This window comes from Pseudomonas sp. AKS31 (assembly GCF_023634765.1).
In the GTDB taxonomy this organism is placed as follows: Bacteria; Pseudomonadota; Gammaproteobacteria; order Pseudomonadales; family Pseudomonadaceae; genus Aquipseudomonas.
Genome location: NZ_JAMLFX010000003.1, coordinates 75266 through 132936, shown reverse-complemented (window position 1 = coordinate 132936; position 57671 = coordinate 75266). Strand labels below are relative to the sequence as shown.

The following is a 57671-nucleotide window of genomic DNA, read 5'->3' as shown; positions in this document are numbered from 1 at the left end:
TCACCCTCGGCGCTCAACTGAGCACCCTGCTCGACGAAGGCGCGTACATCCAGCGAGGCGAACGCAAGAAAGCGGTCACCGAGTTCAAGGAAGCCCTGGACTGGCTGATGGCCGAAAGCACCAAGCGCCACACCATTCAGCGATACAAAGGTCTGGGCGAAATGAACCCGGATCAGCTGTGGGAAACCACCATGGACCCAAGCGTGCGCCGCATGCTGAAGGTCACCATCGAAGACGCCATTGGCGCAGACCAGATCTTCAACACCCTGATGGGTGATGCGGTCGAACCTCGCCGTGACTTCATCGAGAGCAATGCGCTGGCGGTTTCTAACCTGGATTTCTGATCCCGGTGTAGGTTCACACAATAGTTGATCATTTTCACAAATACATGATCGACGGACTCAAATGCAAAAAGGCCAATTCATTGAATTGGCCTTTTTTATTTCCTCGAAAATTCGATTTCTATCCTGCTCTCCCGGTCACTGGTTACTAACTTATGGGGGCGGAAGCGGACGACTGCCTAGATATAGGCGTGTGCGGAGTTGATTGAATGTAGCGAGATGAGCGCGTCTGAGTGAGTGATACCGCAAGTATCGAAATGAACGCGCAACGCGTAGCAATAACGGATCAATTCGTCAAGGAGATATTGAAGATTTTCGTGGAGAAAGACGAATGGTAGGAGTAAAATCTGGCACGCCCTTACGCCGTAAGAGCGTCCCAAAAAAATCAGCCGGTTACGTTAACTTGTTGAAGCAAGTTCCTAACGGCCATCGGTAACAGCAAATGCTTTGAGAACCTATCTGGACAATAGGTTTAAGGCATAACTGCTTTCTTCGACGATCTCATAAGGAGGCATCGAAAAATGTAGATACTGCAGAATTAGAGGCTCTGACAGCGCCTACAACCAGGTACATCTTGCGTAACGAACCCGCGCAATTTCTGCCTTTTTTTGGCGCTTGTCAATCCTCTCCCAAAAAATCGACTTCAGCGAGGGCCCTCGACGGGGAAGTGTTGCCTGTCGAAAGTCCCTCCTGGAGCCCGCTCTGCGTCTAATTTTTCGGGTGCAGCGCAGGCGCTTGTCTCAAAGATTTGTGGAGGTGTTCAATGTCAGTGCGCAAGGTCATTACCAGGAGTTCGAATCATATAAGGATCTCTTTTCCTTCCGTGAAGAATGGAGGTCCTGTTCAGTGTGAATCACAACTGGAAAGCGGTTTTGTCAGGCTTCTGGAGCTTTCTCCCATCGTCCGCAGTTATCTCGTACAGCCAAGCCTCGAGTTAGTTTCTATCAGTGGCTCAACCAAAAAATACTATCCCGACGTACGTGTGTACCTTATGGATGGTCGGGAATGGTGGTTCGAAGTCAAGTACCAAAAGAGCTTGTTGATATCCAGCGTCAAGCAAAAAATGGAAGCAGTTAAGCAGCACTTTTTTGCTACCGACCGCAATTTTTCAATCGTTACCGACCTGCTTATTCACAGTCAGCCTTTGTCGAAAAACTTACAAAAACTTATGTACCACCGTCGTGGGCCTATGCTCCCGGCTTTGCGTATGAAAGAAATCCACCAGCGGCTTCAAATGCAGAAGCCTGAAACTTTGAGTGAGCTTATTGCTATTTTTGGCAAGGCGGACGCTTGGCTTTTTTTGGGGTTAGGAATTGTAGGTGTAGATCTCGAAATACCTATTTCCGATGTATCGAAAATCTTCATTAACGGTGGGCACCGCCATGCAGATATTTTCGCTTAGGGCAAAATTAGTTGTCTTAGTACGCGGCGTTAAAATGAAGCTCGAACGAAGATTGGTAGATCGTCGCTTGCTATTTTTCGATGAGCTGGGTGAACCTACTAAATTAACTGAGGCTGAGTTTTATAGTGGGTACGAAAAGCGGGAAATTGAAGTTTGCCCAGACCAACCTTTTATTGGAGAAATCCCGCATGTTCGAAACGCACCCCCTGATCTATCTTGCTTTCCGGCCCGTCATAGCAAAGAGGCATTGCGTCGCAGGGCATATCTTGAGGGCGTGAGAGAGGAAGGGGAATCGAAACTTCCGAGTGAAGAAATCATGCTGGATAAATTGAAAGAAATAGCAAGAAGAGCCGGAGACTCATGTGTTCCGTCGATAAGTACTATTAGACGGTGGGCTTCGAAATATATGGGAAAAGACGTCTTAAAGTTGCTACCAAAGCACTCTAAGAAAGGACGTACAGCATCGATTGCTGGCGAGCTGAAAGATATCCTTGATGAGGTCATCGATGAGTTGTATCTGAATGAGACAGCTGTCAGTGTTTCGAAAGTTATTGGTGAGTTAGATCTAAGGATCAAGGAGTCAAATCTTGGTCGATTGCCTTCTAACCAACTGGCGATGCCAAGTGGAATGACTATCCGCAGGTATATTGCCAACCTTGATCCCTACTTGGTAGACGAGGCTCAGTTAGGTAAGCATGCGGCGAAGAAAAAACACCGAGCGGCTACCGGAGTACTCCGGATCAATCATATTCTGGAGCGTTGGGAAATCGACCATACCCTGCTTGACTTGTTGCTTGTATACGAAGAGACCGGCTTGGTAATTGGGCGTCCTTATATGACGGTTGTAGTAGATAAGTTTTCTCGTATGGTCATGGGGTACCTACTTCATCTCGCTGCGCCAAATACCGAATCTGTTCTTCGGGTCATTGAGCGTGCAATTCGCCCCAAAGCAGATCTTTTACGGCGTTTTCCTAACGTGAAGAACGAATGGCGGGCTCATGGCATGCCCACTCGAATCGCACCGGACAACGCTGCGGAGTTTCACGCGGGTGACCTAGTCATTGGCTTTAACGATTTGGGGATCGAGATTCTGTACCCCGCTTCCAGAGCTCCTGAGGAAAAAGGAACAGTTGAAAGGTTTTTCAGCACCCAAAATTTGGGATTGATTCACAACCTCCCAGGCACGACGTTCTCCAATGTGCAACAACGTGGAGATTACGATTCAGAACAGCACGCTTGTTTCACTCTTGTGCAGCTGGAGGCTGCCGTCGTGAAGTGGATTGTGGATGGTTACCACCAGACTCCACATCGTGGACTTAACAAAAAGACACCTGCTCAGGTCTGGCTCAATGATGAGCAGCAGCATTTGATCCGATTGCCGGTAGACCTGGATGCACTGGAGTGCATTCTCGCTCGACGCTGCGCCGTTAAGGTTCATCACTATGGAATCGAGGTAGACACCATCGGCTATCACTCCAGTGAACTTGCTCAGTTGCGAATGCGCTTGAAGCCGGGTGAAAAGGTCAGTGTTCGCTATCGAGACGAAGCTGGCCATGTCTGGGTACATGATCGTTTCAGAAGCGTCTTCCTGCAGGTGCCAGTCAAGGACAAGCGAATGATTGGTAAGAGCCGAGAGCTGTGGAAAGCTGCGCAAAAAGCGCTGAGGGAGGCCGGCAGGGAAACGCCTAGTTTTGACGAACTGCATCGGACTTATCGTGAAATTCGGGAAGAAATTGATGAAGCTAAAACTTCTCAGAAGTTGCGCCGCCGGCGTGAGGCCGCGCGTGCCAAGCTGGACAGGGAAGGACGCAAGGTTGACACGAATAGCTCTCCGGTAGTGGTTGCCGAGGTGGACTGGGTTGACAGCCAAGCCTTGCCAACTGTCGCGCCCCTCAAGGTTTCTTACCGTCCACCCTCTGTAGGAGGCAGACCATGAAAACTGCGGAAGAAGGCACCCTACCCTTTTCCTTGCGTCATTTCTTCATTGATACCCCACAGGCCATGCGAGCTTTGACGCGCCTGGCCGAGGTACATGGTGATACCAAGCGCACGGGGGCGAGTAAGGGATTAGTTATTCAAGGTCCGAGCGGCGTGGGTAAGAGCACGATGATCAGGGAGTATGTTCAGCAACTGAAAGCTGCAGACCATGTATCTACGCAGAAACGAACCGTACTGGTTGTTGAAATCCCCTCATCGCCAACCAAAAAGAACTTGGCCACTGCGATGCTTAGAGCATTGAACGATCCCTACGCAGATTCCCGTGGTCATTCTGCAGAGGTCAAATTCGAGCGAATCATCCTACTCATGAACAGGCTTGGTGTTGAGGTAGTGGTGCTCGACGAGGCCCAACACCTAGTTGATTACCGCCGTAACGATGCGCACGAGGCTGCGGACTGGATCAAAAGCATGATGAACGAGACCAGCATCACATTTGTGCTGGTGGGGTTGAAGCGCACGGAGGGGCTCCTGTGGGCGAACGAGCAACTGCGTCGTAGGTTCTCCGCAATAGTTGACTACAACCGATTCTACTATGGCGATAGAGCTTCGACACACTTTGCATCGTTGCTTGAATCGATCGCGGGATTGTTGCCGGTTAGGACAATCAGCTTCTCGCAAACTCAGCTCATACAGCGTTTCCATCTTGCTTCGTATGGGTTGATCGACTACCTGATCAAGATCCTGGATAGGGCTGTATGGCTAGTTGAGCATCGAAATCTTGAGGGTATCAATCTCGAGGTGCTCTCTGAAGCTTTCAGGGATGAGGTCTGGAGCCAAGCCATCACCGAGCGCAATCCGTTTAGTGAAAGCTTCAATTTCAAGCCACTGATTGGTAATCGTGAACCTTTTGAAAACTTCGACTTGATCGCGTCCTGATCGAGAGGGCCGGAGCTACAACTCCGGTCCTATCACTTCAACTCCACATTCTCGGTAGTTCATTGCTCACGGTACAGAAATGTTCGGTCTTTTAATCAACGTTCATCCTCATCGAGATGAGAGCTTACTAGGATATTTGCAGCGATTGGCAGGAGCCAATGGCTTAGTGGGTAACGAACTGATCAAGGCTTTTCAGGAAGCCAGTGATGATGACGTAGCCAACTGGTTTGGCACTATGACGCTGCCGGTGAGCTGGCCGGCAGTATCCCTTTTGCTTAGACGACCGACGACACAGGCGCTTAAGACCTGGTCGCTACAGTGCAAGCGTTTTTGCTCATGTTGTTTGGCTGAACACTCGTATTGGAGAGAGTCATGGGATCTAACCCTCGTCACGAGCTGCTCCAGTCATGGAGTCCACTTGGAGGATAGATGCCCGGGGTGTTCCGCAAAGATAAACCGCGACGCTATGCTGGCAAACAGCTGTAAAACCTGTGGCTTTTTCTTCTCCTCAGGAGCTACTTCAGCTACCGCTGAGGAGGGAGCTTGCACTTGGATGACAGATGCTATGGAGGCGAGGCTTAGGCAGGAATACAACTCCGTATTCAGCGATTTGGATGCCCTGACCTATGAGGAGCTCCATGCCTTATCGGTGAGACTCGCCGCCAGGATCGTTCGAACAGAAGGCTCGAAGCCGTTGAAGTTGGCCGATTCAGGATCGCTCGAAATATCGCGTGAATTGGCTCAAGCGGCCGGTGAAATACTCATGAACTGGCCGCGTGCATTCACTGACTTGCTGAGCGATCTCAGATCGACCAGACCCACTGGAACGGATTGGAAACTAGCTTCCGCATTTGGGCCGATTTACAGGGACATCCATCATGATCTCAAAGCGCCTTGCTATGCGTTCGTTCGTGCGGAGTTCGAGTCTTATGTTCAACGGGAATGGGAGGCGCCATTAGCGAAGAGAAACCGTTATCTGAGCGAAAAGACGATTACCGAACATCGTTGGGTCTTTATTGATGAGGCGGCTCGTGTAACTGGCTTGCCTAAATCCTGTGTACAGAGACTGCATGACCACGGCGAAGTTGACGCTAGGGAAATCGTGCATTCATGCGGCCGTAAGTCCAAAGTGGTTGATGTCTCACAGGTCCGTGAGCTCGCGCTTCTTATGGCGAAAACAGTAAACCTGAGGCAAGCGGCCAAGCTGTTGCACATCAATCTTGAGCGAGTGCGGCAATTGATCTCAGGAGGCATTCTGAAATTCTATGGCGGCAAGCCCAAGGCCGGTGAAAAATGGCTAATAGATGTTGACTCGCTTAGAGGCTTGGGGCTCGAGCGTATACAGGCTCCTCACGGTGATGTGTTTGTATCGGTCAATTATCTGGCTAAGCATCACCTGCCAACGGGTGGAGGTCTCGTTGAGATGATTGAGGCGATCAAATCTGGAGAGCTCAGAGCTTTTAGGGATGCGGACGAAAGCAAGGCGGCGATAGGACATTGGCTTTTGAGACCTCAAGACTTAACTGATTGGATGCAGAGTGCGCTCCAGAAGCCATCAGATTCTCCAGGGATCACTGTCGGTAAAGCGGCAACACTTTTAGGTGTCAAAGAGGAAGTCGCCTATGCAATGGTTCGACTAGGGATCCTATGGAGTATGTCGGTTCGCAGGGGCCGGAGCACAGTGCTCATGGTTAAACCCACAGCTATCGAAAGGTTCAGGCGTAAGTACATATTGGGCCCAGAGTTGGCGGTTTTTCTGGGCATGTCACCCAAGCACACGACGCATCATCTCTGGATGAACGGGTTCCGCCCTGTTGCGGGGCCGTCAATTGTGAAGTCTCCATGTCGGCAATACGTTTGGCCTCGAAGCAAGAAATTGATGGATTACCTAGCTTGGAGGGCAGCACACCACTGACAATACAACTCATTGCAATCGCCCTTGTTAACCACTTTTTTACTGTGTTAACAACGTTGGGTAACGCAGTAAAAAATCGGATTACTGGGCTAAGCGTCCCTATGATTAGCCCACCGGTCCTCACCCGGTTCTCAGAAGCTGGGGCAGTGACCGTATCGGCAAATTTCTGCATTTACTCATCTGAACCCGAAAAACTGCCTCCGCTATTCGGGTGGTCTCAAGAGTCATGGGCGGCTAGCGACCAAATTCCGCTCGATCCCTTGATAATAGATGACGTTGGAATTTGGTTTTGCGCGATATGTCTGTCAAAAATGCCCTCTAGCCGGCAGAGTAATTGAGCGACTCGGTCCAGGTTGTCAAGGACGGAGTCAGGGAATACCTAGGCAGGTTATTGAGTATTCGGTGAAATGATGTGGCTTAGGCCGGTTATACTGTCTCAATTTTGTGAGCCTCAGCCTCAGCCCAAAGGCAAGGAATACCTTAAGTAAGCTCGCTGGTCTGGGGTTTTTGGCTAAAAGTAGTGCGTAGATGCTGCTTCGCGATAGCCGCGTGAGACCGCCGCTACCAAAGCTCTTACCTCTTCAATGCCGCCAAGTGGCATACCGATGACAGGAATAATTGAGTGAGCACCTCTGAACACCATATTGAACAGGCACTCATCGCCAAGCTGACTGACCTCAAATACACACTTCGCACTGATATTAGGGGCCGGGATACTCTTGAAAAAAACTTTCGAGAAAAATTTGAAAGTCTTAACCGAGTTCATCTGACGGATAGCGAATTCCGACGTCTGCTGGACAGCATAGTAACGCCCGATGCGTATAATGCCGCACAAACCCTGCGCAATATAAACGCTTTCGAGCGAGATGACGGTACTCCTCTGAACTATACCTTAGTCAACATCCGTGACTGGTGTAAGAACGACTTTGAGGTTATCAACCAGTTGCGGATGAACACTGACAGCAGTCATCAGCGCTACGACGTAATCCTGCTCATCAATGGCATCCCAGTGGTGCAAATTGAGTTGAAAGCGCTGAAGATCAGCCCTCGACGTGCCATGCAACAGATTGTTGATTACAAGAGTGATCCGGGGAATGGCTACGGAAAGACACTTCTATGCTTCTTGCAGTTATTCGTTGTCAGCAACCAAACTTCTACCCAGTATTTCGCTAACAACAACGCAAGGCACTTCAGTTTTAACACTGACGAGCGCTTCTTACCCGTTTATCAATTTGCTGGTGAAGACAACAGGCCGATTACTCAGTTAGACAGTTTCGCCGAGAAGTTTCTCGCCAAGTGCACGCTGGGCCAGATGATTAGTCGCTATATGGTCTTGGTGGCGAGTGAGCAAAGGCTACTAATGATGCGTCCATATCAAATATATGCCGTCAATGCCATTGTGGACTGTATTCACCAAAACTGTGGTAATGGGTATATCTGGCATACAACGGGCTCAGGGAAGACTTTAACTTCTTTTAAAGCATCTACTCTGCTCAAGGACAATCCTGACATCGATAAGTGTCTGTTTGTGGTGGACAGAAAGGATCTCGATCGCCAGACCCGCGAGGAGTTCAACCGATTCCAAGAAGGCTGTGTCGAAGAGAACACCAATACTGAGGCCTTAGTAAGGCGCTTGCTGTCCGATGATTATGCTGACAAGGTAATCGTTACTACCATTCAAAAACTAGGGTTGGCCCTAGACGGTACTAACAAGCGTAACTATAAGGAGCGCTTGGAGCCATTACGCGAAGCTCGTATGGTATTTATTTTTGATGAATGTCATCGCTCGCAATTTGGTGAGAATCACAAGGCAATCAAGGAGTTTTTCCCTAGGGCCCAGCTCTTTGGCTTCACGGGAACGCCGATCTTCGAGCAGAACGCCAGTGCCCAGCAGATTGAAGGCCAGCAGGCAAGTTACCGTACAACCGACGATCTGTTTCAGCGTTGCCTGCATGAATACACTATCACCCATGCCATTGATGATCAGAACGTACTGAAGTTTCATATAGATTTCTTCAAGCCTGAAGGAAAAAATCCTCCAAAACCAGGCGAAGGTCTGCCCAAGGATAAAGTTATTGAGACTATCTTGAGCAAACACGATGCTGCCACCAACGGCCGAAAGTTTAATGCTTTGTTGGCTACTGCTAGTATCAATGATGCTATTGAATACTTTGAGTTATTTCGCAGCGTTCAAAGCGAACAAACGAAGAAAGACCCTGACTTCCGCGCGCTAAATGTAGCCTGCGTTTTTTCTCCGCCCGCCGACGGCAACAAAGACGTTCAGCAGATACAGGAAGATCTTCCTCAAGAAAAGGAAGATAACCAAAAAGATCCTGAGGGTAAGAAGGCCGCGCTTACCCGAATTATTGCTGACTACAATGCGCGTTTTGGCACAGATCACCGCATTAGCGAGTTCGATTCTTACTATCAGGATGTGCAAAAGCGTATCAAGGACCAGCAGTACCCAAATACTGATCTACCTGCCACTCAGAAGATCGATATTACAATCGTAGTTGATATGTTGCTCACCGGTTTTGACTCCAAGTATCTCAACACATTATATGTGGACAAGAACCTTAAGTACCACGGGCTCATCCAAGCATTTTCTCGTACTAACCGTGTGCTAAATGATAGCAAGCCATACGGCAACATCCTAGACTTTCGCCAGCAACAAAAGCCTGTTGAAGAAGCAATAGCGCTCTTTTCGGGCGAGAAGATAGATAACGCGCGTGAAATCTGGCTGGTGGATGCTGCGCCTAAGGTGATAGATAATCTGCGGATGGCCAATGACAAGCTTGCTAAATTCATGCAGTCACAAGGAGTAGCATATGCTCCGGAGAACGTCGCTAGTCTTAAAGGCGATGTCGCTCGGGCGCAGTTCGTCAACTTATTTAAAGAAGTACAGCGTCTCAAAACCCAACTCGATCAATATACTGACCTTTCAAAAGAACAATTTTCGCAAATTAACCAAATTATCCCTCCCGATAGGCTGCAGTCTTTTAAAGGCGTATATCTGGAAACCGCCAAGCGCTTGAAAGAGCAACAGGATCGTGAGCAAGCACCTCCAGAAGTGCAGCAACTGGATTTCGAATTCGTGCTTTTTGCTTCTGCTGTTATCGACTATGACTACATTATGGGGTTAATTGCGAAGCTGACCCAGGAAAAGCCTGGCAAACTCACGATGAATCGGGAACAGCTCATTGGCCTTATTCAATCGGATGCCAAATTTGTTGACGAGCGCGAGGACATTGCTGAATACATTCGTGGCTTGCCTATGAATGAGGCATTGAACGAGGCACAAATCCGCAGCGGCTTTGATCGCTTCAAGACGGATAAGAAGGATAATGAGCTAGTCGGTATAGCTGAGAAGCACGGGTTAACTCCAGAAACACTTCAAGTATTCGTCAATGAAATACTACGTCGCCGGGTCTTTGACGGAGAAAAGCTCACCGATTTTCTGGAACCGCTCGGACTCAATTGGAAAAGTAGGCGATTGAAGGAGTTGGCACTGATGGAGGATTTGGCTCCGCTTCTGCAACAGCTAGCTCAAGGTAGAGAGATAGCTGGCCTAGCTGCATATGAGGACGGGAATTGACGGATAACCTCTTATTATCAGGGCTGCATATGGACAGAGCCAAAATCGTAAACTTTACAGCAACCGGTTCCATTATGAACGATTCTGCTCCCACTCCGCTTGCCAATACACTTGCCTTTTTTCTAAATAGAGTGAATTTTCTGCGTACAATTTTAGCCTCATCGCACTTAGAGCATACAAAAAATTGCAAGGGGAATCTGTCTAAAGCCATTGTTGCGTGGCTTGGGAGCGAAATGATATGAGTAGGAATTATAGATCTCCTTCGGAGCCGATCTTGCGTTTCCCTGAATTCAAAGCCGAGTGGGCTAGCTTATTTGGAGATGAGATTTTCGATCAAATCAGCAACAAAAATCACAACTCCGATCTCCCTGTGCTAGCGATAACTCAGGAGTTTGGTGCTATTCCACGTGAAATGATTGATTATCACGTGTCCGTGGCTGATAAAAGTATCGAAGGGTATAAGGTTGTTGAGGTTGGAAACTTTGTTATCAGCCTTCGTTCGTTTCAAGGCGGGATAGAATTTTCGCGATATCGTGGAATCTGCAGCCCGGCTTATGTAATTCTTCGACTTAAATCAGGACACGCAGAAGATTACTTCAGGCACTACCTGAAAACTGAACGATTTATCGGTGAGATGATAAAAAATCTTGAGGGGCTCCGCGACGGTAAAATGGTCAGCTATAAGCAATTTTCAGAGCTGTGTTTGCCCGTACCGTCTATTGAGGAACAAAATAAGATCGCCAACTGTCTTTCATCCCTAGACGATCTGGTTGGGGCAGAGACTCTTAAGCTGGAAGCCATCAAGGAGCATAAAAATGGTTTAATGCAGCAGCTATTTCCCCGGGATGGCGAATCGTTGCCGAATTTACGGTTTCCAGAGTTTCGGGACGCTGCTGAGTGGCAGACAAAACCTTTAGAAAGTTTGGTAGTTAAGTCATTTTATGGAACCTCTAGCTCAACATCGGAATCAGGAAAATATCCGGTTCTCCGAATGGGGAATATGGTGGATGGCGGGCTGAAATTTTCGAACTTAGCCTATATCGATCTTGACGATGAGTCTTTTGCTAAAATTCGCCTCATTCGCGGTGATATTCTTTTAAATCGTACCAATAGTCCTGATCTTGTAGGAAAAATATCATTATTTGATCGAGATATAGACTGTATTACAGCATCTTACATAGTCGCTTATCGTCTTGATAAAAATAAGATAATTCCAGAGTTTTGTAATTTTATATTAAATTCGCAGCAGTATCAGAAAAAAATAAAAGCATTGGCACGCCCAAGTATCAGCCAGGTAAATATCAATCCCACCACATTTAAGAATGAAGTTATCATTCCGGTTCCTGATATTGCTGAACAATTAAGGATCGCTGCATGTTTCACGTCACTTGATGAGAAAATCTCTGCACAGCTCCTAAGAATTGAACGCCTCAAAGCCCATAAACTAGGTTTAATGCAGCAGCTTTTTCCTGCGCTCAATGAGGTGGCTTCATGAAGCAAGGACAGCCCCTAGCGGATTTGGCTACCCTCGCGAAATATTTACGCGCAGAGCTGGAAACCAAAAAGGCAATTTTGCTGTATGCGTATAATGGCACTGGCAAGACCCGGCTATCTATGGCATTTAAGGATGAGGGCAAGCAAGACGAGACCCGCGATACGCTGTATTTCAATGCTTTTACCGAAGATCTGTTTCATTGGAATAACGACTTGGAGGGCGATGCAGATCGTCGTTTGTTGCTAAATAAAACTTCGCGTTTTTTTCAGGGCTTATTTGAGCTGGAGATGGATAACCGTATCCGGCCGCTATTGCAGCGTTACGCGGACTTCGATTTTCGCATTGATACAGTGGAAAGCGCTGTACGATTTTCGCGAGTGGTTGGCGGTCAAATCATTGACAATATTAAAGTCTCTCGTGGCGAAGAAAACATATTTATCTGGTGTTTCTTCCTAGCGGTGGTCGAACTGGCAATGGATCCAGAAATCGAGGTGTATCAGTGGGTAAAGTACCTTTACATTGATGATCCGATCTCCTCATTGGATGAGCACAATGCGATTGCTGTTGCCAACCACTTAGCACAACTGCTTAAGCGTCAGGATAACAAGCTTAAAACGGTAATATCTACTCATCACACGCTGTTCTTCAACGTGTTATGCAACGAAATGGGTAAGGCCCGCAAGTACGTCGTTAATAAGCATCCAATAGGCGGTGGGTATCTGCTGCGGCCGGAGGATGGCGATACTCCATTTTTCCACCATGTGGCAGCGTTGGCTGAGCTTTATCAAGCTGCACGAGAAGATCGGTTGTTTACTCACCACTTCAATATGCTACGTACAATTTTAGAAAAAACGGCAAGTTTTCATGGCCATAAGAACTTTTCTGCCTGTATTAAACAGGAGGAAGATGATTTGGACGGAATACTACATGCTCGTCTCATTAATATCCTAAGCCACGGTAACTACTCGCTTTACGAACCGCAGCAGATGCTTGATGAGAACAAGGATTATTTTAGGAAGATTTTGAATGACTTCCTGAGCCGTTACCCCTTTAACCCCGAATTGTTTCCTCAGGCTCCTGAGGCTGAGATTATAGGTGCTCCATGACCGAGTCTGAAAAACAGAAACTTGGCAAAACCCTCTGGGCTATTGCCGACCAATTACGCGGTGCAATGAATGCGGATGACTTCCGTGACTATATGCTGGCCTTTCTTTTCCTTCGCTATTTATCGGATAACTTTGAGGCCGCCGCTCAGAAAGAGCTAGGGGAGGATTACCCACAGCAGGTCGACGATTCAGTTTCTACACCGCTGCAGCGTTGGTATGAGTGCAATTTTGAAGATGTGCCTGAATTTGAAAAACAGATGCGTCGCAAGGTTCATTACGTGATTGAGCCACAGTATTTGTGGGGAAATATCGCTGAATTAGCGCGCACGCAGGATGCGAAGCTCCTTAGTACTCTACAGGCGGGCTTTAAGTACATTGAAGAAGAGTCTTTTGCCAGTACTTTTAGAGGTTTATTCTCGGAGATCAACCTTGCGTCGGACAAGCTGGGTAAGGCTTATCCCGAGCGTAACGCCCGCCTTTGCAAAATAATCGCGGAAATCTCTAAAGGATTAGGTCAGTTCAGTACCGATAGTGACACCCTGGGAGATGCTTATGAGTATCTAATAGGACAGTTTGCGTCAGGATCGGGCAAAAAAGCAGGCGAGTTTTATACGCCACAGCCTATTTCCAGCATTTTGTCTGCAATTGTGACGTTAGACGGTCAGGAACCCGCGACTGGTCAACGCTCCAATCTTGATAGTGTGCTCGACTTTGCGTGCGGTTCTGGATCGCTTTTGTTGAACGTTCGTCATCGGATGGGGGCACATGGCATTGGCAAGATCTATGGTCAGGAAAAGAACATCACGACCTACAATCTGGCTCGTATGAACATGTTGCTGCATGGTATGAAGGATTCGGAATTCGAGATTTTTCATGGTGATACCCTGCTCAACGAGTGGGACATGCTGCGCGAGACCAACCCGGCTAGGATGCCAAAATTCGATGCTGTGGTTGCCAATCCACCCTTCAGCTACCGCTGGGAGCCGAGCGAAGCATTGGGAGAGGACACACGTTTTAAGAACTATGGCCAAGCGCCTAAATCGGCTGCGGATTTCGCGTTCTTGTTACATGGCTTCCACTTCCTGAAACAAGATGGCGTAATGGCGATAATTCTTCCGCATGGCGTCCTTTTTCGTGGCGGAGCCGAGGAGCGCATACGTACCAAGCTGCTTAAGGACGGCAACATAGACACGGTAATTGGGTTACCAGCCAATCTGTTTTTTTCTACGGGTATACCTGTATGCATCCTTGTACTCAAAAAGTGCAAGAAGCCCAATGACGTATTGTTTATAAATGCTGCCGAACACTTTGAGAAAGGAAAGCGGCAGAACCAAATTTTGCCAGAGCATATCGCGAAGATCATTGATACCTATCGCTACCGCAGAGAAGAAACACGTTATTCGCGCCGCGTAAGTATGGAAGATATCGAGAGGAATAATTTCAATCTTAATATTTCGCGTTATGTAAGCACAGCAAAAGTTGAGGAGGAAATTGATCTTTCTGTCATACACTCTGAGTTGTCAAATATTAACAATAGCATCAAAACCGCCACGCAAAATCACAATGAGTTTTTAAGTCAGCTAGGATTGCCGTTGCTGGATTAACTAGCGAAGGATGCTTCGCGTTAGGAAAAAGGCCACCCCACGCGGGCTGGCCTTTTTTGTTGGCGCGCTGGAGCAATACTCGTCGCGTATGCACTCCTCATCCGGTCATGCCTCCTCGTTTGGTATCTACGGCTTGTTTATGAGCGAATTGATTTCGAAATGAGGGAAGTGAAGGCGGAAGGTTGACGCTTCAGTCAACAGACATCTTTGCACTAGCCTAGAGCCGTCGCGATCGTCTGACCATCAGAAAGGTGATGAACTTTACATTGGCGGAAGCGGCTCACCGAGTGGGCCGCTTTTTGAGGGTTAGCTGATCATCTCGCGTACTTTCTCCCAAGCCCACTCAACAAGCTTGCGAAAAATCAGACGCAGAATTTCCTTCACAATCGGAGGAAAAATCTTTTTCAGCCAATCAGGTTGCCCACGCAATCCGCGCATAAGAGATCCTCAATAGAAGAACTTTCTTTTGCGGGCGTGTTTCAGCCAATGTTTATTGGTCCAACCGATGGAAGGATCCAGATACGTCACAGGTGTTTATCCCCGTGACATTGCTTGCGCTTCGGCTGTGGCCAATGCTCCAGTGCATCAAAGCCACGCCTAGTGAAGCCTGCAGTCGTCACAAATCCTATGTGCGTCCTCAGTTGATTTTGCGCCTTGATTGCCGGCGGTGATATTGATCTGCCGCTTGTTCGACCGTCTAAAGGTCACACAAACACCGTTTCGGGTACTTCACCTGAAAGGTGGGGGAGGCAGAAAATGGGAAGGCTCTATGCACAAAGCCAAAACCACAATTCCTGGCTATTACTTGCCAGTCTTGCCCTCAAGGTCATGAGTGTCGGGGCGGTATGTTTGCTCTGCTGAAGCCTCAGTGGGCAACAATGCATCGAGCCTCACGAGCTCTAAGCGTGCCATTACGCTATCTGATCCTTAGATGCGTATGAGCTTTTTTATTTGGCAACGCAGCACTAAAGTGCGTGGGGCCGTGATGTGTTCCTTGCGTCCAATCGGATAGCTAAGGTGTCGTCCGTATGCAGAAGCTCAACTGGATGAGGACTACTGCTCGGCATGGGCCTAAAGGCCAGACATTGGGGCTTGAAAACGCCCGGCCTCTGCTAACACAGAGTGCACGAGAGATTAGCTCGATGCTTGACTCAATGGCAAGCAATGAGCTGCGGACCAAAAGCTTGGTTCGCACTACCTCCTAAATCAGACGGTGGGTAAGCCATTGAAATAGAAAGAAATTTAATATTATCTATGTAAATATGACGCGCTAATCTATGTAGATTTTTTAATGAATCTAATATTTTCATAGAGATGTCGTTTTGTTTGATCGCCACAATTTCTTCCGAAATGTCCATTTTTGAGGAGAACAAAATGCGCAGACGATTAAACGAAGGAACACCAATCCCCTTGTACGCGTTGACCATCGGCATGCTGGTGCATTTGAAAGGCACTGATTTCGGCTGCGTGTGGCGAATCATTGGTATCGAACGCGATGATCGGGGCGAAATCTGGCTGCGTGTTCAGACTCCTGTAACCGGGAAGGTCTCTAGGGCTCGTGCAAGCCGGGCGCGGTATATCCGGGCGCAGCAGCCTAACCGTAACCCTTATTATTAATCGCAGGAGCTCTACACATGGTCTCGGAAGGCGATTCATCGCAGGAAAACAGCGCATACCTTGCACTCATCATTGAGAAGAAAATCAACGAGAACAAGGGAGTGATGCCCGTTTATGAGCGTAAGACCCTAGCTCGTAATTTGGGAATCATGCTTACGGCAGCCAAGGCTCGGAAGGTAACGAAAAGTGCAATTGTGGTCGAGTCAGGCATCCCCCATAACGTGGATGCGCCGGTGAACGCCTTAAACGCCTTTTGCATCCTGGCTAATAACAAAAGTAAACGTACGGCCGAGCCGCGGCTGTGCGCTCATCCCCAAAACTATCTAAAACTAGCGCTGGCAACTGCAAAGCTGGTCGGAATGGCGCGAGCTCGCGCTATCAGTCAACTTACGGAGGGATCAAACCTCTTCAGCGCTACCGCGAAAATTGATGAAGAGCAATTTCCCCCCGTCCAGGCTGTGTGGGAGCTGCTCAGGGCTGAGCTGGCAGTCATCGTTGAGCGTCACCAGCTCAAGCAGTTTTTCCGCGATGCCTACAGCGTGTGGGCTTCTTACGACGAAAACATTCTGAGTCCTGGCGTTTGGGAACAGGATAGGATTTTGGCGCCCTCAACATCTTACTGGCCTTGGGCTTATTTATGTGCAGTCAGCCGCGCTAGTGAGCCTGCCGTTCTCACTCTTAAAGAAAGCGATACGGTAGTCAGCGGGACTGTCCATGCGATTGAACAAGTTTATCTGACCCTTGGTTGGGATCCTGGCGGGTGGGTGGTAGGTTACCTGGAATATTTGCCCGGGCTTGCCATTCAATCGTACCAGCGTGGCGACTCTAAACCTTTGTATGATTTTCACTGTTCTGGAGAGACATTTACTAGAGGAAGAATCGGAGACGTGAGCTTTGAGATTGCAGACGGAGCATCCATTCAGATACCCGGAAGTGGTTCAGGAGACTGGCCATTTCGTTTGCGATCACGAATTCGATTTGAAAGATTGACGTTGCAGCAGCTCGCCGGTGCTTTGCTTGAAAGTAGCTTTTTTCCGACGCCAGACCCGAGCTTGGTCCCAGGTATTGACACGTCAGCGGTCATGTCGCCACCTGACTCTTTGCTTGCAGTGATGGAAGCACAGCTGCTGGGACGAAAAATGTCATGGCCGAAAAAGGATGGCCTTTGCTTTCTGGAAGAATTGGAACAAAACATCCTACGGCTGACTGGTAGCTTCCGTGAATGGCGCCAAGTGCAACAAAAATCAGCTGAACAGGATTATTTTGCACGGTTGGCAGCGGCAAATACAGAGCTTGAGAGGCTCAAAGCCGAATCATCCGCCATAGCAACGCCGGATAGGAGCGCCTAGATCTGTTCTATCAACCGCTTGCAATTTGATCTAAAGCGGGCAGCCAGCTTCAATTCGCCGAGCTCCAAGCTCATTGGGCGCTACGGCACGAAACACGATGGTGAGCGCTAAGTAGTTGCCAACTATTCCCGGACCCGACGTTAAATTTTTTCTCCGCCTGAGCTGGGGCCAACCCATCGTTAAACTGGTGCAGTCGAATCCAGTTGTACTGATGCATCAGGTACGGCACCAAGCAGATGAGCGCCTTGGCAAGAAATCCTCAGAGGCAGATGTTCGCCTATTTGCTAGAGGTCCGAAAATGCTTTCTGTAGGTAGGTTACAAATAGTCATTGCACGAAACCAACTGATCGGCTATAAATTACCTTCCTTAAGTTACCTACCTACATAAAGAGCAAAAAAAAATGAACACGAACCACTACGACCCAAAAGCTGTTGGTGAAGCCATCGACAACATCACCGCAGGACTTGAACGTGTGATGACCGGATTTGCCAACTTGAAATCTCTGTTGGCCCCCGTACCGGACACATCTGATGGTCCGGAGATTGATCCCCGTGACCCAAGGAATAAGCTTGAGAACGGAAAACTATCCGACCGTGGCGTGGAAGTGTGCTACCGGCTTTTCGATGCGGGGAAAAGTCGGTACGCCATTGGTGCTGAAATGGAGATCAGTTTCGGTGCGGCAACTCATCGATTCGAAGCCTGGAAGAAAGCAGGGGGCCTTAATCGCGAGAAGTTGTCCCTAGCGTGAGTATTTACGAAATGACCAGCGCTGCTGCCCAGGGTTAACTGGTCATTGTTCTCGAGGGGCTAAATTGGGCGAAACGAATCACTACCATCGACCTGAACATTCTGAATTAGGTGACAGTGTTGACGCAGCGCCGAATTGGTATACGTGCCGAGGCAAGAGTAATTCATCTCTAAAGCTGCACAAATCCAGCACAGACAATGATTCGCTAAATGATTCGCTAGAAGTCAGACAGAGTCAGTGAAATCTCGCCCTTAGCTCCAGTAACTCTCTAGAGGCAACCTAATATCGAGGAAAAAAGCTCTATTCTGATGAGGAACATCGGATAGGCGTTTCTGCTGACTCCACTCCTTCAAAGTTTTCGAGCATCGTTTGGTTGGTTGCCTTGCTCGATGCTACAACATATCCATTCAACACATCTTCGCGCAGCGAGGCCAACGCCTGTAGCGATTCAACGGCAGTCTTAGGCCCTGGCGTGGACTCTGTGCCGACCGAGGCAAGCATCCCCTTATCAAGAGTGACGCTGAACTTCGCGGCCTCGAACCAGGCCTGATCGTACTGGACAGCGTATGGTTTCGAGTAGTCAGCAACTGCGACCCTGTCAACTCTTGCGTCGGGCTCGCAATATTCGGACGTACCTTTTTTCTTGTAGGCAGAATGGGTTATCTCGCCAGTCTTTGGATTACGAATCCGATCTAGCGAGGTCTTCTTGTCTACGACCTGGTACCCATACACAAGCACACCTTTGATTCGACCGTCAGCGTCTATCTTGGGATTTGGCACGGTGTACACGGCTCCCGAACAACCCGTCAGTAACGGGATCAACACAAGCATAGATTTCATAGAGGCACTCCTTAGCGATGGGACTCTTCTCGAAAACTGCGCAGACGGCGATGGTGAATATTGATATCAATTGTCTCTGTCATTAATCGAATCAGCGGGTGATTGAATACGATTAGAAACCATATCAACCAAGGCTGGACGTTAGTCCAGTCTAGACGACGGTAGAGTCCTCTAGCTCGTTTTGGCTTTGAAGGCCTTTGGGAGTGGTTGAGGAGCTTGAAGCGGTTCAGAACCCTAAGTCCCGAGCTGATCGTTGATGCTGTCCTGGGCCAGAGGTACCCATCATAGAAGAAGGATTTGTCTCCTTGGGCTCAATAAAAGCCTAAGTCTGAAAGATAGGCTGGGTCTCAAAGGTCTCTGCTGCCCTATCCCGCCACCGTAGGTTTGGGGGACCAAGCTCGAAAGCTTGAGTAGCATGGCATTCACTTTTACGGCAACACCGGCATGCTCGCTCCACCCTCGAATTTACTTTTCCTTTCTTTATATACATAAACCCCATGGATGGACGGTTGAGCGGCTGAAGTGAGAACGTTTCCATTGGAACGCATTTATTCTGTGAGGCGAGTAGGCCTTTCTCATTTTTTTTGTGAATCCGAGCCGGCGGACTCACAAAAAAGATGATTTTCTGCCAACGTTTGCTTGGGCTCCCAAATCACCTATTTTGTGAACCTACACCCGGTTTGCACCAAACAAAAAGGCCAACGCATTGCGTTGGCCTTTTTATTGTCTGCGATCTTTGATTTTTATTCTGGCGCCGCCGCCACACTCTCCAACCGATACCCATACCCATAAATCGTCAGCAACTGCCAACCCCGATCCGCCGTCAGCCCCAGCTTGTTACGCAGCCGATAGATATGCGTATCCAATGGTCGCGACGACGCCATCTCCTCATGCGGCCAGAACCGTTCGTACAGATATTCGCGCGACAACGGCCGGCCCAGATTGCTGAACAGGCAGCGGGCAAGTCGATACTCACGCTCTGTCATAACGATGGGCTTGCCCTCGCGGGTGACGGTCAGTTCTGCATCATCAAACGTCAGGTCATTGAAGCTCAGCACTTCGGTCGCGGCGCTGCGTGGCTGGCTATGGCGACGTAGTACTGCGGCGACGCGGGCTTTCAGTTCATTGGGGCGGAACGGTTTACTCACATAATCGTCGGCGCCAGCGTTCAAGGCCTGGACGATATCGCTCTCGCCATCACGGCTGGTCAGCATGATCGCCGCCGGCGGTGCTTCCATGTGTTCGCGGGTCCAGCGCAGCAGGGCCAGGCCGGTCAGGTCGGGCAGTTGCCAGTCGAGGATCAGCAGGTCGAAGGTTTCCCGGCGCAACTGGCGCAGCAAGTCTTCGCCACGCTCAAAGCTGTGCAGCGACCACGGCTGATCGCCGGCGTCGGCCATTTGCTGCAGGGTTTGCTCGACCCGGCGCAGCTCGGCGGGTTCGTCGTCCAATATCGCAACGCGCATTCGCGGTAGTTCCTTGTTGCTTGGGCAGTTGGGCGATAACCATAGTCGCTCGGCCAGTGCCGTGAAAGTAAGCGGTCCGCCATTGGTCGACGTCCGCTATGATTCTTCAGGTCTACGTCTCAGACCTGTGACCCATGAAACCATTCACTCTGCCCTGCCCTTTTTCCCCATGAACAAACATCGTCGGCGCGAAAGCCGTGAGCCGAGCCAGGTGCAGCGACTGTTTCGACAGTTGGTGCGCGAGTGGTTGTGGATAAGTCTAGTGCTGTTGCCGCTGACTGCGCTGTTGTCGTATCGCGCGCAGTTCAACTTGCACGATGTGTCGCCCATGACCGGGGCGCTGTTATCGGTAGGGTTGGTGGCCTGTGTACTCGGGTTGTTGCTGTGGCGACCACGATGGGCACTTTGGTTAACGCTGATCGGCATGGCGTGCGCGCTGCTGATCAGTGCCGGACTGGCGGAAATGCGCCGCTGGTGGTCGCCGACACCGGCCGTGCTGGGGATGTTGTTCGGCTATTTGATCTGGAACTGGCGGCGTCTCAGTGTGGTGCTGACATATTTCGGCTGGGAGCTGGCGCGGCTGGACAGCGAGCCGAAAGTGTTTCCCGAACGGCGTCGCGCGCAATTCACCGGGGCTGATCGCTTGCAGGGCCAGATCATGGCACTGGAACAGGCCATGAGTCGCACCCGTGATACCCGGCGCTTTATTGCCGACGGTCTGGAGTACTTGCCCGTCGCCACACTGATCAGCGATCCCAAAGGCCAGATCCTGCTGGGCAATCGCAAGGCTCGCCAGCTATTCGATCACAACCTGGTGGGGGATGATGTCCTCGAGCAACTGGCGCGCCTCGGTTACCCGGAGTTGTCCACAGAGCCGCGCCCGTCATTGTCGGCCATTCCGCTGTTGGAGTTTCGCGATCACAAGGAGCGCAGCCTGCGTCTGGAGCGTGCCGCCCTGCTCCCGGTGGACGGAGACACGCCGATTGGTTGGCTGCTCAGCCTCACTGATCTCAGTGCCGAACGTGCTGCCGAGGAACAACGTGGAGTGTTGCTGCGCTTTCTTTCCCACGATCTGCGTGCCCCGCATTCGGCCATCCTTGCCCTGCTTGACGTTCACCGCCATCAGGCCGGGGCAGATTCGCCGTTGTTCGAACAGATTGAGCGGCAAGTGCGTCGCGCACTGGATCTGACCGACGGTTTCGTCCTGCTGGCGCGAGCCGAGTCCGAGGCCTATCAGTTCCAGCCCAGCCTGTTCGCGATGTTGGTGCTGGACGTACTGGATCAGGCATTGCCCATCGCCCAACAGAAACGCATCGAACTGCTGCACGACATGGATGAGCCATCCCAGGAGCGGCTGATCATGGCTGATCAGGGATTACTGACGCGTGCGTTGTTCAACCTGCTGGAGAATGCGATCAAGTACAGCCCGGCAGACACGACGATTCAACTGCGGGTCAGTTGTCACGAAGAGTGGCTACGTTGCGAACTGACCGACCAGGGCAAAGGCATCGCCGAACATGAGTTGCCTGATCTGTTCAGCCAGTACCGACGCTTTTCCTCGGCACAAGGGATCGACGGGGTGGGCCTTGGCTTGTCGATGGTCAAAGCGGTGGTCGATCACCATGGCGGCAAAATCGAATGCCTGAGCGTGGTCGATCAAGGCACCACATTTTTGCTCGAGTTACCGCTGATCCCCGAGTGAAAAGGCACAAAAAAACCGGCTATATCAGCCGGTTTTTTTACATCCGAAAAAAACTTATGCACCTTTTACGGTGTTTTATTAGCTTGAGAAATATATAAGTAAATCAATAAGTTAATTTAAATATTCAGGCTTTTTCAACAAAACCGTACACAGGTTATCCACAAAATCTCAGACAGCGATCTGATCGCTTGCTGCCGGTGCTTGTGGGGCTGGTGGCAGTGAACCCATTTCCCGTTGGGTCTTCTCGTTCCAGGCTTGCACGCGATCGTTCAGCTCGGCGATGGCACGAGGGCCAGTGCCTTCAGCGTACATCGGCTCGCCGATGACCACGGTGATCACGCCAGACTTCTTGCCCCAGCCGATTTTCGGCCAGAATTTGCCGGCATTGTGTGCAATCGGCAGTACCGGAAGCGTCGCATTTACCGCCAATGCGCTGCCACTGCGGGAGAATTTGCCGACAGTGCCATAAGGAACGCGAGTACCTTCCGGAAAGATCAGCACCCAAACGTTGTCCTTGAGCAGCTCATCACCTTTGGCGGCGACTTGTTTCAGCGCCGCTTTCGGGTTGTCGCGATCAATCGCGATCGGCCGCAGCATGGCCATGGCCCAGCCGAAGAACGGTACGTAAAGCAATTCGCGCTTGAGCACCTGGCTCAACGGCGAGAAATAGGCAGAGAGAAAGAACGTCTCCCAAGTGCTCTGGTGGTTCGACTGAATCACACAGGGACGGTCAGGCACGTTTTGCGCGCCTTTGACTTCGTAACGGATACCGAGAAACACCTTGGTCAACCACAAAGCGCAACGGCACCAGTACACGTTGATAAAACGATAACGCGCCTTGAATGGCAAAAACGGCGCGATAAAAAAACTCAAGGTGCACCACAGCAGGGAGGTGGTGCCCAGCAGCAGGTAAAAGAGAAAAATTCTGATGGCCCGCAGTATCGACATAGTGACGTTTACCGTTACGGGGCAATGCCCGAGTGTTCAAGCGCACTCCCGATCAATCCCTGGTCAGGAATTTCAGAAGTACCCTAGTTGTGGATAAGTTCTGCGGCAATCGCCGCCAGATCGTCAAAAATCAGAGTGCCAACCGGCAGGGTTTTGCCCTGAGTCTTTGCGCCTTTTCCGGTCTTTACCAAAACTGGCTGTGAATCGACGGCTTTGGCAGCCTCCAGGTCACCAAGGCTGTCGCCGACGAACCAGACGTTCGCCAGCGTCACGTTGTAATGCGCCGCGATGGTTTTCAACATCCCCGGTTTCGGCTTGCGGCAATCGCAACCTTCGTCCGGCCCATGCGGGCAATACACGATCAAACCGACTTCACCGCCCTGCTCCGCTACAAGCGTACGCAGACGCGCATGCATGGCGTCGAGGGTGGCGAGGTCGTAGTAACCGCGAGCAATGCCCGACTGGTTGGTGGCCACCGCCACCGTCCAGCCGGCCTTGCTCAACTGCGCAATCGCCTCGATCGAGCCGGGCAGTGGAATCCACTCCTCCACCGACTTGATGTAAGCGTCGGAGTCGTAATTGATCACTCCGTCCCGATCGAGAATCAGCAGTTTCAACAGCAATCCCTCAACCCAGCAGCGAGATGTCGGCAACACCGAGGAACAAGCCACGCAGACGCGCCAGCAGCGCGTAACGGTTGGCCCGGACCTTGGCGTCTTCGGCATTGACCATGACGGCGTCGAAGAACGCGTCCACCGGCTCGCGCAGGGCTGCCAGACGTGCCAGCGATTCGTTGTACTGACGCGCGGCGGCCATTGGCTGCACCGCTTGATCCGCTTGCTGGATCGCCGAGTACAGCGAGAACTCGTTGGCATTGTCGAAATACTTGGCTTCGACCACGGTCGGCACCGAGCCTTCGACTTTGCTCAACAGGTTCGACACACGCTTGTTCACCGCCGCCAGCGCTGCCGCTTCCGGCAGTTTGCGGAAAGCTTGCACCGCTTGCACACGCTGGTCGAAGTCGAGCGCCGAACCCGGCTTCAGGGCACGTACCGACAGGTAGGTGGCGACATCGACGCCTTCGTCTTCGTAACGCGCACGCAGACGGTCGAAGATGAACTCCAGCACGGCTTCGTTGAGGCCGGCAGCCTTGACCTTGGCACCGAACGCAGTCACGGCGAAAGCCACGGCGTCGTTCAGGTCCAGGTCGAGTTTTTTCTCGATCAGGATACGCAGCACACCCAGTGCTGCACGACGCAGGGCATATGGGTCTTTGCTGCCGGTTGGCAGCATGCCGATACCGAAAATACCGACCAGGGTGTCGAGCTTGTCAGCGATCGCGACGGCCGCACCGGTCAGGGTCGCCGGCAGTTCAGCACCGGCACCGCGTGGCATGTACTGCTCGTTGAGCGCCAGCGCGACGTCTTCCGGCTCGCCGTCATTCAGTGCGTAGTAATAGCCGGCGACGCCTTGCATCTCCGGGAACTCGCCGACCATTTCGGTGGCCAGGTCGCACTTCGACAGCAGGCCAGCGCGAGCCGCCCACGAGGCGTTGCCACCAATGCGCGCGGCGATGTACGCAGCCAGTTTCGATACGCGCTCGGCCTTGTCGTAGACGCTGCCGAGTTTTTCCTGGAACACCACGTTCTTCAGGCGATCATTGAAGGCTTCGAGCTTCTGCTTCTTGTCTTGCTTGAAGAAGAACTCGGCGTCGGTCAGACGTGGGCGAACCACTTTCTCGTTACCGGCGATGATCTGCTGCGGGTCTTTGCTTTCGATGTTGGCCACAGTGATGAAACGTGGCAGCAACTTGCCGTCGGCATCCAGCAGGCAGAAGTACTTCTGGTTGTCCTGCATGGTAGTGATCAGGGCTTCTTGCGGCACGTCGAGGAAGCGTTCCTCGAACGAGCACACCAGCGGCACCGGCCATTCAACCAGCGCGGTCACTTCGTCGAGCAGTGCCGGCGGAACGATTGCCGTGCCTTCCTGACGGGTCGCCAGTTCTTCGGTGCGCTTGCTGATGATTTCGCGACGCTCGTTGGCGTCGGCCAATACATAAGCGGCACGCAGGTCAGCGAGATAGCTCGACGGCGAAACGATGCGCACGCTTTCCGGATGATGGAAACGGTGACCACGGGAATCACGGCCAGCCTTTTGCGCGAGGATGGTGCAGTCGATGACCTGGTCACCGAGCAGCATCACCAGCCATTGGGTCGGACGCACGAACTCTTCCTTGCGCGCACCCCAACGCATGCGTTTCGGGATCGGCAGGTCGTTCAGCGAATCTTCGACGATGGTCGGCAGCAGGCTCGCGGTCGGCTTGCCGGCGATGCTCTGGCTGTAACGCAGTTTCGGGCCGCTCTGATCGATTTCGCTCAGATCGACGCCGCACTTCTTGGCGAAGCCCAGGGCTGCCTGAGTCGGATTGCCTTCTGCGTCGAACGCGGCCTGACGCGGCGGGCCGTCGAGGTTGATGCTGCGATCCGGTTGCTGGGTCGCCAGCGCAGTGATCAATACAGCCAGACGACGTGGGGCGGCGTAGACAGTTTTGCTTTCGTAGCTCAGGCCAGCGGCTTGCAGGCCCTTGTCGATACCGGCGAGGAACGCTTCAGCCAAGGTGTTCAGGGCTTTCGGTGGCAGTTCTTCGGTGCCCAGTTCAACCAGAAAATCTTGCGCACTCATTGTGCAGCCTCCAGCTTGGCCAGTACTTCGTCACGCAGATCCGGGGTCGCCATCGGGAAGCCCAGCTTGGCGCGTGCCAGCAGGTAGGCTTGCGCAACGGAACGCGCCAGGGTGCGTACGCGCAGAATGTATTGCTGACGCGCGGTCACCGAGATTGCCCGGCGCGCATCCAGCAGGTTGAAGGTGTGCGAAGCCTTCAGGACCATTTCGTAGCTCGGCAACGGCAGCGGCTGGTCGAGTTCGATCAGGCGCTTGGCTTCGCTTTCATAGAAGTCGAAGAGTTCGAACAGTTTGTCGACGTTGGCGTGTTCGAAGTTGTAGGTGGACTGCTCCACTTCGTTCTGGTGGAACACGTCGCCGTAGGTCACTTTGCCGAACGGGCCGTCAGCCCAGACCAGGTCGTAGACCGAGTCCACGCCTTGCAGGTACATGGCCAGACGCTCGAGACCGTAGGTGATCTCACCGGTGACCGGGTAGCACTCGATGCCGCCGGCTTGCTGGAAATAAGTGAACTGAGTCACTTCCATGCCGTTGAGCCAGACTTCCCAGCCCAGACCCCAGGCGCCGAGGGTTGGCGATTCCCAGTTGTCTTCGACGAAGCGAATGTCGTGGACCAGCGGGTCCAGGCCGACATGCTTGAGCGAGCCCAGGTACAGTTCCTGGAAGTTGTCCGGGTTCGGCTTGAGCACGACCTGGAACTGATAGTAGTGCTGCAGACGGTTCGGGTTTTCGCCGTAACGGCCGTCAGTCGGACGGCGGCTTGGCTGCACGTAGGCGGCGTTCCAGGTTTCCGGGCCGATGGCGCGGAGGAAGGTCGCGGTGTGGAAAGTGCCGGCGCCTACTTCCATATCGTAGGGCTGAAGTACCACGCAACCTTGCTCGGCCCAGTATTGCTGGAGCGCGAGGATCAAGTCTTGGAAGGTACGCACGGCTGGCGTAGGCTGGCTCACGAAATTCACCTGTTTCTTGGGCTGCGATTTAAAGAGCGGGAGTATACCCGATTCATTGCTGCGCACGCCCCCTGGAGCCTTATGCCACGCTGCTTTTGGTGTACCGAAGATCCGTTGTACATGGCTTATCACGACCAGGAGTGGGGCACGCCGCTACGCGATGCGCAGGGTTTGTTCGAGTTGCTTTTGCTCGAAGGGTTCCAGGCCGGGCTGTCTTGGATCACTGTGCTACGTAAGCGCGAGCGTTACCGCGAGGTGCTGTTCGGCTTCGACGTACAGCGCGTGGCGCAGATGAGCGACGCCGAAATCGACGAATTGATGCTCGACCCCGGGATCATCCGCAACCGCCTCAAACTCAACGCCGCCCGCCGTAATGCCCAAGCCTGGCTAGCGCTGGAGGACCCGGTGGCGTTTCTCTGGTCGTTTGTCGGCGACCAACCGGTCATCAATCATTTCAAGGATCGCAGCGAAGTTCCGGCGATCACCCCCGAAGCGTTGGCGATGAGCAAAGGCCTGAAAAAGGCCGGGTTCACGTTCGTCGGCCCGACCATTTGCTACGCACTGATGCAGGCCTCGGGCATGGTCATGGACCACACCCAGGACTGCGACCGCTACGCGCAGCTCGCCAACGGCGGTTAGAATGGCCGCCTCGCGCACCGCACAAGATCAGGAGTGACCTGTGGAAAAGTTTAAAGGCGCCTTGCTGGTAGGTGCTCTGCGGCTGTTTGCCTTGCTGCCATGGCGGGCCGTGCAGGCCGTCGGTTCGGCAATCGGCTGGATCATGTGGAAAACCCCCAACCGCTCCCGCGACGTGGTGCGGATCAACCTTGCGAAATGTTTTCCACAGATGGACCCGGCCGAACGTGAGCGTCTGGTCGGGCAGAGCCTGAAAGACATCGGCAAGTCGCTGACCGAAAGCGCCTGCGCGTGGATCTGGCCGGCACAGCGTTCCATTGATCTGGTGCGCGAAGTCGAAGGCCTCGACATCCTCAAGGATGCACTGGCTTCAGGCAAAGGCGTGGTCGGCATCACCAGCCACCTGGGCAACTGGGAAGTGCTCAACCACTTCTATTGCAGCCAGTGCAAACCGATCATTTTCTACCGTCCACCGAAACTCAAGGCTGTGGATGAGTTACTGCGCAAGCAGCGCGTGCAACTGGGCAACAAAGTCGCCGCGTCGACCAAAGAAGGCATCCTCAGTGTGATCAAGGAAGTGCGCAAAGGTGGTGCAGTGGGCATTCCTGCCGACCCGGAACCGGCCGAATCCGCCGGGATCTTTGTGCCGTTCTTCGCCACTCAGGCGCTGACCAGCAAATTCGTGCCGAACATGTTGGCCGGTGGCAAAGCGGTTGGCGTGTTTCTGCATGCGCTGCGCCTGCCCGACGGTTCTGGCTACAAAGTGATCCTCGAAGCCGCGCCAGAAGCCATGTACAGCACTGACACCGCCGAATCCTGCGCAGCGATGAGTAAAGTCGTCGAGCGTTATGTCGCGGCGTATCCGAGCCAGTACATGTGGAGCATGAAGCGCTTCAAGAAGCGTCCGCCAGGCGAAGAACGCTGGTATTGAGCTGATTGGCATGATCTGTGGATAACTTCTCTGCTGAGGTTATCCACAACCGTTCATCAAAGGGCGCAACAAGATGTCCGAACAACGCAAATCTTTCCGCATCAAGATCACCCACGCCAGCTTCGGCGAATGCCTTGGGCAGACGCGCAACCTGTCGCCTACCGGGGTGTTTGTGCAGCATCCGGTTCTGGCTTCTTTGCCCAAGGGCGCAGTGGTTTACGGTCAGGTGCAGGGGCTACCTACAAGCGCGCCGCGGGTGCGGATGGAAGTGGTGACGGTGGATGCCGACGGTATCGGTCTTCGCTACCTTTGACTTATTGCGCCTGACGATCGAGCTTCTTCAGAAACACCGACATTTCCTTCTCGGCCTGCTTGTCGCCATGGGCGCGGGCCGCTTCCAGCCCCTGTTCCCACGCCAGACGTGCGGCGGCGTGCTCGCCCAGCGCCAGATGCGCCTTGCCCAACAGCTTCCAGGCTGCCGAGTACTTCGCATCGAAGCCGACACAGCGCTGGAAGTGCTCGGCGGCTTTGGCGTTTTCGCCCAGATCCAGATAACCCTTGCCCAGGCCGAAGCGCAGCAGCGAGTTATCCACACCCTTGGCGAGCATTTTTTCCAGGGATTCGAGCATCGGTGGGTTCCTTTTCTAGTGCGTCAGAAAGATCTGCGGTACCGCCATCGCTGGCAAGCCAGCTCCCACAAGGATCTCGGGTGCACATCACATTTGTGAACAACCGAAAAACCTGTGGGAGCTGGCTTGCCAGCGATGGGGCCAATGAAGGCACCGCTCATTCAGGATCAGAAGAAGCTCAACCCCACATGAAACAGCTTCTCCACATCGCGAATATGCTTTTTATCCACAAGGAACAGAATCACATGGTCGCCCGCTTCGATCACGGTGTCATCGTGGGCGATGATCACTTGTTCGTTGCGGATCACCGCGCCGATGGTGGTGCCGGGCGGCAGGCCGATCTTCTCGATCGGTTTGCCGATCACCTTGCTCGACTTCGCATCACCGTGGGCAATCGCCTCGATCGCTTCTGCGGCACCGCGACGCAATGAGTGCACGCTGACGATATCGCCACGGCGCACGTGCGCCAGCAGGGTGCCGATGGTCGCCAGTTGCGGGCTGATGGCAATGTCGATATCGCCGCCCTGAATCAGATCGACGTAGGCGGGGTTGTTGATGATCGTCATGACCTTCTTCGCCCCCAGCCGTTTGGCCAGCAGCGACGACATGATGTTGGCTTCGTCGTCGTTGGTCAGGGCGAGGAAGATGTCGGCGTCGGCAATGTTCTCTTCCAGCAGCAAATCCCGGTCCGAAGCGCTGCCCTGCAACACCACGGTGCTGTCGAGCGTATCGGAGAGATAACGGCAGCGCGCCGGGCTCATCTCGATGATCTTCACCTGATAACGGCTTTCGATGGCCTCGGCCAGACGTTCACCGATTTGCCCGCCGCCAGCGATAACGATGCGTTTGTAGGTTTCGTCGAGGCGGCGCATTTCGCTCATCACCGCGCGAATATTCTCACGGGCGGCGATGAAAAAGACTTCGTCATCGGCCTCGATCACCGTATCGCCCTGGGGCAGGATCGGTCGGTCACGGCGGAAAATCGCTGCCACTCGAGTTTCGACATTCGGCATGTGCTCACGCAACTGGCGCAGTTGCTGACCCACCAGCGGCCCGCCGTAATAAGCGCGTACCGCCACCAGTTGCGCCGCGCCTTCGGCGAAGTCGATCACCTGCAAGGCGCCCGGATGCTGGATCAGGCGCTTGATGTAGTTGGTCACCACTTGCTCGGGGCTGATCAGCACGTCGACCGGAATCGCTTCGTTCTGGAACAGTTGCTCTTCGCGATTCAGATAAGACGCTTCGCGCACCCGGGCGATCTTGGTCGGCGTGTGGAACAGCGTGTGGGCGACCTGGCAGGCGACCATGTTGGTTTCGTCGCTGTTGGTCACCGCCACCAGCATGTCAGCGTCGTCGGCGCCGGCCTGACGCAGCACCGACGGCAGCGAGCCCCGGCCCTGCACGGTGCGGATGTCGAGGCGGTCGCCGAGGTCGCGCAGGCGCTCACCGTCGGTGTCGACTACCGTAATATCGTTGGCCTCGCTGGCCAGATGTTCTGCCAGCGAACCGCCGACCTGTCCCGCACCGAGGATGATGATTTTCATCCAGTCACTCCGTTAAATCCGTTTAGCTGCGCGCGGCAGCGATCTTGATCAGCTTGGCGTAGTAGAACCCGTCATGGCCACCCTGCTGGGCCAGCAATTGGCGACCATGGGGCTGTTTGAGCCCGGCCGACGTGGCCAGATCCAGTTCTCGGGCACCGGGAGTGCGTTCGAGGAACGCAGCGATGACTTCGGTGTTCTCGGTCGGCAGCGTCGAGCAGGTGGCGTACAGCAGGATGCCGCCGACTTCGAGGGTTTTCCACATCGCGTCGAGCAGTTCGCCTTGCAGTTGCGCGAGGGCGATGATGTCGTCCGGCTGACGGGTCAGCTTGATGTCCGGATGACGGCGGATCACGCCGGTGGCCGAGCACGGTGCGTCGAGCAGGATGCGCTGGAACGGTTTGCCGTCCCACCACTTTTCGGTATCGCGACCGTCGGCGGCGATCAGTTCGGCGCTCAGACCGAGGCGTTCAAGATTCTCTTTGACCCGCACCAGACGTTTGGCTTCGAGGTCCACCGCCACCACCCCGGCGAGCGCCGGTTCGGCTTCGAGGATGTGGCAGGTCTTGCCACCGGGCGCGCAACAGGCATCGAGCACGCGCTGGCCCGGCGCCAGATCGAGCAGATCGGCAGCCAGTTGCGCAGCTTCGTCCTGCACGCTGATCCAGCCTTCGGCGAACCCCGGCAGACTGCGCACGTCGGCAGCCGCTTCGAGGATGATGCCGTCGCGGCTGTACACACATGGCGTCGCGGCAATTCCAGCCTCAGTCAGCAGAGCGAGATAGGCGTCGCGGCTGTGATGGCGGCGGTTGACCCGCAGAATCATCGGCGGATGCGCGTTGTTCGCCTCGCAGATGGTTTCCCACTGTTCTGGCCAGAAGGCTTTCAGGGACTTTTGCAGCCAGCGCGGGTGAGCGGTGCGCACCACTGGGTCACGTTCCAGCTCGGCGAAAATCGTCGCGCTTTCGCGCTGGGCATTGCGCAGCACGGCGTTGAGCAGGCCCTTGGCCCAAGGCTTTTTCAGCTTGTCGGCGCAACCGACGGTTTCGCCGATGGCAGCGTGGGCCGGGACGCGGGTGTAGAGCAATTGGTAGAGGCCGACCAGCAGCAGCGCTTCGACATCGGCGTCGGCAGCCTTGAATGGTTTCTGCAGAAGTTTTTCCGCCAGCGCCGACAGGCGTGGCTGCCAGCGCGCAGTGCCGAACGCCAGATCCTGAGTGAAACCGCGATCGCGATCCTCGACTTTGTCCAGTTGCGTCGGCAGCGAACTGTTCAGCGAAGCCTTGCCGCTGAGCACGGCGGCGAGTGCCTTGGCGGCGGCCAGACGCGGATTCATTGCGCGTCCACCGCTGCGCCGAGCACCGTGCCGACGGCGAATTTCTCCCGGCGGCTGTTGAACAGGTCGCTGAAGTTCAGCGCCTTGCCGCCGGGTAATTGCAGGCGGGTCAGGCACAGCGCTTGTTCGCCGCAGGCGACGATCAGACCATCCTTTCTGGCGCTGAGGATTTCACCCGGTGCGCCTTTACCGTCGGCAAGTGTTGCCGCCAGGACTTTCAGCGCTTCACCGTTGAGGGTGCTGTGGGTGATCGGCCATGGGTTGAAGGCGCGCACCAGGCGTTCCAGCTCAACCGCCGGACGGCTCCAGTCGATGCGTGCTTCGTCTTTGTTCAGCTTGTGTGCATAAGTGGCGAGCTCATCGTTCTGCACTTCGCCTTCCAGGGTGCCAGCAGCCAGACCGGCAATCGCTTGCACCACGGCAGGCGGGCCCATTTCGGCGAGGCGGTCGTGCAGCGTGCCGCCGGTGTCTGCGCCAGTGATCGGGGTGACGACCTTGAGCAGCATCGGTCCGGTGTCGAGGCCGGCTTCCATGCGCATCACGGTGACGCCGCTTTCCGCGTCACCGTGTTCCACGGCGCGCTGGATCGGCGCCGCACCGCGCCAGCGTGGCAGCAACGAGGCGTGGCTGTTGATGCAGCCCAGACGCGGAATATCCAGCACCACTTGCGGCAGGATCAGGCCATAAGCGACCACCACCAGCAAATCCGGCTTCAGTGCGGCCAGTTCAGCCTGCGCGTCAGGGTTGCGCAACGTCGGCGGCTGCAACACCTGGATATTGTTTTCCAAGGCCAACTGTTTGACCGGGCTGGGCATCAGTTTTTGCCCGCGACCGGCCGGACGATCCGGTTGGGTGTAGACCGCAACGATCTCGTAAGGGCTGTTCAGCAGGGCCTTGAGGTGTTCGGCGGCGAATTCCGGGGTGCCGGCAAAAACGATGCGCAGTGGCTCAGTCATGAAGGGCGTCTCATAAAAAGAAAAAGGCTTGCCGCAGCAAGCCTTTGAAGAAGGGCATCAAGCGTTCTGGCGGTGCTGCTTTTCCAGTTTCTTCTTGATCCGGTCGCGTTTGAGCGTGGACAGGTAATCGACGAACAATTTGCCATTGAGGTGGTCGCATTCGTGCTGGATGCACACCGCGAGCAAGCCTTCGGCGATCAGCTCATAGGGCTTGCCGTCGCGGTCCAGCGCCTTGATTTTGACCTTTTGCGGGCGGTCGACGTTTTCGTAGAAACCCGGTACCGACAGGCAGCCTTCCTGGTATTGGTCCATTTCGTCGGTCAGCGATTCGAACTCGGGGTTGATGAACACCCGCGGTTCGGTACGGTCTTCGGAAAGGTCCATCACGACGATACGTTTGTGCACGTTGACCTGGGTCGCGGCAAGGCCGATGCCCGGCGCTTCATACATTGTTTCAAACATGTCATCGACCAACTGACGCACTTCGTCGTCCACTACGGCCACAGGCTTGGCGATAGTGCGCAGACGCGGGTCCGGGAATTCGAGGATGTTTAAAATGGCCATAGGCTTTGATTGCTGCACACGTTGAGTAAAGTCGGGCGATGGCCTGGCAGGTCCGAAGATGCAGGCTACCGTTGTGAAGCGTAGCTTGTGCATTTTGCACAAGCGAGCCACGGGGGCTCTGACGGTTCACGCGAACGCACATGATAAAGGGATTCACTGCATGAGGAAAACACTACTCGCCCTGCTGCTGTTGGCTTCGGCCGGCGTGGCGCAAGGGCAAGTGCAACTCAGGGATGGTTTTCCACAGCAATACACGGTGGTTTCGGGGGACACCCTCTGGGATATTTCCGGCAAATACCTGCGCGAGCCCTGGGAGTGGCCACAACTGTGGCGGGCCAATCCGCAGATTGAAAACCCCAATCTGATCTATCCCGGCGACACGCTGACCCTCAGCTACGTCAACGGCCAACCGCGCCTGACGCTCAATCGCGGCGAGTCGCGCGGCACCATCAAGCTCTCGCCGCGTATTCGCACCATCCCGGTGGCCGAGGCGATTCCGAGCATTCCATTGAAATCGATCAACAGTTTCCTGTTGAGCAACCGCATCGTCGACAAGGTCGAGGATTTCGACAAGGCGCCGTACATCGTCGCGGGTGACGCCGAACGCGTGCTCAGCGGCACGGGCGACCGGATCTTCGCGCGCGGCCATTTCGACCCGGATCAACCCGTCTACGGCATCTTCCGTCAGGGCAAGGTCTACACCGATCCGCAGACCAAGGAGTTCCTCGGGATCAACGCCGATGACATCGGCGGCGGCGAAATCGTCGCCACTGAAGGCGACGTTGCCACCCTCGCCCTGCAACGCACCACTCAGGAAGTACGCCTCGGCGACCGCTTGTTCAGTGGCGAGGAGCGCTCGATCAATTCGACCTTCATGCCCAGCGCGCCAACCACCAGCATCAACGGTGTGATCATCGATGTCCCGCGCGGTGTCACCCAGATCGGCGTGATGGACGTGGTCACCCTGAACAAAGGCAAGCGCGATGGTCTGGCCGAGGGCAACGTACTGGCGGTGATGAAAACTGGTGAAACCGTGCGTGACCGCATCACCGGCCAGCCGCTGAAAATTCCCGATGAACGCGCCGGTTTACTGATGGTGTTCCGCACTTACGACAAACTCAGCTACGGCCTCGTTCTCAACGCATCGCGCTCGCTGGCGGTGCTCGACAAGGTTCGCAATCCGTAAGCTTGCTTCACAAGTTACCAACAGAGTTATCCACAGCTTGTTCCGAATGGTTCGGGGCTTATAACGATCAAGGATGATCCATGATGTTGCCTGTCTGTACGCCGGTTTCCCCGGCGGAACTGGAAGCGCGTTTGCGCCTGCATCGCTTGCCGGATGTCGGTCCGAAGCGTTTTGCCAAATTGCTCGAAGCCTTCGGCTCGGCCTCCAAAGCGATCAGCGCACCGGCCAGTGCCTGGCGCTCGCTGGGTTTGCCCGTGGCAAGTGCTGAAGCGCGGCGCTGTCCCACGGTTCGCGATGGCGCTAGCCACGCAATGCGCTGGCTAGAGCGGCCGGGGCATCATTTGTTGATGTGGGACCAGGCGGATTACCCGGCGCTGCTGGCGCAGATTCCCGACCCGCCACCCCTGTTGTTCGTTGCCGGAGACCCGCAGATTCTGGAAAAACCGCAACTGGCGATGGTTGGCAGCCGTCGCGCTTCGCGTCCGGGCATGGACACGGCGGCGGCGTTTTCCCGCAGTCTTGCCGGGGCCGGTTTTGTCATCACCAGCGGTCTGGCGCTGGGCATTGATGCCGCTGCGCATCAGGCTGCGCTGGATGTTGGCGGGTTGACGGTGGGTGTACTCGGCACGGGCTTGGAAAATTTTTATCCACAGCGCAATCGGCACTTGGCTGAAGCGATGATTGCGTCCGGCAGCGCAGTGCTTTCAGAGTTTCCGCTGGACGCCGGGCCGACGGCGAGCAACTTCCCGCGGCGGAACCGCATCATCAGCGGTTTGTCCCTCGGTGTGTTGGTGGTTGAGGCCAGCGTGGCCAGTGGCTCACTGATCACCGCGCGGCTGGCGGCCGAACAGGGGCGTGAGGTTTATGCCATTCCCGGTTCGATTCATCACCCCGGGGCGCGCGGTTGCCATCAATTGATTCGCGATGGCGCGGTGCTGGTGGAAACCATCGAGCACATCCTTGAAGCCCTGCGCGGCTGGCAGCATCTGCCGCTATCCACTGACACGGCGAACGTTGATCACCCGTTGCTCAGCCTGCTCCACGCCGCCCCGCACACCAGCGAAGGCTTGGCCGACAGCAGCGGCTGGGCGTTGCCCAAAGTGCTGGCGGCACTCACCGAACTGGAAATGGATGGCCGTGCGGTGTGCGAAAACGGTCGCTGGTTGGCCAGGACACGCTAGGTTTTACAAGGAAGATCGGTAAACTGCGCGAAACCTGTTTGCGGAGAGTTTTTTCATGGTTAACAGTTGGCGTGTGCAACAAGCCGCACGAGAGATTCGCGCCGGGGCGGTGATTGCCTATCCAACCGAAGCCGTCTGGGGGCTGGGTTGCGACCCGTGGAACGAAGAGGCTGTGGATCGGTTGCTGGCGATCAAGAATCGTTCGGTGGTCAAAGGCCTTATTCTGGTTGCCGACAACATTCGCCAGTTCGACTTCCTGTTCGAAGACTTCCCGCAAGAATGGATCGACCGCATGGCCAGCACCTGGCCGGGGCCAAATACCTGGCTGGTGCCGCACCAGAATCTGTTGCCGGAATGGGTGACCGGGGTGCATGACACCGTGGCGCTGCGGGTCAGTGATCATCCGCAAGTGCGCGATCTGTGCTCGATGGTCGGGCCATTGATTTCGACCTCTGCGAACCCGCAGGGACGCCCGGCGGCGCGCACCCGATTGCGTGTCGAGCAGTATTTCCGTGGGCAGATCGATCTGATACTGGGCGGGCAACTGGGTGGGCGCAAGAACCCCAGCGTGATCCGTGATCTGGCGACCGGCAAAGTCATTCGTCCCGACTGATCCAGCCTCGAACATTTGTAACGAGAGTACTCCTCGCCTTGACGGCGAGGAGTACTACACGTGCCTGCGATTTATCCTGCAGTGACGCTGTTTGTTGCGTCGGAAGAATCCTCAACTGGCTGAATTAACTGAATTTTCCCACCTGATTATCAGACTGCGTTTCGTGGCGGTATCGCCAAAAACAACCATCCTTTCCCTGCACTCGAAACACTTCGATAAGTTAAGGTCTGCGGAGAAAGAATGGACACTACGGATTTGCAACTCACGGATTACCTGCAGGCGCTCCAGGTGACGTTAAACAGTCACCAGGAAGGATGTCGTATCGTGATGCTTGAAGCGGGGTCGGATACCCAGGTGTTCGATCGGTTTATCGAACGGCAATTTCGGCTTCGGCTGCAGCATTACATGCTGACATCCAGGGCGCGGATGCTCGAAACCCGGCTGGCGACACGGTCGCGCAGTACCCACTTTCTGCTGTATCGGCACGAGCAACTGCAGGCGGTATTGAGGGCCACTCCGGCGCCGTTCGAGTGGGCATCGCTGGCGCAGCAACATGTTTCGCCCACGGTGGCGTTGTCACGCCATGTCGAATTCAGTCGCTTGATCTCGCTTGCACCCAGCCAACAACCCATTGCCGTCAACAGTCTGCTGGCGGCCGCTGCCGAGTGGGCCATAAAACAGGGCTATCAAGGTGTCACTGCGTTGTGCAGGGCCTCGCAGTTGCGCCTGTACCAGCGTTTCGGTCTGATGCCGGTCGCCTCCAACCCCTTGCCTATAGAACAGCGCGCACGTGGTGATTACTGGGTGTTATCAGCCGAGTGGCGGCAAGTCCTCGCAGCCGTTCAACAGCCTGATCCTGCGGCTGTCGGTCATTGGGCGCAAAAACCGTTGGCGAATCATCCACCAAGGTTTTGAACACGCTCGAACCGTCCTGCCAGCCAGGGTGGTGAAAACCTGACTGGCAAGATGCCGGGAGGTATCAAGGCAGCAGGACGGTGGAACCAGTGGTGCGTCGAGCGGACAGTTCGGTTTGTGCCTTCGCCGCATCAGCCAATGGATAACGCTGGCTGACATCCACCTTCAACTTGCCGCTGATGATCATCTCGAACAGCTCATCGGCCATTCGCTGCAGGTTCTCGGCATTGTTGGCGTAGGTGGCCAGCGTCGGCCGGGTCACGTACAGCGAGCCCTTGGCGGCAAGAATGCCCAGGTTCACCCCGTCCACCGCGCCGGAAGCATTACCGAAGCTCACGACCAGGCCGCGTGGCGACACGCTGTCGAGAGAGGTCAGCCAGGTGTCCTTGCCGACGCCGTCATAGACCACCGGGACTTTCTTGCCGTCAGTCAATTCGAGCACGCGTTGCGCAACGTTTTCATGGCTGTAATCGATGGTTGCCCAAGCGCCATTGGCCTTGGCCAGTTCGGCTTTCTCGCTGGAGCTGACGGTGCCAATCAGCTTCACGCCCAAGGCTTTGGCCCATTGGCAGGCAAGCGAACCGACACCGCCGGCCGCCGCGTGGAACAGGATGGTTTCGCCACCCTTGAGCTCGTAGGTCTGGCGCAGCAGATATTGCACAGTCAGGCCTTTGAGCATGACCCCGGCAGCGGTTTCGAAACTGATTTCGTCGGGCAGGTGCACCAGATTGTCTTGGGGCAAAACATGCAATTCGCTGTAGGCACCCAACGGGCCGCTGCCATAGGCCACTCGATCACCGACCTTGAACCGGGTGACGTCGCTGCCTACGGCATCGACGATGCCCGCGCCTTCCGCTCCCAGACCGGACGGCAAGGCGGGCGGCGCGTACAGGCCGCTGCGGTAATAGGTGTCGATGAAGTTCAGGCCGATCGCCTTGTTGGCCACGCGCACTTGATTGGGGCCGGGCGCGGCGGGTTGGTAGTCAACATATTCGAGCACTTCGGGGCCGCCGTGGGCGCGGAACTGGATACGCTTTGCCATCTGCCTGCTCTCCTTGGGTCTTTTGTAAGCCCCCTATCCAACTCCCATGCTTGATCTTCGTCAACTGCGGCGGGTTGTTGTGCGGTGGTATGCTACGCGCCCATTTGCGTCGCCCGTCTGCCGGGGCGCCGCCCGATTCAAGGTGAAGCCATGACGACCCGCACCGACGCCGTAAAGGCCTATCTGCTCGACCTGCAAGACCGCATCTGCGCGGCGCTCGAAACCGAAGACGGCGGCACGCGCTTCGTTGAAGACGCCTGGACCCGGCCTGCTGGCGGTGGCGGTCGCACCCGTGTGATCGAGAACGGCACGCTGATTGAAAAGGGCGGCGTCAACTTTTCCCATGTCTTTGGCAGCGGTCTGCCACCGTCGGCCAGCGCCCATCGCCCGGAACTGGCCGGTCGCGGTTTCGAAGCCCTTGGTGTGTCGCTGGTGATCCATCCGCACAACCCGCATGTGCCGACGTCGCACGCCAATGTGCGCTTTTTCATCGCCGAGAAAGAAGGCGAAGAGCCGGTCTGGTGGTTCGGCGGCGGCTTCGACCTGACCCCGTATTACGGCAACGAAGAAGACTGCATCCACTGGCACCGCGTCGCCGAACAGGCTTGCGCACCGTTCGGTGCGGACGTCTACCCGCGTTACAAAGCCTGGTGCGACACCTACTTCCACATCAAGCATCGCCACGAACCGCGCGGCATCGGCGGTCTGTTCTTCGATGACCTGAACGAGTGGGACTTCGACACCAGTTTCGCTTTCATGCGTGCCATCGGTGACGCGTACATCGACGCCTATCTGCCGATCGTGCAGCGCCGCAAACACGATGCCTTCACGGCTCAGCAGCGTGAGTTCCAGGAATTCCGCCGTGGCCGTTACGTCGAATTCAACCTGGTCTACGACCGTGGCACCTTGTTCGGTCTGCAATCGGGCGGGCGTACCGAGTCGATCCTGATGTCGCTGCCGCCGCAAGTGCGTTGGGGCTATGACTGGAAGGCTGCGCCAGGCAGCGAAGAGGCGCGCCTGACTGAGTACTTCCTGCAAGACCGCGACTGGCTGGCAGAAGCCTGAGGACATCTGATGGATCGTTACGTCGTTTTCGGTAACCCGATCGGCCACAGCAAATCGCCGATGATTCACAAGCTGTTCGCCGAACAGACTGGCCAGCACCTCGACTACAGCACGATGCTGGCGCCGCTCGACGATTTCGCCGGCTGCGCCACGGCGTTTTTCCGGGAAGGGCGCGGCGCCAACGTCACTGTGCCATTCAAGGAGGATGCCTATCGCCTGGCCAACAGCCTGACCGCGCGCGCGCAGCGTGCCGGTGCGGTCAACACCTTGAGCAAACTGGCCGATGGCTCACTGCTCGGTGACAACACTGACGGCGCCGGGCTGGTGCGAGATCTGACGGTGAACGCCGGGTTCAGCCTGACCGGCAAACGCATTCTGCTGCTCGGCGCCGGTGGCGCGGTGCGCGGTGCGCTGGAGCCGTTGCTGGCGGAGAAACCGGCCTCGGTGATCATCGCCAATCGCACGGTGGACAAGGCTGAACTGCTGGCCGAGTTGTTCTGCGACCTCGGGCCTGTGTCGGCCAGTGGTTTCGACTGGTTGCGCGAGCCGGTGGACGTGATCATCAACGCCACCTCGGCCAGCCTGAGCGGCGACGTGCCGCCGATTGCGCCGAGCCTGATCGAGCCGGGCAAGACCCTGTGCTACGACATGATGTACGGCAAAGAGCCGACCGCATTCTGCCGCTGGGCCAGTGAGCATGGCGCGGCGGTGGCGATGGATGGCTTGGGGATGTTGGCGGAGCAGGCGGCTGAGGCGTTCTTCCTGTGGCGTGGCGTGCGCCCTGATACCGCACCGGTACTCGCCGAACTGCGCCGCCAGTTGGCCCAATAAATACCCATGTGGGAGCGAGCCTGCTCGCGAAAACGGTCTGTCTGACACATTAATGTTGGATGTGCCGCAGTCTTCGCGAGCAGGCTCGCTCCCACAAGGATTACCTCGATCGCCAGTCAATCCTCAAACCGGATCGGGCATTTCTCCGGCCCTTCAAGCTTTCGTAACTCCTCCACGACCTGCGGCCGCGCCCGGCGCAAGGTCAGGCTGCGATCCTGACTGAGCAAGCGTCGCGCCTCCTGATGCAGCATCTCCACCCCTGAATAGTCGATGAAGTTGATCTGCTGCGCCTCGATCACCACGCGTGCGCCGTGCATGCGCTGCAGGCGTACTTGCAGGTAATGGCTGGCGCCGAAAAAGATCGACCCGCCGACACGCAACACATCGTCTTCGCCGTCACGCCAATGCTGCACGCGCGGTTGCGAGGTGCGCTTGAGGTAGAAGAACAGCGAGGCCAGCACACCGGCATAAATCGCCGTCTGCAATTCCAGCAACAAGGTCGCGAGGCAGGTCAGGGCCATGACCACGAATTCGGCGCGGCTGACGCGCAGCAATGAGCGAATGCCGCGATGATCCACCAGTCCCCAGGCAATCAGCAGAATGCTGCCCGCCATCGCCGGGATAGGAATGTGTGCAATCAGCGCCGCGCCGAAAATCGCAAACAACGCCACCCAGATCGCTGAAAACACCCCGGCCAATGGCGAACACGCGCCCGCTTCGTAACTGAGGGCCGAACGGGTAAACGATCCGGCCGACAGCGATCCGGAAAAGAACGCGCCGACAATATTCGACAAGCCCTGCGCACGGACTTCCTGATTGGCATCGAGCAATTGCTGCGACCGTGCCGAAATCGAGCGTGCAATAGACAGACTGGTGACCAGCCCGAGCATGCCCACCGCCACGGCACTGGGCAGCAATCGCAGGATCAAGTCCAGATCCAGCGGTAACGCACTGAACGGCGGCAAGCGTCCGACAAACGCGCTGACCCGATGCACGTGGCCGAACATGCCCGGCCACAACCACACCAGCAAACTGGCCAGCACCAGCGTGATCAACAGCGTCGGCCAGCGCGGCAGCAGGTGTTTGAGCAGCAGACCGACGACCACCGTGGCCAAACCCAATACCAGCGAAGGTTTATCCACAGCCCGCAGGTGTTGCAGCAGATCCATCAAACTGGCCAGCGCCGTGGCTTTGGCCGGCAGCTCGAGTCCCAAAAGATTAGGCAACTGCCCGATGGCGATCACCACTGCCGCACCGAGGGTGAACCCCAGCACCACCGAATGCGAAACGAAGTTCACCAATGCGCCGAAGCGCAGCAAACCGAGCAGCCACTGGAATATCCCCGCAAGCAGGGTCAGCAGCAGGATCAGGGTGATGTAGTCCTGCGAGGCCGGAACCGCTAAAGGACTGACACTGGCAAACAGCACAATCGAAATCGCCGCCGTCGGGCCGCAGATCAAATGCCACGAGGATCCCCACAGGCAGGCGATCAGCACCGGAATGATTGCGGCGTAGAGGCCGTATTCCGGTGGCAGACCGGCGATCAACGCATAGGCAATCGACTGGGGTAACGCGAGAATCGCCCCGCTGAGACCGACGATCAGATCCCGTCCGACGCTGGCGCGGGTTTGTCGCGGCAGCCAGGTGAGGAAGGGGAAGAGAGAGTGGCGGCTGGGAAAGGCCATGGGTCCTCGCGGTTGGGGTTTTATTCAAGGTTATCAGGGTGTCATGGGAAAAAGCCCCTCACCCTAGCCCTCTCCCGGAGGGAGAGGGGACTGACCGCGGTGTTTATTCAAGATTCACCGACCTGCAATTTCAAAGTTGAATGCCAGTTTTGAATCCAACAAATATCGGCTCCCTTCCCCCTCGCCCCCTCTGGGGGAGGGGGCTGGGGTGAGGGGGCAAAAATCTCAAGCCAAGCCAAATTCCAGCAGTCCCACGATCAAAGCTTCGCTTTCACCGCCGCCAACGCATCCTTGCCATCGACGGTCTTCACCCCATCCAGCCACTTGTCCAACACCGCCGGATTCGCCTTGATCCACGCCTTTGCCGCTTCGGCATTGCTGACTTTTTTGTTCACCACTTCGGCCATGATGCTGTTCTCCATCTCCTGAGTGAACGATAGATTGGTCAGCAATTTACCCACGTTCGGACAGGCCTCGGCGTAACCCTTGCGGGTCAACGTGAACACACTGCCGGTGTCGCCGAAGTACTTCTCGCCACCCTTCAGGTAATGCATCTTCAATTGCACGTTCATCGGGTGCGGGGTCCAGCCGAGGAAGGTGACGAATTTCTGTTTCTTCACCGCCCGCGACACTTCAGCCAGCATCGCCTGTTCGCTGGACTCGATCAGCTTCCACTGGCCCATGTCGAAGTCGTTCTTCTTGATGATTTCCTGCAACGAGATATTCGCCGGCGCGCCCGAACCGATGCCGTAGATCTTGCGCTCGAACTTGTCCGCGTATTTGTTCAGATCGGCAAAGTTATGCACACCCGCATCCCACACGTAATCCGGCACCGCGAGGGTGAATTCGGTGCCGTCGAGGTTTTTCGCCAGTTGCGTGACATCGCCGGTGGCGACGAACTTGTCGTAGAAGCCCTGCTGCGCCGGCATCCAGTTACCGAGAAACACATCCACCTGGCCGTCCTTCAAACCGCCAAAGGTGATCGGCACCGCGAGGGTGTCGACCTTGGCCTTGTAGCCCATGCCGTCCAGCAGAAACCCGGTGATGGCGTTGGTCGCGGCGATGTCGCTCCAGCCCGGGTCGGCCATTTTCACCGTGTCGCAGCTTTGCTCGGCGAAGGCCGAGGCGCTGCTCAGCGCGAGCAGGCCAACCGTCACTACTGTGGATAACTTACGCATGGACTTCCCCTTACATTATTGGTTTTGGCAGGGTTGTGGATAACGTGCTTTGCGCTCCAGATCATCAAGATCGATGTGGTTGCGCATGTACTGCTGACTGGCGTCCACCAGTGGCTGGTGATCCCAGCTCTTCAGCTTGCCGATGGTCAACGCGTCGGCGACAAATCGGCGACGGCGCTGGCTGGCGAGGACTTGCCGGTGAATCGCCGGAATATCCCATTTGGCCCGCGCTTCGGCGAGAAAATCGTCGAAAAGCTGGCGATGCTGCGGCGATTGGCTGAGTTCTTCCAGTTCACGCGGATCGTTATCTACGTCGAAGAGTAGGCAAGGGTCGCTTTCACTGTAGATAAATTTGTAGGCGCCGCGACGGATCATCATCAGCGGGCTGATGGTGCCTTCGGCCATGTATTCGCCGAACACTTCGTCATGACCGCCCTGCCCTTGCAGGTGTGATACCAGCGAACGGCCATCCAGCGGCAGCCCTGGTTCCAAGGTGCCGCCGGCCAGTTCAACGAAGGTTGGCAACAGGTCAGCGGTGGACACGGCTGCGCTAACCCGCCCGGCATCGAACTGGCCTGGGGCACTTATCAACAGGGGGACGCGGGCCGCCATTTCGTACCAATGCATTTTGTACCAAAGGCCCTTTTCGCCGAGCATGTCGCCATGGTCGCCGGAGAACACGATGATGGTGTCATCGATCAGCCCGGTTTCTTCCAGCGTTTGCAGAAGTTTGCCGACGTTGGCATCGATATAGCTGCAGGCACCGAAATACGCCCGGCGCGCATCGCGGATCTTATCCACAGGCAGCGGCTTGTCCCACAGATCGTACACCTTGAGCAAACGCTGCGAGTGCGGATCGAGTTCGTGTTGATCCGGGGTTGTAGGCAACGGGATATCGTTATCGTCGTACAAATCCCAGAACGCCTTGGGAATGGTGTACGGGTCGTGTGGGTGGGTCATCGATACGGTCAGGCAGAACGGCTGGTCGCCCTCCTCGCGGATGTGATCGAACAGATATTGCTGCGCCTTGAACACCACCTCTTCGTCGAAATCCAGTTGATTGGTGCGTACGCACGGCCCGGCCTGCAGCACCGAAGACATGTTGTGATACCAGCTCGGCCGTACATCCGGCTCATCCCAGTTCACGGCCCAGCCGTAGTCGGCCGGATAGATGTCGCTGGTCAGGCGTTCTTCATAGCCATGCAACTGGTCGGGGCCGCAGAAGTGCATCTTGCCGGACAGCGCGGTGCGGTAGCCGAGGCGGCGCAGGTAGTGGGCATAGGTCGGAATGTCGGCGGGGAAATCGGCGGCGTTGTCGTAGGCGCCGATCTTGCTCGGCAACTGACCGCTGACCAGGGTGAAACGCGACGGTGCGCACAACGGGCTGTTGCAGTAAGCGGCGTCGAACACCACGCCTTGGGCGGCGAGACGGGAAAGATTCGGCAGTTTGATCGGCGAAGGGCCGTAGAACGGCAACATTGGCGCGGCCATCTGATCGGCCATGATGAAAAGAATATTCTTGCGCTTCATGTGATCGCGGCATTCCATAGTGAATATTTATGCGACATTGCTGCGATCGAGCATGGAGTCCATGCTGTATCCGGTAAAGCCCGCGCCGGACAATGACTAGGATAAGCACCGCTTATGTATGACGCCTTGGGAGATCTGTCACTCGACCTGCTGCGCGCCTTCGAAGCGGCAGCCCGTCACCACAGCTTCACCGCAGCGGCGGTAGAGCTTGGCACTACGCAACCGGCGATCAGCCAGCAGATCAAGCGGTTGGAAGAACAGCTCGGCACACGGCTGTTTGATCGGATCTACAGGGGCATCGAACTGACGGAAGTGGGCGCGATCCTGTTCGAGCAAGTGACCCTCGGTTTGCAGAATATCGATGCAGGATTAAGTGCAATCAGTGCACAACAGCAACATGAGGTGCTGCAGGTCGCCACCGATTTCGCCTTCGCCGCTTATTGGCTGATGCCACGCCTGCACCGCTTTCACGAAGCCAATCCGCAGGTCGACGTCAGCCTCGTGACCAGTGAACGCAACCACAACATGCTGCGCACCGATATCGATGTGGCGATCCTGTTTGGCGACGGGCGTTTCAAGCAAGGCGAAAGCCACTGGTTGTTCAGCGAAGAAGTGTTCCCGGTGTGCAGCCCGCAATTGCTCAAGGATCGCGCCCTGCCCTTGCCCGCTCAGGCGTTGCTGGAGTTTCCGCTGCTGCACCTGCGTGGGGAAAACAGCAGCAACTGGTTTGACTGGAGCGGTCTGTTTCGCCAGTTGGGCATTACTTCGCCGCCGGCGCCGGGGCAATTGCGCTTCGACAATTACACGCTGTTGATTCAAGCGGCAATTGGCGGCCAAGGCGTGGCAATTGGCTGGCGGCACCTTGTGGATAACTTGCTGAGTCAGGGGTTGCTGTGCCGGCCCATCGCTGAAACGACCCTTTCGCGTCTCGGTTATTACGTGGTGTTGCCGCAGCGCAAACGCCGGGGTGCGTTGATTCAACAGTTTGTCGATTGGTTGATGGCGGAGCAGGCGAGTAGCGCTGAATCGCTCAATGGCTTGGCATTGCCTTCGATTGCGGTTTGAAGATCAGAAGATCGCAGCCTTCGGCAGCTCCTACACCAATCTCATGTAGGAGCTGCCGAAGGCTGCGATCTTTTACGAATCTGAAGCCGCAACGAAATTCACATGCTGTCCCACATGCAAATTCAGCCGCAGCTCATCGGCAATCCCTACCGCCACGCGATTCAAGCGTTCCAGGGGTTCTGCCAGACCTGGTTCCAGATTGCCGCCGACCTGACTGAAATGTTCGATGGTCAGCCCGGCCACGCCGTGCGGCGCATTCACCAGCGTCCAGTGCAGCGGACTGCTTTGTAGGGCCTCACGGATTTCTTCGGCAGCGTGGCGTTGCAGGCGATCATCGACATCCGGCTCATCGAGCACGGCAAAGTCGCCCACCAGAAACAGCCGCGACACATTCGCCGCTTGCAGTCCATCGACCAGTGCGTCGACGGCCAGAACCTGTTCGACCGGTCCGAGCACGACCGAGCGTTCAACCTGATCGCTACTGAACGGTAGTCCCGGTGCATCCAGTAAGCAGATGACCGCCGAACTGCCGGCCACACTCTGGTTGACCCGTTCCAGGTCGAACAAATCACCGGTTTTGGTACGCAAACCCGGACGCGGCGCAAGTGCGGTCAGATCGTCGAGAATGGCGATGACTTCATGCTGACGACGCAGCAACTCAGCCATCAGCGCGCTGCCCAGGCTACTCATGGCACCATAGAGCACCACTTTTACCGCCGGGGTTTCGGCATTTTTCATGGCTGATCCCTTTTGTTATCCCTTGTATGGCGTGTGACATACGGGCAACGCCGAGGGTTCGAACCGATTTCCGAGGCTTTCAGATGCAAGCGATCAAGGGTTATCACGCCCACGTCTATTTCGACGCCGGCACCATTGAACAGGCGCGGGCCTTGTGTGAGCAGGCTGCGCAATTGTTTCCACTTAAAATGGGCCGCGTTCACGAACGCCCGGTCGGGCCGCATCCGGACTGGAGTTGCCAGTTGGCCTTCGGCCCTGAGTTGATCGGCGACGTGTTGCCTTGGCTGGCGCTCAATCGCAAAGGCCTGGTGGTATTTCTGCACCCGGACACCGGGGATGATTTGCTCGACCACACCGAACACGCGATCTGGATGGGCACGATCCGACCGCTGAATCTGTCTGTTTTCTGATCAGATCATTTCTTCGGGTTCACCCGGCAGATGCTTATCCAGATGCAGCCAGGGCAATGGGCGATGTCCTGCAACGCCCCGCTGAACTGATAATGAATGTGTCCGCAATGGCAACCGCCGCCGTGCACTTGGCTCATGCTCAGAGCTCTCCTTCCCGTGTTCATTGACTCTGGTTCGCATCCGACGGCCGGTTGACCGTTCATTCAAAGCTTTCTGCAGCGAAAGGTAGCTGAAAGCTTCCCCGATTAGGATCGCCTCCACTTCCGGCAACAGACCGGTTGGCCAACGCGTGTGATACCTCGCACGAACGGCCCAATTAACAACAACAATGGTGATTCTGATGTCCTCTGTAGCCCGCCTCTCCGCTGTCACTCCGCCCGTACGTCTGGTGCTTCCCGTTCTGCGCTGATCCCGTCCGATCCGCTCATTTAACTAGCCGCGCTACGCCTGGAGTATTCCCATGCTGACTTTCCTTGGCTTCGCCATGGTCATCACGTTCATGTTCCTGATCATGACCAAGCGCCTGTCTGCGCTGATCGCTCTGATCATCATCCCGATCGTCTTCGCCCTGTTCGGTGGCTTTGCACCGAAGATCGGCCCGATGATGCTCGAAGGCATCACCAAGCTCGCGCCGACTGGCGTGATGCTGATGTTCGCCATTCTCTATTTCGCCCTGATGATCGACTCCGGCCTGTTCGACCCGGCCGTGCGCAAGATCCTCAAACTGGTCAAGGGTGACCCGCTGAAGGTGTCGGTCGGCACCGCCGTACTGGCGCTGGTGGTGTCCCTCGATGGTGACGGCGCGACCACTTACATGATCTGCGTGGCCGCCATGCTGCCGCTGTACAGCCGCATCGGCATGAGCCCGCGAATCATGGCCGGCCTGATCATTCTCGCCGGTGGCGTGATGAACATGACCCCGTGGGGTGGCCCGACTGCCCGTGCCGCGAGTGCGCTGCATGTCGACCCGTCGGACATCTTCGTGCCGATGATCCCGGCCATGGCTGCGGGTGTGGTCGCGATTCTGGTTATCGCTTATTTCTACGGTAAACGTGAACGTGCGCGTCTGGGTGAATTGCACTTGGTCGGCGACGACATCGATCACAGCGAAATCAGCGTGTCGCAATTCCCGGATGCGCGCCGTCCGAAACTGATCTGGTTCAACGGCGCCCTGACCTTCGGCCTGATGTGCACCCTGATCGCCGGCCTGTTGCCGTTGCCGGTGCTGTTCATGGTGGCGTTCAGTATCGCGATGATCGTCAACTACCCTTGCCTGCAGATGCAGAAGGACCGCGTCGCGGCTCACGCCGGTAGCGTGCTGGCAGTGGTCGGGCTGATCTTTGCGGCGGGTATCTTCACCGGTATCCTGTCGGGCACCGGCATGGTCGATGCGATGTCGAAGAGCCTGTTGGCGGTGATTCCGGATTTCCTCGGCCCGTACCTGGCCGTGATCACGGCGCTGGTGAGCATGCCGTTCACCTTCTTCATGTCCAACGATGCGTTTTACTATGGCGTGTTGCCGGTGTTGGCCGAAGCTGCCAGCCACTATGGGATTACCGCAGTGGAAATGGCCCGTGCCTCGATCGTCGGTCAGCCCGTCCACTTGCTGAGCCCGTTGGTGCCATCGACGTATCTGTTGGTGGCCCTGGCCGGCATCGATTTTGGTGACCACCAGCGTTTCACCCTGAAATGGGCGATCCTGGTTTGTATCTGCATCCTGATTGCTGCACTGCTGTTGGGGACTTTCCCGGTGTTCAGCACTCTATAAGCCCACGACTCACCGTTTCGGGTCCTGGCTTCGCTGTTTGAAGCCCGGACCTTTTTCGGTTTAACAATCGCTCAAAGGAATACACATGGAATGGCTGACCAACCCCGAAATCTGGGTTGCCTTCTTCACCCTGACCGCCCTGGAAATCGTCCTCGGCATCGATAACATCATCATGATTTCGATCCTGGTCAGCCGCATGCCCAAACACATGCAGCAGCGCACCCGGATCTTCGGTCTTGGCCTGGCCATGATCACCCGCATCCTGTTGCTGCTGTCGATCACCTGGGTCATGCGCCTCACCGCCGACCTGTTCGAGGTGTTCGGCCAAGGCATTTCCGGCCGTGACCTGATCCTGTTCTTCGGTGGTCTGTTCCTGCTGTGGAAGAGCTCGCAAGAGATGTACCACGCGCTGGAAGGCGAAGACGAAAGCGACGAAACCCCGGGCGGCAAGGGTGGCAACTTCCTTTACACCATCATCCAGATCGCGATTATCGACATTGTCTTCTCGCTGGATTCGGTGATCACGGCGGTGGGCATGGTGTCCCATGTGCCGGTGATGGTCGCGGCGATTGTCGTGGCCGTACTGGTGATGATGCTGGCGTCCGGCAAGATCAGCGAATTCATCGACAAGCACCCGTCGTTGAAGATGCTCGCGCTGTCGTTCCTGCTGGTGGTCGGTACCGTGTTGATCGCCGAGTCGTTCGACGTGCATGTGCCGAAAGGTTACGTCTACTTCGCCATGGCGTTCTCGCTGGCGGTGGAAGCGATCAACATCAAGCTGCGCGGTGCAATGGCCAAGAAGAGACAGCAGCAGGATCCGGTAAAACTGCGCAAGGACATCCCGGGCCAATAACCGGGTAATCCAGACGCAGGCAATACCCCTGTGGGAGCGAGCCTGCTCGCGAAAACGGAGTGTCAGTCGACAACCATGTTGGCTGATCCACCGCTTTCGCGAGCAGGCTCGCTCCCACATTTTTTTGTGCAGCATTCAGGCACCGCGGATCCTGTGGGAGCTGGCAAGCCAGCTCCCACAGGGGCGGCGTTGATTTAAATGGGAGTGTATGAAGCGCTGTTCATGACACTTTTGTTTCAATCAGCACTTTAGCTGTGCAATGCTGGCGCCCAGACCGTTAGCCAACTACAGCTTAAGTATCAAAAACGTAGAAACCGCGCGGTACCGTCAACTTGCCTCTCTGAGGCACTGCTATTACAGGGGGTCTGCATGCTCACCCTGCTCAATCTGCTTTCCGCCGTCGCCCTGCTGATCTGGGGCACGCACATCGTCCGAACCGGCATCCTGCGGGTGTATGGCACCAACCTGCGCCATGTGATCGGCCAGAACATGTCCAGACGCTGGCTGGCCTTTGTCGCCGGCATCGTCGTGACGGCGATGGTGCAGAGCAGCAATGCCACGGCCATGCTCGTCACCTCCTTCGTTGGTCAGGGCCTTATGGCGCTGACTCCGGCGCTGGCGACCATGCTTGGGGCCGACGTCGGTACCGCGCTGATGGCGCGGGTACTGACATTCGACCTGTCATGGCTGTCGCCGCTGCTGATTTTTCTCGGGGTGATTTTCTTTCTGTCGCGCAAACAGACGCGGCTCGGGCAGATGGGCCGGGTGTCCATTGGCCTCGGGCTGATCATTCTCGCGTTGCAATTGATCGTCGAGGCCGCCGCACCGATCACCCACGCCCAAGGGGTGAAGGTGATCTTCGCCTCGCTGACCGGCGACATCCTCCTCGACGCCTTGGTCGGCGCGTTGTTCGCGATGATTTCCTACTCCAGCCTCGCTGCTGTGCTGCTCACCGCGACGCTGGCTGGCGCTGCGGTCATCAGTTTGCCGGTCGCCATTGGTCTGGTGATTGGCGCCAACATCGGCAGCGGCATTCTCGCGTTCATGAGCACCAGCATGCAGAACGCCGCCGGCCGGCAAGTGGCACTGGGCAGTCTGTTGTACAAGCTGATTGGCCTGCTGCTGATCATCCCGGTGCTCGACCCGTTGGTGCACTGGATCGACAGCCTCGATTTCAGCCCGCAGGAAATGGTCATCGGCTTCCACTTGCTCTACAACACCGCGCGCTGCCTGATTCTGCTGCCGTCGGTGGGGCCGATGGCGCGCCTCTGCGCGTGGCTGCTACCGGAGCGGCCGGAGGTCAACGGCACCGCCAAACCACGCCATCTCGACGCGACCGCGCTGGTCACACCGAGCCTGGCGCTGGCCAACGCCGCGCGGGAAACCCTGCGCATGGGCGATCTGCTCGACAACATGCTCGACGCCTCGCTCGATGTGTTGCACGGCAAGCAGACCGCCGTCACCCAGGAAATGCGCCGACTGACCGACGACGTCGAAGCGCTGTACAGCGCAATCAAGCTCTACCTGGCGCAGATGCCCCGCGAAGACCTCGGCGAGCAGGACAGCCGGCGCTGGGCCGAGATCATCGAGCTGGCGATCAACCTGAAGCTGGCCGCCGACCTGATCGAACGCATGCTGCGCAAGATCCAGCAGCAGAAAACCTCCCAGCGACGGTCGTTTTCCGAAGAAGGCCTGGAGGATCTCGCCGGATTGCAGCAGCAATTGATCGCTAACCTGCGTTTGGGGCTTTCGGTCTTTCTCAGCGGTGACCGCGAAAGTGCCCGGCAATTGCTCCGCGAGAAACGCCGCTTTCGCGCGCAGGAACGTCGTCTGGCCCATGCGCATGTCAGCCGTTTGCAACGCAAGATCGTGCAGAGTATCGAGACCAGTTCGCTGCACCTGGAGTTGATTGCCGACATGAAGCGGCTCAACTCGCTGTTTTGCGGCAGTGCGTATGTGGTGCTGGAAACGGCGGATACCGGGGCGCTGGCGGCGGATGATATTGCCGACATTACGCATTCGCCTTGAACGTCTGGGGCTAGGGTCAGTCAGTAACACAGAGTTCAGCCTCAAGGGCCCCATCGCTGGCAAGCCAGCTCCCACAGGGTTTTGTGAACGCCGCAAATCCTTGTGGGAGCTGGCTTGCCAGCGATGGGCCCCTGACTGACGACACGGATCTCCAAATCAGCCGTACGGAAGCCTGTTATGCGTTGCCTGTTGTTCGCCTGTCTGTTGCTCGGTTCCCTGCCCGCCTTCGCCCTGGATCGTTTTCAGGTTGAAGGCTATGCGCTGCCCAATGGTTTGCAGTTGCTGCTCAAACCCGGCACCGAGCGCGGGCATGTGGCGATCCGGCTGGTGGTCGGCGTTGGCCTCGACGATTTCGACTGCGATGACAAAGAGCTGCCGCACCTGCTCGAACACTTGTTGTTCAGCGGCATCGACGCCACTGGCGAAGGGGGGCTGGAAGAACGCATGCAGGCGTTGGGCGGTGACTGGAACGCGTTCACCAGCAACGCTGACACCACGTTTGTCATCGAAGCGCCGGCAAAAAACCAGCGCAAAGTGCTCGACCTGCTGCTCGCTCTGCTCACACAAACGCGCATCGACGACAACGCGATCAACGCCGCCAAACGTGTGGTCGAGCGTGAGGACGGTGGCCATTACACACGCCTGCAACGCTTCCTTGATCGGCAGGATCTCGGCCACACCGCGAGTAATCAACTCGCGGTCGAACTGGGCCTGAAGTGCCCGCAACGCGCCGAAGTCGGCCACCTGACTCAAGAGCAACTGGAGAAGGTGCGCAAGGCCTGGTACGCGCCGAACAACATGACCCTGATCGTCGTCGGCGAACTCGACAAACTGCTGCCAGCCTATCTGGAACGCACCTGGGGCGCGCTCGACGCGGTGGAACCGAGCGAACACCGTGCGTTGCCGGACATCAGCACCCGCGCCGCCCATGAGCGCACCCTCACCCGGGGCTTTATCGGCGACAGCGCCAAGCTGCACTGGCTGGTACCGGAACCGGTGATCGATGATCAGTACGATCAGACCTTCGACATTCTCAAGGATTATCTGGACTGGGCGCTGTACCGGCAGATTCGCCTCAACCACGGTTTGTCCTACGGGCCGTGGGCCGAGCGCGAAGTGTTTGGCGGCGTCGGTTTCATGAGCCTGAATGCCGACCTGGATCGCGATGATGTTGACGAAGCCATTCAGGTACTCGAAGACCTCAAGGCCGATCTGCTGAAAAACGGCCTGGATCCGGATACTTTCGCGCGGATCAAACAGGCCTCGATCGCCCATCAGGCGTGGGCGGTGCAAGGTAACAGTGCGCTGGCGGATTATTACTGGAGCGCCCTCGGCGATTACCAGGACGGCCGCTTCGCCAACCCGGCGCGCGAGCTGCAAGGAGTGACTCTGGAAGCAGCGAACAAGGCGATGCGCGAGTTGCTGTTGCAACCGGGGTATCTGCGGATCGAGAAGCCATTGATCAGTGATGACCAAGTGTTGTGGCTGAGTGCGGGTGGGTTGGGCCTGGTGTTGCTGATCCTGATCGGCTGGCGTTTGCACCGCAAGCGGGGTTGAAGATCAAAAGATCGCAGCCTGCGGCAGCTCCTACAGGGGATTGCGTTCCAAATGTAGGAGCTGCCGAAGGCTGCGATCTTTTGAGGCCCTGAAATGCACCGAATAAGTGACCGGCAGCCTCGCCACAGCGCCCGGCGGGCGCTACTCTGTCGAGGTTTTTTCCTATCAAATTGTGAACCGCCCAAATGCCGAAAATACAGCTCCTGATCCAGCGCATTCTCGAACTGATGAAGCGCTATCCCGGGGTCATTGCGCTTGGCGGGTTCATCTCCGGGGTCGGCAGTTTCATCATGGTCGATCGTCAGCAGGGCCTGGCGAGTTGGATCACCGTGATCATGCTGCTCAGCTGGATCTGGCTGATGCTGGAAAACACCCTCACCGGCCTCTTCACCCGCGTGTTCAAACGCGAGATTCCCCAGCCGCTGCTGCGTTACGCGACGCAGATGATCCATCAGGAAAGCCTGTTTTTCGTCCTGCCGTTTTTCTTCATCACCACCACCTGGAACAGCGGCCAGTTGTTTTTCACCGGTCTGCTCAGCGTTGCCGCACTGATCTCCATCGTCGATCCGCTCTATTACAAATGGCTGGCGCCACGGCGCTGGGCGTTTCTCGCGCTGCACACACTGACCCTGTTCGCCGCCCTGCTCACCGCGTTGCCGGTGATCATGCACCTGACCACCGCGCAGAGCTTCAAGTGGGCGCTGGGCATTGCCGTGCTGTTGTCGTTCCCGAGTCTGGCCTCGATCTTCCCGATCCGCACCGTGCGCAATGCTCTGGCGATCCTGTGCATCACGGTCGGCATCGGTGGCGTCGGTTGGGCGCTGCGTTCGTGGGTGCCGCCGGCAACGTTATGGATGACCGATGTGGCGATCAGCACGCAAATGCAGGACCGCACTCCCGGCGCCAGCCTCGACACGGTCAGCGCCGAGCAGATTCGTGGCGATGGCCTCTACGCCTACACCGCAATCAACGCGCCGCGCGGGCTGGATGAGCGGATTTATCACGTCTGGCAATTCAACGGCAAAGAGGTCGACCGCATCGCCCTCGACATTCACGGCGGGCGCAAGGAAGGCTACCGGGCCTGGACGCATAAGCAGAACTTCCCCGGCAACCCGGCGGGCAAGTGGCAGGTGCGGGTGTTGACCGAGGATGGCCAGGTGATCGGCGTGCTGCGCTTCGAAGTCACGGACAGCACAGCGATCAAAGAAAAGTAATCCGGTTCGTGCTATTACGTTAGTTCGCATAAAGGCCGAACAAGCACGGAGCTTATGACCAGCAGCTCGATCAGCGGCAATGCCCAACTGGACACGTCGATAACCCCTGCCCGCCTGCGGGTTACCGGGGACTGGACGCTTGCCCATTACGCCGAGCTCAAGCAACTGAGCGAAAAGCTCCACGGCCAGTACGACACCAACACGCTGATTGATCTGAACAGCCTCGGCGCCCTCGACACCGCTGGCGCCTCCCTGCTGGTCGAACTGCTCGGTTCCGAACGCCTCGGCCAATCCGCCGAACACCCCGATTGCACCCTGACTTCCGCCGACCGCGCGCTGCTGCAAACCGTGTACTGCTCGATGACCGATTTCTGCGTGCCGATCAAGGAACCGGAAATCAGCGTCAGCGTGCAATTGCTGACGCGCATCGGTCGCGCCGTCGACACGGTCTGGCAAGACACCCTGCAACTGCTCGGTTTCGTCGGCCTGATCATGGAAACCATCGCTCGCAACCTGTTCCGGCCCAAGCGCTGGCGCATCACGCCGATGATTGCGCACATCGAGCAGACCGGCCTCGACGCCGCGCCAATCGTGGCGTTGCTGACCTTTCTGGTCGGCGCGGTGGTGGCGTTTCTCGGCGCCACGGTGCTGGCCAGTTTCGGCGCGACGATTTTTACCGTGGACCTGGTGGGCTTCTCGTTCCTGCGCGAGTTCGGTGTGCTGCTCACGGCGATCCTGATGGCTGGGCGCACCGCCAGTGCGTTCACCGCGCAAATCGGTTCGATGAAGGCCAACGAAGAAATCGACGCAATCCGCACCCTCGGCCTCGACCCGATGGAACTGCTGGTAGTGCCGCGTGTGTTGGCGATGCTGGTGGCCCTGCCGATGCTGACTTTTCTCGCCATGCTGTGCGGGATCATCGGCGGCGGCGTGGTCTGCGCGGTGTCGCTGGATATTTCGCCGGCGATGTTCCTGTCTTTGCTGCAGTCGGACATCGGCATCCAGCATTTCCTGGTGGGCCTGGTCAAAGCCCCGATTTTCGCTTTCCTGATTGCCGCGATTGGTTGCCTGGAAGGCTTCAAGGTCAGTGGCAGCGCCGAGTCGGTCGGCGCGCACACCACGTCTGCGGTGGTGCAGTCGATTTTCGTGGTGATCGTGCTCGACGCGGTGGCTGCGCTGTTCTTCATGGAGATGGGCTGGTGAGTCGTCTACCGCGCGCGCCCTCGGAGGCGGTGATCGAAGTCCGTGGCCTGTGCAATCGCTTTGGCAGCCAGAGCGTGCACGAGAACCTCGATCTGGATTTGTACAAGGGAGAAATCCTCGCCGTGGTCGGTGGCTCCGGCAGCGGCAAATCGGTGTTGCTGCGCAGCATCGTCGGCCTGCGCCGGCCCAGCGAAGGCATGGTCAAAGTGTTCGGCAAGAACCTGCCGAGCCTGTCCGAACATGAGCGTTCGCTGGTTGAGCGGCGTTTTGGCGTGCTGTTTCAGAAAGGCGCGCTGTTTTCCTCGCTGACCGTCACCGAGAACGTCGCCCTGCCCCTTATCGAACACGCCGGCCTGAGTCGCAACGACGCCGAGCACCTGGCCGCGGTGAAACTGGCGCTGGCCGGGCTGCCGCTGTCGGCGGCGGACAAATACCCGGCGTCGCTGTCCGGCGGCATGATCAAACGCGCCGCTCTGGCCCGGGCCCTGGCGCTGGATCCGGACATTCTGTTTCTCGATGAACCCACCGCCGGCCTCGATCCGATTGGCGCGGCGCAGTTCGATCAATTGATCCTGACCCTGCGCGATGCGCTCGGTCTCAGCGTGTTTCTGGTGACCCACGACCTCGACACGCTCTACACCATCACCGACCGCGTGGCGGTGCTGGCGCAGAAGAAAGTCCTGGTCGCCGGCCCCATTGACGTCGTCTCGGAAACCGACGACGCGTGGATTCACGAATACTTCCACGGCCCGCGCGGCCGCTCGGCGCTGGACGCCGCCAAATTGCTCAACGAGGTCTGACATGGAAACCCGAGCGCATCATGTGTTGATCGGCCTGTTCACCGTGATTGTGGTGGCAGGCGCCCTGCTCTTCGGTCTGTGGCTGGCCAAGTCCAGCGTCGACACCGAGTTCAAGGATTACGAGATTGTCTTCAGCGAAGCGGTCAGTGGCCTGTCCAAGGGCAGCCCGGTGCAGTACAGCGGGATCAAGGTCGGTGATGTGATCAACCTGCGCCTTGATCCAAAAGATCCACGGCGCGTGCTGGCGCGGATTCGTCTCGGCGGCGATACGCCGGTCAAGGAAGACACCCAGGCCAAACTGGCGCTGGCCGGGATCACCGGGACGTCGATCATCCAGCTCAGCGGCGGTACACCGGAAAGCCCGAAGCTGCGCGGCCATGACGGCAACCTGCCGACCATCGTCGCATCGCCCTCGCCTATTTCGCGGCTGCTCAATGACTCCAACGATTTGATGACCGGCATCACTGCGCTGCTGCAGAACGCCAACCAGATGTTCTCGGCCGAGAACGTCGAGCGTGTGAGCAAAACCCTTGCCCATCTGGAGCAGACCACCGGCACCATCAACGATCAGCGCGGCGACATCAAGCAAGCCATGCAGCAACTGGCGACCGTCGGTAAACAGGCCGGCAGCATGCTCGAGCAGACCTCGTTGCTGATGCGCAACGCCAACGGCTTGATCAACGACCAGGGCAAACAGGCACTGGGCAGCGCCGAGCAAGCCATGAAGTCGCTGGAACAAAGCACAACCACCATCAGCACCTTGCTCAGCAAAAACGAAAACTCCCTCGACAACGGCATGCAGGGCCTCAATGGCCTGGCCCCGGCGATCCGCGAACTGCGTGAGACGCTGACCTCGCTGCGCGCCATCTCGCAACGCCTTGAGGCCAATCCCAGCGGCTACCTGCTGGGCCGTGACAAGAACAAGGAATTCACGCCATGAAGCTGACTCGACTTGCCCTCCTCGCCGGCTTCACGCTGATCAGCGCCTGTTCGATTCTGCCCCAGTCAGAGCCGTCGGATGTCTATCGCCTGCCCACCGCCCAGGCGCCCGCCTCGGCCAGTCCGGCGGCGACTCAGCCGTGGTCGCTGCGGTTGAACAAGTTGCAGGCCAGCGAAGCGTTGAACCGGCCGACGATTGCGGTGATTCCACAAGGTGACGTGATCAGCAGCTACAAAGGCTCGCGCTGGAGTGATCCGGCGCCGGTGCTGGTGCGTAATCGCTTGCTCGACGGGTTTACGCGTGATGGTCGGGTGACGTTGCTCAGTACCGATGACAGCAACTTTGCTGCAGATCTGGAATTGGGCGGGAGCTTGCAGGCGTTTCAGGCCGAGTATCAGGGCACACAGGCCAGCGTCGTGGTGCGCGTCGATGCGTTGCTGGTGCGCGGTTACGACCAGCGGATTCTGGCCAGTCGACGGTTTGAGGAGCGTCAGCCGTTGAGCGATGTGCAAGTGCCGGCGGTAGTGGCCGGATTTGGCCAGGCCAGTGATCGCCTGAGCGCAAAAGTCGTGGCCTGGGCCGTCGAACAAGGCCAGAAACTCGCCCCCAAGAGCCACTGACAGGACACATTCCCCTGTGGGAGC

General features: G+C 56.3%; 51 protein-coding genes and 1 pseudogene (1 of these 52 cut by a window edge). 33 read left to right on the top strand and 19 right to left on the bottom strand.

Annotated elements, in window-relative coordinates; translation table 11 throughout:
• The 10 genes and pseudogenes from gyrB to M9827_RS11575 all read left to right on the top strand — a co-directional run.
• Window positions 1-344, top strand: the 3' portion of a protein-coding gene (gene gyrB / locus M9827_RS11615) for a DNA topoisomerase (ATP-hydrolyzing) subunit B (protein ID WP_007960764.1). It extends 2074 nt beyond the left edge of the window; only the last 344 of its 2418 coding nucleotides appear in the window; the start codon falls outside the window, past its left edge; the stop codon is at window positions 342-344.
• A 760-nt stretch (window positions 345-1104) separates the two neighbouring features.
• Window positions 1105-1743 (top strand): Tn7 transposase TnsA N-terminal domain-containing protein, encoded by a 639-nt coding sequence (locus tag M9827_RS11610; protein WP_250605564.1) that lies wholly within the window; start codon window positions 1105-1107, stop codon window positions 1741-1743.
• Window positions 1724-3679, top strand: a complete 1956-nt coding sequence (locus tag M9827_RS11605) for a TnsB C-terminal domain-containing protein (protein WP_250605563.1) — start codon at window positions 1724-1726, stop codon at window positions 3677-3679. The genes M9827_RS11610 and M9827_RS11605 overlap by 20 nt, the downstream gene beginning before the upstream one ends.
• Complete coding sequence (locus tag M9827_RS11600; RefSeq protein ID WP_065897812.1) at window positions 3676-4617, top strand: TniB family NTP-binding protein; 942 nt, start codon at window positions 3676-3678, stop codon at window positions 4615-4617. Before M9827_RS11605 ends, M9827_RS11600 begins: the two co-directional genes overlap by 4 nt.
• A gap of 79 nt (window positions 4618-4696) precedes the next feature.
• Window positions 4697-5026, top strand: a pseudogene (locus tag M9827_RS27820) (TniQ family protein); the annotation flags it as partial.
• A gap of 144 nt (window positions 5027-5170) precedes the next feature.
• A complete protein-coding gene (locus tag M9827_RS11595) occupies window positions 5171-6532 on the top strand; it encodes a hypothetical protein (RefSeq protein ID WP_250605562.1) in 1362 nt (453 codons plus the stop codon).
• 622 nt (window positions 6533-7154) lie between these two features.
• A complete protein-coding gene (locus M9827_RS11590; RefSeq protein WP_250605561.1) occupies window positions 7155-10127 on the top strand; it encodes a type I restriction endonuclease subunit R in 2973 nt (990 codons plus the stop codon).
• Window positions 10128-10401: 274 nt separating this feature from the next.
• Window positions 10402-11622 (top strand): restriction endonuclease subunit S, encoded by a 1221-nt coding sequence (locus tag M9827_RS11585; RefSeq protein ID WP_250605560.1) that lies wholly within the window; start codon window positions 10402-10404, stop codon window positions 11620-11622.
• Window positions 11619-12728 carry an AAA family ATPase gene (locus M9827_RS11580; RefSeq protein WP_065897816.1) on the top strand — a complete coding sequence of 370 codons (1110 nt, stop codon included), beginning with the start codon at window positions 11619-11621 and terminating at the stop codon, window positions 12726-12728. Before M9827_RS11585 ends, M9827_RS11580 begins: the two co-directional genes overlap by 4 nt.
• Window positions 12725-14332 carry a type I restriction-modification system subunit M gene (locus M9827_RS11575; protein ID WP_065897817.1) on the top strand — a complete coding sequence of 536 codons (1608 nt, stop codon included), beginning with the start codon at window positions 12725-12727 and terminating at the stop codon, window positions 14330-14332. Before M9827_RS11580 ends, M9827_RS11575 begins: the two co-directional genes overlap by 4 nt.
• A gap of 306 nt (window positions 14333-14638) precedes the next feature.
• Here M9827_RS11575 and M9827_RS27745 read toward each other — a convergent pair whose 3' ends face one another.
• Complete coding sequence (locus M9827_RS27745) at window positions 14639-14770, bottom strand: hypothetical protein (RefSeq protein ID WP_256097490.1); 132 nt, start codon at window positions 14768-14770, stop codon at window positions 14639-14641.
• A gap of 713 nt (window positions 14771-15483) precedes the next feature.
• A complete protein-coding gene (locus M9827_RS11570) occupies window positions 15484-15765 on the bottom strand; it encodes a hypothetical protein (RefSeq protein ID WP_141688989.1) in 282 nt (93 codons plus the stop codon).
• 201 nt (window positions 15766-15966) lie between these two features.
• Between M9827_RS11570 and M9827_RS11565 the strand changes: the two genes are divergently transcribed.
• Window positions 15967-17298 carry a hypothetical protein gene (locus M9827_RS11565; protein WP_065897819.1) on the top strand — a complete coding sequence of 444 codons (1332 nt, stop codon included), beginning with the start codon at window positions 15967-15969 and terminating at the stop codon, window positions 17296-17298.
• A gap of 401 nt (window positions 17299-17699) precedes the next feature.
• The gene (locus M9827_RS11560) at window positions 17700-18047 is read left to right on the top strand and encodes a hypothetical protein (RefSeq protein ID WP_065897820.1); all 348 of its coding nucleotides are present in this window, start codon (window positions 17700-17702) and stop codon (window positions 18045-18047) included.
• A 300-nt stretch (window positions 18048-18347) separates the two neighbouring features.
• Here the strand turns inward: M9827_RS11560 and M9827_RS11555 are convergent, their stop codons facing one another.
• The gene (locus M9827_RS11555) at window positions 18348-18887 is read right to left on the bottom strand and encodes a hypothetical protein (protein ID WP_065897821.1); all 540 of its coding nucleotides are present in this window, start codon (window positions 18885-18887) and stop codon (window positions 18348-18350) included.
• A 743-nt stretch (window positions 18888-19630) separates the two neighbouring features.
• Complete coding sequence (locus M9827_RS11550; RefSeq protein WP_250605559.1) at window positions 19631-20350, bottom strand: response regulator transcription factor; 720 nt, start codon at window positions 20348-20350, stop codon at window positions 19631-19633.
• A 169-nt stretch (window positions 20351-20519) separates the two neighbouring features.
• On the opposite strand from M9827_RS11550, the gene M9827_RS11545 reads away from it, so the two are divergent.
• Window positions 20520-22052, top strand: coding sequence for a sensor histidine kinase (locus M9827_RS11545; RefSeq protein WP_250605558.1), 1533 nt, complete (start codon window positions 20520-20522; stop codon window positions 22050-22052).
• Between the two features lie 168 nt (window positions 22053-22220).
• Here the strand turns inward: M9827_RS11545 and M9827_RS11540 are convergent, their stop codons facing one another.
• The 4 genes from M9827_RS11540 to glyQ all read right to left on the bottom strand — a co-directional run bounded on the left by M9827_RS11540 (window position 22221) and on the right by glyQ (window position 26632).
• Window positions 22221-23000, bottom strand: a complete 780-nt coding sequence (locus tag M9827_RS11540) for a lysophospholipid acyltransferase family protein (RefSeq protein WP_250605557.1) — start codon at window positions 22998-23000, stop codon at window positions 22221-22223.
• Between the two features lie 83 nt (window positions 23001-23083).
• Window positions 23084-23623 carry a D-glycero-beta-D-manno-heptose 1,7-bisphosphate 7-phosphatase gene (gene gmhB / locus M9827_RS11535; protein ID WP_250605556.1) on the bottom strand — a complete coding sequence of 180 codons (540 nt, stop codon included), beginning with the start codon at window positions 23621-23623 and terminating at the stop codon, window positions 23084-23086.
• A gap of 4 nt (window positions 23624-23627) precedes the next feature.
• Window positions 23628-25682, bottom strand: a complete 2055-nt coding sequence (gene glyS / locus M9827_RS11530; protein WP_250605555.1) for a glycine--tRNA ligase subunit beta — start codon at window positions 25680-25682, stop codon at window positions 23628-23630.
• Entirely contained in the window at window positions 25679-26632 is a 954-nt protein-coding gene (glyQ, locus tag M9827_RS11525; protein ID WP_003187265.1) for a glycine--tRNA ligase subunit alpha, read from the bottom strand. The genes glyS and glyQ overlap by 4 nt, the downstream gene beginning before the upstream one ends.
• A gap of 81 nt (window positions 26633-26713) precedes the next feature.
• Between glyQ and M9827_RS11520 the strand changes: the two genes are divergently transcribed.
• The 3 genes from M9827_RS11520 to M9827_RS11510 all read left to right on the top strand — a co-directional run bounded on the left by M9827_RS11520 (window position 26714) and on the right by M9827_RS11510 (window position 28512).
• A complete protein-coding gene (locus tag M9827_RS11520) occupies window positions 26714-27271 on the top strand; it encodes a DNA-3-methyladenine glycosylase I (protein ID WP_250605554.1) in 558 nt (185 codons plus the stop codon).
• A gap of 40 nt (window positions 27272-27311) precedes the next feature.
• Window positions 27312-28199 carry a lysophospholipid acyltransferase gene (locus M9827_RS11515; protein ID WP_064389687.1) on the top strand — a complete coding sequence of 296 codons (888 nt, stop codon included), beginning with the start codon at window positions 27312-27314 and terminating at the stop codon, window positions 28197-28199.
• 73 nt (window positions 28200-28272) lie between these two features.
• Window positions 28273-28512 carry a PilZ domain-containing protein gene (locus M9827_RS11510; RefSeq protein WP_250605553.1) on the top strand — a complete coding sequence of 80 codons (240 nt, stop codon included), beginning with the start codon at window positions 28273-28275 and terminating at the stop codon, window positions 28510-28512.
• Between the two features lies 1 nt (window position 28513).
• Here M9827_RS11510 and M9827_RS11505 read toward each other — a convergent pair whose 3' ends face one another.
• The 5 genes from M9827_RS11505 to def all read right to left on the bottom strand — a co-directional run bounded on the left by M9827_RS11505 (window position 28514) and on the right by def (window position 33225).
• Window positions 28514-28828 carry a tetratricopeptide repeat protein gene (locus tag M9827_RS11505; RefSeq protein ID WP_250605552.1) on the bottom strand — a complete coding sequence of 105 codons (315 nt, stop codon included), beginning with the start codon at window positions 28826-28828 and terminating at the stop codon, window positions 28514-28516.
• A 167-nt stretch (window positions 28829-28995) separates the two neighbouring features.
• Entirely contained in the window at window positions 28996-30372 is a 1377-nt protein-coding gene (gene trkA / locus M9827_RS11500) for a Trk system potassium transporter TrkA (protein WP_007911861.1), read from the bottom strand.
• Window positions 30373-30394: 22 nt separating this feature from the next.
• Window positions 30395-31705 (bottom strand): 16S rRNA (cytosine(967)-C(5))-methyltransferase RsmB, encoded by a 1311-nt coding sequence (rsmB, locus tag M9827_RS11495; protein WP_250605551.1) that lies wholly within the window; start codon window positions 31703-31705, stop codon window positions 30395-30397.
• A complete protein-coding gene (fmt, locus tag M9827_RS11490; protein ID WP_250605550.1) occupies window positions 31702-32661 on the bottom strand; it encodes a methionyl-tRNA formyltransferase in 960 nt (319 codons plus the stop codon). The genes rsmB and fmt overlap by 4 nt, the downstream gene beginning before the upstream one ends.
• A gap of 57 nt (window positions 32662-32718) precedes the next feature.
• Entirely contained in the window at window positions 32719-33225 is a 507-nt protein-coding gene (gene def / locus M9827_RS11485; protein WP_016984087.1) for a peptide deformylase, read from the bottom strand.
• Window positions 33226-33385: 160 nt separating this feature from the next.
• Here def and M9827_RS11480 point away from each other — a divergent pair, with 160 nt between their 5' ends.
• From M9827_RS11480 to M9827_RS11465, 4 genes are all read left to right on the top strand, one after another.
• Entirely contained in the window at window positions 33386-34411 is a 1026-nt protein-coding gene (locus M9827_RS11480; protein ID WP_250605549.1) for a LysM peptidoglycan-binding domain-containing protein, read from the top strand.
• Window positions 34412-34491: 80 nt separating this feature from the next.
• Window positions 34492-35592, top strand: coding sequence for a DNA-processing protein DprA (dprA, locus tag M9827_RS11475; protein WP_250605548.1), 1101 nt, complete (start codon window positions 34492-34494; stop codon window positions 35590-35592).
• A gap of 55 nt (window positions 35593-35647) precedes the next feature.
• On the top strand, window positions 35648-36205 hold the full coding sequence (gene tsaC, locus M9827_RS11470; RefSeq protein ID WP_250605547.1) for an L-threonylcarbamoyladenylate synthase type 1 TsaC: 558 nt from the start codon (window positions 35648-35650) through the stop codon (window positions 36203-36205).
• Window positions 36206-36445: 240 nt separating this feature from the next.
• Entirely contained in the window at window positions 36446-37120 is a 675-nt protein-coding gene (locus M9827_RS11465; RefSeq protein ID WP_250605546.1) for a GNAT family N-acetyltransferase, read from the top strand.
• Window positions 37121-37184: 64 nt separating this feature from the next.
• Here the strand turns inward: M9827_RS11465 and M9827_RS11460 are convergent, their stop codons facing one another.
• Window positions 37185-38162 carry an NADPH:quinone reductase gene (locus tag M9827_RS11460; RefSeq protein ID WP_250605545.1) on the bottom strand — a complete coding sequence of 326 codons (978 nt, stop codon included), beginning with the start codon at window positions 38160-38162 and terminating at the stop codon, window positions 37185-37187.
• Window positions 38163-38312: 150 nt separating this feature from the next.
• Between M9827_RS11460 and hemF the strand changes: the two genes are divergently transcribed.
• Both hemF and aroE read left to right on the top strand, forming a co-directional pair.
• Window positions 38313-39227, top strand: coding sequence for an oxygen-dependent coproporphyrinogen oxidase (gene hemF / locus M9827_RS11455; RefSeq protein ID WP_250605544.1), 915 nt, complete (start codon window positions 38313-38315; stop codon window positions 39225-39227).
• A 9-nt stretch (window positions 39228-39236) separates the two neighbouring features.
• On the top strand, window positions 39237-40058 hold the full coding sequence (aroE, locus tag M9827_RS11450) for a shikimate dehydrogenase (protein WP_250605543.1): 822 nt from the start codon (window positions 39237-39239) through the stop codon (window positions 40056-40058).
• Window positions 40059-40174: 116 nt separating this feature from the next.
• On the opposite strand, the gene M9827_RS11445 is transcribed toward aroE, so the two are convergent.
• From M9827_RS11445 to betC, 3 genes are all read right to left on the bottom strand, one after another.
• Window positions 40175-41743: a SulP family inorganic anion transporter gene (locus tag M9827_RS11445; protein ID WP_250605542.1), complete on the bottom strand. Its 1569-nt coding sequence runs from the start codon at window positions 41741-41743 to the stop codon at window positions 40175-40177.
• A gap of 257 nt (window positions 41744-42000) precedes the next feature.
• The gene (gene choX, locus M9827_RS11440) at window positions 42001-42921 is read right to left on the bottom strand and encodes a choline ABC transporter substrate-binding protein (RefSeq protein WP_105704764.1); all 921 of its coding nucleotides are present in this window, start codon (window positions 42919-42921) and stop codon (window positions 42001-42003) included.
• A gap of 15 nt (window positions 42922-42936) precedes the next feature.
• Window positions 42937-44451, bottom strand: a complete 1515-nt coding sequence (gene betC / locus M9827_RS11435) for a choline-sulfatase (RefSeq protein ID WP_250605541.1) — start codon at window positions 44449-44451, stop codon at window positions 42937-42939.
• Window positions 44452-44565: 114 nt separating this feature from the next.
• Between betC and M9827_RS11430 the strand changes: the two genes are divergently transcribed.
• Entirely contained in the window at window positions 44566-45516 is a 951-nt protein-coding gene (locus tag M9827_RS11430) for a choline sulfate utilization transcriptional regulator (protein WP_250605540.1), read from the top strand.
• A gap of 72 nt (window positions 45517-45588) precedes the next feature.
• Here M9827_RS11430 and M9827_RS11425 read toward each other — a convergent pair whose 3' ends face one another.
• Window positions 45589-46254: an NAD(P)-dependent oxidoreductase gene (locus tag M9827_RS11425; protein WP_250605539.1), complete on the bottom strand. Its 666-nt coding sequence runs from the start codon at window positions 46252-46254 to the stop codon at window positions 45589-45591.
• A gap of 83 nt (window positions 46255-46337) precedes the next feature.
• Between M9827_RS11425 and M9827_RS11420 the strand changes: the two genes are divergently transcribed.
• The gene (locus tag M9827_RS11420) at window positions 46338-46664 is read left to right on the top strand and encodes a DOPA 4,5-dioxygenase family protein (RefSeq protein WP_250605538.1); all 327 of its coding nucleotides are present in this window, start codon (window positions 46338-46340) and stop codon (window positions 46662-46664) included.
• Between the two features lie 5 nt (window positions 46665-46669).
• Here M9827_RS11420 and M9827_RS27970 read toward each other — a convergent pair whose 3' ends face one another.
• Window positions 46670-46801 carry a hypothetical protein gene (locus M9827_RS27970; protein WP_502943456.1) on the bottom strand — a complete coding sequence of 44 codons (132 nt, stop codon included), beginning with the start codon at window positions 46799-46801 and terminating at the stop codon, window positions 46670-46672.
• Window positions 46802-47124: 323 nt separating this feature from the next.
• Here M9827_RS27970 and M9827_RS11410 point away from each other — a divergent pair, with 323 nt between their 5' ends.
• The 9 genes from M9827_RS11410 (at window position 47125) to M9827_RS11370 (ending at window position 57647) form a co-directional block, all read left to right on the top strand.
• On the top strand, window positions 47125-48432 hold the full coding sequence (locus M9827_RS11410; RefSeq protein ID WP_007911819.1) for a CitMHS family transporter: 1308 nt from the start codon (window positions 47125-47127) through the stop codon (window positions 48430-48432).
• An 85-nt stretch (window positions 48433-48517) separates the two neighbouring features.
• On the top strand, window positions 48518-49285 hold the full coding sequence (locus tag M9827_RS11405; RefSeq protein WP_007911817.1) for a TerC family protein: 768 nt from the start codon (window positions 48518-48520) through the stop codon (window positions 49283-49285).
• A gap of 369 nt (window positions 49286-49654) precedes the next feature.
• The gene (locus M9827_RS11400) at window positions 49655-51313 is read left to right on the top strand and encodes a Na/Pi cotransporter family protein (RefSeq protein WP_250605537.1); all 1659 of its coding nucleotides are present in this window, start codon (window positions 49655-49657) and stop codon (window positions 51311-51313) included.
• A gap of 177 nt (window positions 51314-51490) precedes the next feature.
• Window positions 51491-52870 carry a M16 family metallopeptidase gene (locus tag M9827_RS11395; RefSeq protein ID WP_250605536.1) on the top strand — a complete coding sequence of 460 codons (1380 nt, stop codon included), beginning with the start codon at window positions 51491-51493 and terminating at the stop codon, window positions 52868-52870.
• Between the two features lie 185 nt (window positions 52871-53055).
• Window positions 53056-54084, top strand: coding sequence for a DUF5924 family protein (locus tag M9827_RS11390; RefSeq protein WP_016986428.1), 1029 nt, complete (start codon window positions 53056-53058; stop codon window positions 54082-54084).
• 54 nt (window positions 54085-54138) lie between these two features.
• Complete coding sequence (locus M9827_RS11385) at window positions 54139-55287, top strand: ABC transporter permease (protein WP_250605535.1); 1149 nt, start codon at window positions 54139-54141, stop codon at window positions 55285-55287.
• Entirely contained in the window at window positions 55284-56087 is an 804-nt protein-coding gene (locus M9827_RS11380; RefSeq protein WP_007911797.1) for an ABC transporter ATP-binding protein, read from the top strand. Before M9827_RS11385 ends, M9827_RS11380 begins: the two co-directional genes overlap by 4 nt.
• Before the next feature lies 1 nt (window position 56088).
• Window positions 56089-57027, top strand: a complete 939-nt coding sequence (locus M9827_RS11375; RefSeq protein WP_250605534.1) for an MlaD family protein — start codon at window positions 56089-56091, stop codon at window positions 57025-57027.
• The gene (locus M9827_RS11370; RefSeq protein ID WP_250605533.1) at window positions 57024-57647 is read left to right on the top strand and encodes an ABC-type transport auxiliary lipoprotein family protein; all 624 of its coding nucleotides are present in this window, start codon (window positions 57024-57026) and stop codon (window positions 57645-57647) included. Before M9827_RS11375 ends, M9827_RS11370 begins: the two co-directional genes overlap by 4 nt.
• Window positions 57648-57671: the final 24 nt, after the last annotated feature.

Excerpts from the sequence above, each read along its gene's own strand:
- M9827_RS11610 (WP_250605564.1), top strand. The coding sequence starts at position 1,105 with ATGTCAGTGCGCAAGGTCATTACCAGGAGTTCGAATCATATAAGGATC.
- M9827_RS11605 (WP_250605563.1), top strand. The coding sequence starts at position 1,724 with ATGCAGATATTTTCGCTTAGGGCAAAATTAGTTGTCTTAGTACGCGGC.
- M9827_RS11600 (WP_065897812.1), top strand. The coding sequence starts at position 3,676 with ATGAAAACTGCGGAAGAAGGCACCCTACCCTTTTCCTTGCGTCATTTC.
- M9827_RS11595 (WP_250605562.1), top strand. The coding sequence starts at position 5,171 with ATGACAGATGCTATGGAGGCGAGGCTTAGGCAGGAATACAACTCCGTA.
- M9827_RS11580 (WP_065897816.1), top strand. The coding sequence starts at position 11,619 with ATGAAGCAAGGACAGCCCCTAGCGGATTTGGCTACCCTCGCGAAATAT.
- M9827_RS11575 (WP_065897817.1), top strand. The coding sequence starts at position 12,725 with ATGACCGAGTCTGAAAAACAGAAACTTGGCAAAACCCTCTGGGCTATT.
- M9827_RS27745 (WP_256097490.1), bottom strand. The coding sequence starts at position 14,770 with ATGCGCGGATTGCGTGGGCAACCTGATTGGCTGAAAAAGATTTTTCCT.
- M9827_RS11570 (WP_141688989.1), bottom strand. The coding sequence starts at position 15,765 with ATGCCGATGGTCAACGCGTACAAGGGGATTGGTGTTCCTTCGTTTAAT.
- M9827_RS11565 (WP_065897819.1), top strand. The coding sequence starts at position 15,967 with ATGGTCTCGGAAGGCGATTCATCGCAGGAAAACAGCGCATACCTTGCA.
- M9827_RS11560 (WP_065897820.1), top strand. The coding sequence starts at position 17,700 with ATGAACACGAACCACTACGACCCAAAAGCTGTTGGTGAAGCCATCGAC.
- M9827_RS11555 (WP_065897821.1), bottom strand. The coding sequence starts at position 18,887 with ATGAAATCTATGCTTGTGTTGATCCCGTTACTGACGGGTTGTTCGGGA.
- M9827_RS11550 (WP_250605559.1), bottom strand. The coding sequence starts at position 20,350 with ATGCGCGTTGCGATATTGGACGACGAACCCGCCGAGCTGCGCCGGGTC.
- M9827_RS11545 (WP_250605558.1), top strand. The coding sequence starts at position 20,520 with ATGAACAAACATCGTCGGCGCGAAAGCCGTGAGCCGAGCCAGGTGCAG.
- M9827_RS11540 (WP_250605557.1), bottom strand. The coding sequence starts at position 23,000 with ATGTCGATACTGCGGGCCATCAGAATTTTTCTCTTTTACCTGCTGCTG.
- glyS (WP_250605555.1), bottom strand. The coding sequence starts at position 25,682 with ATGAGTGCGCAAGATTTTCTGGTTGAACTGGGCACCGAAGAACTGCCA.
- M9827_RS11520 (WP_250605554.1), top strand. The coding sequence starts at position 26,714 with ATGCCACGCTGCTTTTGGTGTACCGAAGATCCGTTGTACATGGCTTAT.
- M9827_RS11510 (WP_250605553.1), top strand. The coding sequence starts at position 28,273 with ATGTCCGAACAACGCAAATCTTTCCGCATCAAGATCACCCACGCCAGC.
- M9827_RS11505 (WP_250605552.1), bottom strand. The coding sequence starts at position 28,828 with ATGCTCGAATCCCTGGAAAAAATGCTCGCCAAGGGTGTGGATAACTCG.
- trkA (WP_007911861.1), bottom strand. The coding sequence starts at position 30,372 with ATGAAAATCATCATCCTCGGTGCGGGACAGGTCGGCGGTTCGCTGGCA.
- rsmB (WP_250605551.1), bottom strand. The coding sequence starts at position 31,705 with ATGAATCCGCGTCTGGCCGCCGCCAAGGCACTCGCCGCCGTGCTCAGC.
- fmt (WP_250605550.1), bottom strand. The coding sequence starts at position 32,661 with ATGACTGAGCCACTGCGCATCGTTTTTGCCGGCACCCCGGAATTCGCC.
- def (WP_016984087.1), bottom strand. The coding sequence starts at position 33,225 with ATGGCCATTTTAAACATCCTCGAATTCCCGGACCCGCGTCTGCGCACT.
- M9827_RS11480 (WP_250605549.1), top strand. The coding sequence starts at position 33,386 with ATGAGGAAAACACTACTCGCCCTGCTGCTGTTGGCTTCGGCCGGCGTG.
- dprA (WP_250605548.1), top strand. The coding sequence starts at position 34,492 with ATGATGTTGCCTGTCTGTACGCCGGTTTCCCCGGCGGAACTGGAAGCG.
- tsaC (WP_250605547.1), top strand. The coding sequence starts at position 35,648 with ATGGTTAACAGTTGGCGTGTGCAACAAGCCGCACGAGAGATTCGCGCC.
- M9827_RS11465 (WP_250605546.1), top strand. The coding sequence starts at position 36,446 with ATGGACACTACGGATTTGCAACTCACGGATTACCTGCAGGCGCTCCAG.
- M9827_RS11460 (WP_250605545.1), bottom strand. The coding sequence starts at position 38,162 with ATGGCAAAGCGTATCCAGTTCCGCGCCCACGGCGGCCCCGAAGTGCTC.
- hemF (WP_250605544.1), top strand. The coding sequence starts at position 38,313 with ATGACGACCCGCACCGACGCCGTAAAGGCCTATCTGCTCGACCTGCAA.
- aroE (WP_250605543.1), top strand. The coding sequence starts at position 39,237 with ATGGATCGTTACGTCGTTTTCGGTAACCCGATCGGCCACAGCAAATCG.
- M9827_RS11445 (WP_250605542.1), bottom strand. The coding sequence starts at position 41,743 with ATGGCCTTTCCCAGCCGCCACTCTCTCTTCCCCTTCCTCACCTGGCTG.
- choX (WP_105704764.1), bottom strand. The coding sequence starts at position 42,921 with ATGCGTAAGTTATCCACAGTAGTGACGGTTGGCCTGCTCGCGCTGAGC.
- betC (WP_250605541.1), bottom strand. The coding sequence starts at position 44,451 with ATGAAGCGCAAGAATATTCTTTTCATCATGGCCGATCAGATGGCCGCG.
- M9827_RS11430 (WP_250605540.1), top strand. The coding sequence starts at position 44,566 with ATGTATGACGCCTTGGGAGATCTGTCACTCGACCTGCTGCGCGCCTTC.
- M9827_RS11425 (WP_250605539.1), bottom strand. The coding sequence starts at position 46,254 with ATGAAAAATGCCGAAACCCCGGCGGTAAAAGTGGTGCTCTATGGTGCC.
- M9827_RS11420 (WP_250605538.1), top strand. The coding sequence starts at position 46,338 with ATGCAAGCGATCAAGGGTTATCACGCCCACGTCTATTTCGACGCCGGC.
- M9827_RS27970 (WP_502943456.1), bottom strand. The coding sequence starts at position 46,801 with ATGAGCCAAGTGCACGGCGGCGGTTGCCATTGCGGACACATTCATTAT.
- M9827_RS11410 (WP_007911819.1), top strand. The coding sequence starts at position 47,125 with ATGCTGACTTTCCTTGGCTTCGCCATGGTCATCACGTTCATGTTCCTG.
- M9827_RS11405 (WP_007911817.1), top strand. The coding sequence starts at position 48,518 with ATGGAATGGCTGACCAACCCCGAAATCTGGGTTGCCTTCTTCACCCTG.
- M9827_RS11400 (WP_250605537.1), top strand. The coding sequence starts at position 49,655 with ATGCTCACCCTGCTCAATCTGCTTTCCGCCGTCGCCCTGCTGATCTGG.
- M9827_RS11395 (WP_250605536.1), top strand. The coding sequence starts at position 51,491 with ATGCGTTGCCTGTTGTTCGCCTGTCTGTTGCTCGGTTCCCTGCCCGCC.
- M9827_RS11390 (WP_016986428.1), top strand. The coding sequence starts at position 53,056 with ATGCCGAAAATACAGCTCCTGATCCAGCGCATTCTCGAACTGATGAAG.
- M9827_RS11385 (WP_250605535.1), top strand. The coding sequence starts at position 54,139 with ATGACCAGCAGCTCGATCAGCGGCAATGCCCAACTGGACACGTCGATA.
- M9827_RS11375 (WP_250605534.1), top strand. The coding sequence starts at position 56,089 with ATGGAAACCCGAGCGCATCATGTGTTGATCGGCCTGTTCACCGTGATT.
- M9827_RS11370 (WP_250605533.1), top strand. The coding sequence starts at position 57,024 with ATGAAGCTGACTCGACTTGCCCTCCTCGCCGGCTTCACGCTGATCAGC.